Here is a 57,671-nt window from a genome sequence, read left to right on the forward strand (position 1 = left end):
AATTCCAGGATGACGTGGTGGTTTATGACTTCTGTTCCTCCTCTGCTTCCTCTGTGGTTAATGATGGTATAATGTCATTATCCTCAAAATCAACTGAAGTTGTTGGACGCCTCCCCGAGGCAAGCTCGGGACAGGCAGGATGACGGGGCTTTTGAGATAGCCACTTTGAATTAATGCCATAAATAATAACGAGTTATGAAATTAGTTTGCCGGCACAAAATAGGGTCTCATACTCGCTTTCGCATTTCCTCCGGCACCATAGTAGTCTGTATAAGTGCTTGTTTTCTCAATAGTATAATATGAGTCTACATAATCATCATCATTAGTCCAGAAGCTGTCGGGAAGCGCTTCAACAATGGCGGCTCCGATTTTGCCAAGCGCTGTGATCCAGGGCTTGCCGCTTAAACTTCCCACAAGTGCAGTAACCTCGTTTACCAATGTTGATACCAACTCCTGGTAATTGTGATTACCATCTTTTTCAAACAGTTGGATATTCGCTGCCTGGTAGGCATAATCATCCCAGAATAATAATATCTGGTTTGGATAGTAGGTTTTACCCTCTTTATCAAGGTAGTACATGGGTATCACGGCTATCTCTGCTTCATTATTGTCGTTACGGATACCGGAAGTAATGGCATATATTTCTGCTGATCCTAAAATCCATGGTTCCTGATCGTCATTAAGACGTATCTTGTCAAGTATAGTGGTTTCCAGTCCTGTACTGGTCATTCTTGCTTCAGCAAGATCCCGGAAACTTTCCTCTTTTTGAAGCCCCGCTTCCTTTAGCATTTTATTCATATAGATAGCTTCTTGCTTAAATGCCTGAAATCCATACTTTTCGATGACTACTACAGGTACATCTGGTGCTTTCGCTGGATCCAGATATACTACTTTTTTATCCATTGTATAAGCTTTTATATGGTTCCACTCAGTTTCATCCCCGGCAGGCGGATAAGCCACCAACAGATCACTTTTGCTGATAACAGAGAGCCCGTTGGGTTTGTGAAGCCATAATTCGGGAATTTCTACTTTATCGGGGGCTACCTCAACCTTTAGGTGGTCCTCAGCGGCTTTTGCTGCTGCTTGTAGCCGGGAGATTGATCCACTTTTACTATTAATATCAATACTGAACAGGAGGTCAGACAGCGATATGCCGACAGGTTCTTGTTCTAAGGTCGAAATTACCGGATGGTAGGCGTCACTTTCGTTCAACAGCTCTACTACGTCAAGAGCCAGAGCATCAAGTGATCCATCTGTTGCCGGGTTTTGTGTGGGGCCTAATTCATTTTCCTGACAACTGGTGAAGAAGAATAGATAGCAGCCAACAAAGACAGGGAGTAAGGTTTTTTTGATCATAATGGTTAGGTTTAGATATTGGATTTAATGGTTGAGTCATGAATTAAGGATAATTTGTTATGCATTCATAATAAATTAAGGTAAGAACCTTACTTATGAAATATTTCGTTGGGAGTTTTCTCCTTTGGCGCAGATTGATAGGGGACAAACACAAAAACTCTAAGTGGCTTTAAGAAAACGTTAAGGTCAAGGCTTGTGAAGTGCCAAAAAGCGGAGCGTACTGAGGTACGTGAGCATTTTTGGGACGAGCATAACGCAGACATTGAAGTAGAGACACAATTAGAGAATACCTGCATCCATTCATCCAATATTCAGGTGTGGAAGTAGCTGTTTTCCGGTATTGTCCTGCTTAACTCCTATAAAATCTTTGTTGGCTTGAATCAATTTAGTAAGTTCACGGCTCGTTTGAGATAGCATATGTTAAAAAGATTTCCCCATTACCGGCAACTTGATACAATGGATTGCGGCCCCACGTGCCTGCGGATCATTGCAAAACACTATGGGAAGAGCTATTCGTTACAAACGCTAAGAGACAAAAGTTATATCACCCGGGAGGGGGTTTCATTGCTGGGAATAAGTGATGCCGCTGAATCTATAGGTTTTAGGACCCTCGCAGCCAAAATACCATTCGAAAAGTTAAAAGAAGAGGCCCCCACACCATTTATTGCTCACTGGAGGCAGCAGCATTTCATAGTAGTTTATGATTTTACCAAAAAACATGTGCTGGTTTCCGATCCTGCACATGGACTGGTTAAGCTTACAAAGAAGGAGTTTCTGGACGGATGGTTGAGTGACAGGGATAAAGGTGAAGAAATAGGCGTGGTGTTATTGCTGGAGCCTTCTCCCGATTTTTATAAAACGGAGGATGAGCAGGTGAACAAATCGGGGTTTAAATTCCTGTTTAAGTACCTCAGACCATATAAAAAATTTATTGTTCAGCTCTTCCTGGGTATGCTGGTGGGCAGTATCCTACAGTTGATATTTCCTTTTTTGACACAATCAATTGTTGATATTGGTATCCAAAATCAGGATCTGAATTTCGTTACGCTCATCCTGATCGCCCAACTGATGTTGTTTTTTAGTCGAACGGCAGTTGAATTTATCCGGGGGTGGATCTTGCTGCATCTGGGCACACGGATGAATATCTCCATTTTGTCAGACTTTCTGATAAAGCTCATGAAGCTGCCAGTATCGTTTTTTGATACAAAAATGATAGGTGATCTGCTTCAACGGATAGGTGATCACAGCCGTATCGAGTCTTTCCTGACATCTTCCACCTTAAACATTCTGTTTTCGTTTATCAACCTGATCATTTTTGGCATTGTACTGGCCATATATGACCTTCAGATCTTTGCCATCTTCTTTATAGGGAGCGCTTTATATATGGCCTGGATCATGATCTTCATGAAGAAGCGCAGGGACCTGGATTACAAGCGCTTTGATCAGATGTCCAGCAACCAAAGTAACCTGATCCAGTTGATCACGGGTATGCAGGAGATCAAGTTGCATAACAGTGAGAAACAAAAGCGGTGGGAATGGGAGAGGATACAGGCCAAGTTATTCAAAGTAAGCATCAGCGGGTTAGCGCTGAATCAATACCAGCAGGCCGGCTCTTCGTTTATCAATGAATTGAAGAACATTGTGATCACCTTCCTGGCAGCCAAAGCGGTGATCGATGGTGATATCACACTCGGTATGATGTTGGCCATTCAATATATTATAGGACAGCTAAATGCGCCCATCAACCAGTTGGTGACCTTCATTCATACCGCCCAGGATGCAAAAATAAGCCTGGAAAGACTCGGAGAGATACATAATAAAGAAGATGAGGAGGATATCAGAGAAGACAAGATCACCATCTTCCCGGAAGACATGTCTCTAAGGCTGGAAAATGTCAGCTTCCAGTATGAAGGGCCCCATTCCGAATACGCTCTTAAGAATATTAATTTGCAGATACCAGAGGGGAAAGTAACGGCCATAGTAGGAGCCAGTGGCAGTGGAAAAACAACGCTTGTCAAGCTGCTATTGAAGTTTTATGAGCCTTCGGAGGGTGAGATTCGGCTTGGTGATATAAACCTGAATAATTACAGCAACCGCTTGTGGAGGGATAAATGCGGGGCTGTATTACAGGACGGTTTCATCTTTTCTGATACCATAGCAAAGAACATCTCCGTTAAAGACGAGTATATTGATAAGGAAAAGCTGTTGTATGCTGTAAAAACGGCTAATATTCAGGAATTTATAGAATCATTACCACTCGGATACAACACTAAGATTGGAAATGATGGCCATGGACTAAGCCAGGGACAGCGACAGCGTATCCTGATCGCGCGTGCCGTTTACAAAAACCCGCAGTATATCTACTTTGATGAAGCCACCAATGCACTGGACGCCAACAACGAAAAAGTGATCATGGAAAACCTTGACCGGTTTTTCCAGGGCCGCACCGTTATTGTAGTAGCACACCGGTTGAGTACTGTTAAGAATGCGGATCAGATAATAGTACTCGACAAAGGACACATCACAGAAACAGGTACTCATGCTGAGCTAACTGCTAAAAGAGGGGATTACTATCGTCTTGTTAAGAATCAGTTGGAGTTGGGGAACTAAAAAAGCAGACAAACTGCCTGCTTTTAAGTCTGGAAGCGGAATCATCTTAGTGCTTCTCAGTTTTCTGCGTTCTGAGAATCACTGTCAGAGGAAACTGATGTAGTAACTACATGTGTGCTGAGTCCTCCTTTGATGTGTTGCCCATCAATTGAAGTAACAAAACTTTTAATACGTAGTTTTTCAAGTGTTAGCTTTTTCATATCTATTAGGTTGTAATGGTTAATTAACTTAATTTCTTATAGAGAATATTTGGAAAAGAAAATGACAATAAAATTATCATATTTCTGGAGTAATTTCATCACCATAATGTAGCATTTTTAAATATCACTGTTTTCGGGGATATGAGCTTGTGGTTGTAGCTGTGACTTATCCTTTTTTAGTAATAAGTCAATTATAACGGTGGTGCCCTTTCCAGGAATAGAATCAATAACAATTTGACCACTTAGCGCCAGTACCCTTGACCGGATGTTCTTTAAACCTATACCATCGGCAGGTCGATTGTTTGCGAAACCCGTCCCATTATCTTCAACCATAAGGTTAATATAATCATCATGTTTAGTGAGGTAAATACTGATCTCTGAAGGATTGCCATGTTTGATAGCATTGGTAACCAATTCTTGTACTATTCTATAAATGTCGATTTGAATGTTTTTGTTAATGTTTTCAAGTTGTCTTTTTGGGTAAAATTCGTAAGTCACTGATATTGACCGAGCCTTGATCATTTTATTAACAAAATCTTCTATGATGTCGGTCAATGCTGAATTATAAAATACCGGAGGAACCAGGTTGTGAGATATAGTTCTGACTTCTTCGCAAGTATTGTCAATTCTTTTTATAATATCTAATATTTGGTCTTTGAAAGGTGTTTCGTTATTGCTTAGTTTAAGCAGGTTCATTTTAATGCTGGCCATTGTTCCACCTATGCCATCGTGCAGTTCCTGTGCAATTCGTTTTCTCTCATTTTCCTGCCCTTCAAGTTTATTTTTAATTGAACTGAGCTCCTGGTCTTTCAATAGATCTGTAATTTTCTGTCGGCTGATCTTTTCTTTTTGTCTGTGGATTAGCCTGATGGTTTTTTGTTTATTTTTATAATTAATAAATATTAAAATAAAGGATATAATAAGGAGAGCTGTTCCTGCAATCAGAGAGTATAGGATAATGTTCTTTTTTTCGGCTTCATGCTGGAGTAGAGCAATTTTTTGTTCACTTTGCTCTGCCTCGAACCGTTGTTCCATTAATAAGAGCTCTCTATTTTGCTCGATGGATGATAAGCTATCTTTTAGCAGGGAAAATTTTAAGTAATAATTATAAGCTTTATGGTAGTCGGCTTGTTCTGCATGGAGGCTGGATAGGTTTTGGTAGTATTCCAGTTCCAGGTCTTTTAATGAATGTGCTGATGCTAATTTCAAACCCTGCTCCAAATACTCATATGCTTCAGATCTACGAATCTGTTCTTTCCGAAGTATCCCCAGGTAAAGTAATGCAGAAGATAATAGCTTAGGGTGCGAGTTTTTTTCGGCATAGGTCACAACTTGAGTTAAGTATTTATCGGCCTGTCTGAAGTTTTTGAGTTTCGCATGAGTTTCGCCTATGTTCATTATTCTGATAGGTATTTGCTCTTCAGGACCGTGCACTTTTAACATATCAAGAGAGCTCATAAAATAATTTAAGGCCTCCTCGTACTCTTTTCTTTTAAAATAGCAAATGCCTATATTATTTAATGCGACCGTAATTTGATCAAACCGGTTGACTTTTTCGAATATTTCGAGCGCTTCTCTGTAGTATTTAAGAGCAGTTTCATGCTCTCCCCTTTTTGTGTAAAAAGCACCTATGCGATTCAAACTGGCACCTATTCCACTAGGGAACGGGACTTCTTTGAATATTTTCAAAGCCTGGGTGTAAGTCTGAAGCGCTAAGCCATAATTACCAAGATCCAGGTAGATAGAACCTAACAGGTTATAACACTTGCCCAGATCGATTTTCATGTTATTTGCTTTCGCAAACTCTATAGCTATATCACAGTAGTATTTAGAAGAGTCGAGTTCACTTAATTGATAATGTAATAGTGCTCTTGTTATAGTACTCAACTGCTGGTGAGCTTGGAGATCTGAGATTTTACTTAAGTGTATGGCTCTGTCACTTAAGTCAATGGCTCTTTCTGTGTCAGAATATACCAGAAGTTGAGACAATGCATTAAGCGCATTTACTTTTATTGAATCATGGGTATCCTGAGCCAGGATAGCATTTAAACTATCAATGGACCTATTTTGCCCAACTAAAGTACCCACATGCAGCAGTGCGCATACATATAGTGTTATTCTAAAAGGTGTCCACATAATGTGTGTTAATGATCAATTTGATTAAATACTAATTTAAAAGAAAGATTTAATGTTTCTATTTTAGGTATTATAACCCTTGAGGTGTAGTAGATATATGTGTGTTTTAATATTATAATTGGGAATGGAGAGAGTGACTCGCTTGCTTCGTTTTTTAGCAGTTTGAACATTGTTTTGAGATATATTAACAAGTAAGGCTACAAAAACCACGGTACTAAGGGAATTTTCAAAATACCGGAATACCACTACCTGTTGATGTATGGGTGAGTAATATGTTTATATGACGTATATCATCACCATGTGTGAGCAATTGTCATTCTGGTTACCCCTCAATCATTATAAATTCATAAAAATTACTTTACACGTGCGTTCGAAGTAAATATTTTCATGACCGAGTAAAATTTATGAAATGGGCTTAAAGTTGCCCTTGAATTGTTAATGCAAACCCAAATAACGATGAAACGCTTGCAAGAATTGATGAAAGAGATCCATGATCTTACTTTAAAAATAGAGGAACAATATCCCGAGCTTTATCGACATCTGGACGAAAATCCTGCTACTATTTCCAGGGGCGAGCATTCTCAGATTGACACCAAAAACTTTTCTGACTATCTTGAGAGCTTGAAAGCGCTTCTGGCGCATGTTGCTAACCATCAGAGAGAAATAGCTACTGAATGACCGCTGTAACCATAACAAAGATGTCCGGAGAGAAGGATGCATTTGATGTATTTAAGCTCAAACATTCTCTTGAAAAATCTGGTGCGGGTGATGAATTAGTGAGAAAGATCATAGAGGAGGTAAAATCTTCACTTTACGAGGGTATATCAACTAAGAAAATCTATAAACAGGCTTTTAGCCTGCTGCGCAAAAACTCACGGCCTGCGGCTGCACGGTATGCACTGAAAAAAGCCATCATGGAACTGGGACCCACGGGATACCCCTTTGAAAATTTCATAGGGGAGATCCTTAAATATCAGGGGTTTCTGGTTAAGGTGGGGGTAATAGTAAAAGGACACTGTGTCAATCATGAAGTTGATGTAATAGCTGAGAAAGGTACAAAACATTTTATGGTGGAATGTAAATTTCACAGGGATCAGGGAAGACATTGTGATGTAAAAGTTCCATTATACATTCATTCCCGGTTTAAGGATATCGAAAGGCAGTGGAAAAAGCATCCTGATCATGAATCTAAAATTCATCAAGGGTGGATATTTACTAATACGCGTTTTACAAGCGATGCTATTCAGTATAGCAGTTGTATGGGGCTAGCGCTCGTTGGCTGGGATTACCCTAGAAAAGGGAGCCTTAAAGAGCGAATTGATATTGCAGGGCTGCATCCCGTGACATGCCTGACTACGCTAACGCGACATGAAAAGCAGTTGCTTCTGGAGAAGAATATAGTTCTTTGCAGGCAATTGGATAGTCAGTCTCAGCTTTTAAGTGAGATAGGGGTAGTAAAAGCCCGCCACTCTGCCGTAATTAAAGAAGTGGAGGGGCTTGCTATAGTTTAATAGATGGTCTTAAGTGGATTCAAACCGGGGTAAGCCGGTTAATCCCTTCTTGTACACGCACGACTTGTTGCACGTAAGTTCAAAAAGACCCACATCCACGTTTCATTTTAAAATGCAGGATGTTTATGGGATCATCCCATCACAAGGTTGAATGGTATAACACAACTGCGGATTATCAGTAAATTGACAGCCGTCTGAATAACAGCACCCACTGTAATCTGTCGGCTTGCAGTGACTGTCACTTCGGTTATCACTGATCGAGCCTTTGTCACCACCATTGATGTTTCTCTGCGATTCTGAAGTAATAAAACTGCTTATTTTTAATTGTTTAAGGGTGAATTTTTTCTTTTTCATAGCTTTTGATTTTTACCTGAAATAATATCAATTTTTCATTTAGTGTTGTCTGTAAGAAAACTCTGAGGCCTTAATAAAGCATTCCTGCCAAAGAGCGGGATGAAGATCCAAAAGGCGGAGTTCCGTGGGGAAGGGCATTTTTGTGGCAAGCGTAACGCACAGATATTGGTGTTTTCTTAGGACACTACTTAGTAGGGCTGTCCATCACATGGCTGTATGCTGTAGCAATCACTGATGTTGTTAGTGCAAATAAACTCTGTGTGGCATGTACAACTTACACAACTATCGCAACTACAGAAGCTTTGGTCAGAATGATTTTTAGGACAGTCGCTATCACTTCTTCTATCTGCTATAGAATTTCCTGCGTGTAGCTGACGTAGCACATCCGTTGTAATAAAACTTTCTATCTTAAGTTTATTAAGACTTAATTTTTTCTTTTTCATGGCTAGGTTAGTGGTTTATGGATATGCAATTTATTAAAAAAGTAGCAGAGTAGGATATCCCGGAATTCAGGGATATTTTTAATTGGTGGTTTACTATGAGTATCAGGCATTTATACCATCTCTCAATTCTACTTGCCGAGTGGAGAAGTTCCAATGTTGATACGGAATATCGATACTTACGGCAGTCCCTCTACCGGGTTTTGAATCAAAATGAATAATACCATTTAGTGCGTTGACTCTTGAAGAAATATTCTGCAACCCTATTCCTTTTATATTTTGAGAAGGTATGTACCCTTTACCATCATCCTCCACAATAAGGTTAATGATGTGATCATGCGCAGTTATTGTTATTTCTACATGAGATGCTTCTGCATGTTTGGTGATATTAGTGACCAACTCCTGAACGATACGATAAAGATCTACCTGTAGGTCAGTGGAAATATTGTTTAAGGTTTTTTCAGGATAAAACTCAAGGTTTACGTTGATTTTATGACGATTTAGACTCTTCTCAACGAAGTCACGGATAATATCTGTCAGGGCCGAGTTAAAAAAAGCAGGTGGGGCTAAATTGTGAGATACAGTCCTCACTTCCTCACAGGCTTTATCAATGTCGTTTATCAAATCGGTTAATCTTTCGTCTTTGACCTTTTGCAGGTTGAGTTTAATGGACGCCAGGGTGCCACCAATACCATCATGTAGTTCCTTGGCAATTCTCTTTCTTTCGTTTTCCTGTCCCTCTAGTTTGCCATGAATGGATTTTAGCTGTTGCTCTTTTAGCAGCTCGGATATACGCTGCCTGTTGAGCTCTTCATTTTTTTCATTAATAAGACGAGAAGCTCTGGATCTTCTTTTATAATCATTAACTATCAGAATAATTAAGATGAGGAATAGTACCAGGCCTGTGATAGAAGAATAAAGGATAATATCCTTTTTTTCACTTTGACTCTTCAATAGAGAAATTTCTTTTTCTTTTTCCGATACTCGATATTTTGCCTCTATTTCTGCTATATCATGGCTTCTTTCAATATTAAAGAGGCTGTCTTTCAGATGATGATACGCTACATTAGCATCGTAGGCATCTTTAAACCGTCTTAGACCATAGTATGTATTTGACAGGTTTCTATAAATTTCAGGTGCAACTTCTTTCTCTCCGGTTTCCGCAGCCAACCGCAGTGCTCTTTGTAAATAGGTAAATGCTGAATCAAATTCACTCTTGCCTATTTTGGTTTCTCCAAGTTGGTTTAGAGTATACAACTGAAGGTTTTTGTTTCCGGATGCTTCACAGGCCTTTAGGGCACTGGTCAGGTACACTGAAGCGCTATCATAATCTTTCCATTCTTTATGAATTTTTCCTATGTTGATGTCTCTGATAGAAATGTTGATACTATCACCGGTTTTAATAAGCAAGGCTTTCGATCTTTGATAATGCTCCAAAGCCTTGTCCAGTTGCTGAGTTTTATGATAAACTACGCCAATATTATTTATTACAATAGCTTGTTGGCGAGGTCCGCCAATGCGCTGGTGATAATCCAGGGCCTTTTGATAGTATTTCAGCGCTTTGTCGTACTCCTGTTGTGTTTCATAAAAAATTCCAAGTTTGTTACAAACAGCGGCTACTCCTCCTTTGTCATTGTCGTCTTCAAAAATTCTCAATGCACTCAGATAATTTGACAACGCTCTTTTCCTGTTACCTAAAGTTTGATATGTAACCCCCAGGCGGTTCATGATTTTAGCTGAAAGTACTTTGTTACCGCTTTCCTGACTAATTATGAGGGCTTGCTCACAATATACATATGTGCTATCATAGCTGCCCAGTTGAAAAGCATGAAGTGACATATTGTAAAGTGCCGTGGCTTTTCCGATATCATAGCCGTTTTTCTCACTCAAGGATAACGCCTTTTGACTGTATTCTTGCGAAAGGTTGTAATCAATATCAAGAGCAGAGTAACTTAGTTCATTTAAAATGTCAATTTCGGATTCAATATCTTTTGCGTTCTGCAACTCTTTTTTTAGGCTATCTATTCTTTCTGAATTGGTGCTTTGAGCCTGCAGAGAACCGTTGATCAGAAAAAGCAAAACCGAAACATACCGGGTTGCCCGAATTAAATACAGGTGTGATTTGTTCATGGCCATGTTTCGACTACTCCACTATCCCCTCTTTTACCGCATACTTAATAAGGCCTGCCATATTTTTGGCCTTAGTTTTTCGCATGATGTTCTTTCTATGACTTTCTACAGTGTGAAGACTGATAAATAATTTATCAGCAATTTGATTGGTAGTATATTCAGAGGCAATGAGCTTAAGAATTTCAACTTCCCGCTTGGTAAGCCGAATTTTTTGATAGTCATCATCTTCTTCCGTGCCTGTCATCCCAGCCATAATATTGTTTTTAACCTTTTCGCTGAAATACGTTTGTCCCTGGGCTACTTGCTGAATGGCTTCAATTAATTCCTCCTGACCGGTATTTTTCAATATGTAGCCACTAGCTCCGTTTCTAAGTACTTTTTTAATGCTTTTGCTGTCGCTATGCATAGAAAGCGCCAGGATATTGATGTCAGGATATTTGCGTTTTACTTCTTTGCATAATGCTTCTCCATCAAGGTCTGGCATACTGATGTCAGTGATCAGTACATCTATACTGTTATTGACTGTCAGCTTTGTTAACGCTTCATTTCCATCCTTGGCGCTAGCCACTATGTTAAACCCAGAGTGTTCTTTAAGTAGCGATGTTATACCATCAAGGAACATTTTATGATCATCTACGATCATGATGTTTATTTCTTTTAAATCATTCATCTTACTTAAGGTTTAGGAAAAGCAATATAAGAACCTTTTGAATGTGGCGGAAAAAAAATGAACTCATTCTTACAAGTGAAAGAATGAGTTCAGCATTATCTGCGTTGTCCGCTTATTCATGGGCGAAATCTACTAGTATGTCATGACATCACCATCACAGAGCAATTGACAAGAGTTATGAGATGCGCAAAGAGGACTGGCAGGAATAGTAGGGAATCCTGTTCCTCCGCATTCAGGTACGCAACTGTCAATAACCCCACCTTTGATAGTTTCCTGATTTACAGCATCAGCATCTGTAACAAAGCTGTTTACTCTTAATTCGCTTAGGTTTAGTTTGTTCTTTTTCATTGTTTATTGATTTAAAAGTGTGTCAATAGATTCTATTCCGTCTAATATTTGCGTACTATAGCTATCGTAAATGAGAGACCCCGCATAAAACCCCACACCAAAAGCAGCGCCTAAAGCTATCCCCGTACCGAGTATTCTTATGGCTCCATGATGAGTTATCTCACCTAGTGTGCCAATCCAGGATATAGGATCAGTAGTTCCCCCGGTAAGATCCTTTACCTGCTGAGCCTTTAATTCAAATGATTTTAAGTTTTCTAAAGTTTTCATGTTATTTAGGCTTAGTGTTTATTATTTCTGCTGTTGCGTAGTTGTGCCGTCACATATGCCAGAAGCTCCACCTCCGGTATCCCCGCATAAGTCGGTCATGCAGGTATTCGAACAAAGACAAGTAACGATGCACAACTCCGAATAGGGTAGTGGCTCGCAATTGCCGTATGCAGAAATAGGTGCTCCACCTTTTATGGTTTGTGCCTTTAACCTTTCCTCAGTTGTTATAAAGCTTTTAAGCTTCAATGCCTCTAATTTTAATTTTTTCTGCTTCATTTAATTTTTAGGTTTAGTGATTTCCAAAATTGGTTGAATAAATCGAGTGTGTAAATCCCTGCTGAAAGCCAAAAAATAAAATAACCGGATACCGTGATGTGTGGGTGTGCGGAAGGGGTGTTAGTAAAAATGCTGTCCATTATCACGGAAAACAGCTAGTTTTCCGGTAATATCGTGTAATAGACTTTTACGCTATGATTGCAATGTGTATTTTGGCACTCCCAAAATTGACCTATGCCTGAACAACAAAATGATATTCAATTAAGGAGCGAGGAAGTACAGGAGATTCTTAGCCATGTACCACACTGGCTGATCAGATGGGGGATTACCGTCATACTTATGGTGATCCTGATCTTGATAGCTGCCAGTTGGTTCATTAAGTATCCTGATACTGTGGCCGCTCGCGTAGTTTTCACTACCGAAGTGCCGCCAGTACATCTGATGGCACGGACTAATGGAAGAATTACGCTGATGGTGAGTGATAAAGAGCAGGTTAACAAAGATGATTTGCTGGCAGTAATTGAAAACCCGGCTTCGACCAAAGACATACTTCAACTAAGCCGGTCTCTGGATAGTATACGAAGTATAATTTATAAAAGGCCTGTTGAATTGGGAAAAATTCAAATGGATAAATCACTCTCCCTGGGGGCACTTCAGAATATATATTTATCCTTCACATCTGTAATTGATGATGCCAAAAGATTTTCCTCCATTTCTTTTTATAAAAATCAGCGGGAAGCCCTGGCTAATCGAGTGCAGTATTATGTGGAGCTAAACCGGGGTTTAGAGGATCAGATGGATCTTCTGGCAGAAGAGATAGAGCTTTCACAAGAGCTTTATGAGGGAGATTCTACCCTATACTCTCAAAGGTCTGGCACCAAACCTGAGATGTATCGGGCAAAAGCCAATTATTTGCAAAGTAAGCGCAATAAGGAAAGTTTACAGTCATCCATTATTCAAAACAACATTCAGATAGCCCAACTGAAAGCCCAGATCGATGAACTTCGGCTGAAAGAAGAGCAGGAAGCTGACCAGTTGCAAGCCGGTATTGTTGCCGCCTATGAAAAGCTGGAAAGTGAATTGATTGGATGGAAGCAAAACTATCTGCTGATTAGTCCTATCGATGGTAAGGTGTCATTTTCCAAATTCTGGAGTGATAATCAATTCGCTCAGGCCGGAGAAGAGGTGATGATCGTAGTACCAAATTCTGAAGACATCATTGGTACGGTAGCTATGCCGGTGCAAGGATCCGGAAAAGTAGAAATAGGGCAAAAAGTGAATATTCAGATTGATAACTATCCTTCCAATGAATATGGCATGGTGATAGGACAAGTAGAATCTATCTCGCTGGTTCCAAGAGATAACATGTATAGCATTAGAATATCCATGCAAAATGGGTTGGTGAGTACATACAAAAAAGAGCTGGCATTCAAACAGGAGATGCAGGGTACTGCTGAGATCATTACAGAGGATAAGCGCCTCATTGAAAGAGTATTTAATCAACTTCGAAATATCATTGACAGGGTCAACTAGTGTTGAGTTAAGTGTACTGTGCCGTATAAGTTGCAGTTTTTTTTGTTCCAGGCAACGCAAAAAATATGAGCATCCCGAAAGCTTTAAAGCTTTCGGGACGTAAGTATTTTTTAAGGCAGCATGGAACAAAAATAACAAAGCTTGGTATGGCTTAAGTATGCTTAACTTAACACTGGTGTAGGGTAAATTGCAGCTATTTTCTGCCCGCATAAGGCAAAAATATTTGCATAGCAGTAGCTGTTCAAATATTTATTAACGAAGTATGAGCAGAAAAGAACAAGATTTGATCAGGGCTAAAGCAGCTTAATACAACACTGGATTTGTCCTGGATGCATTGAAGTGAAATACTTCTCCCTGTGTGTCTCTTCATATTTCGGGGGAAAAGCCTGTTTTTTCCTACATTATACCTTTGAAGGCTTTAAGTTCAACCTATAATTTTTAATTTTAGAGGTAGAGTCTGCCGGGAAATTACCTAAACCATAAGTTTCAGGATAGCAATATCCCTGAAAACCATTAAAACAATAAAGGAAAAATTTTATTAAAATTGAGCACCCATGGGTAACACATTAACAACCTATACCACTAACAGCAAAAAATCTATGGAATTGTTTCCGTATACTCTTATCAGATTAGGAGGAGATACGTATGAACAATGGTCCGCACTCCATTTCCCGAAGTCCAACTCTATAGTAGAAGAGATATTTGAATTACGATCTGAACAGCAGCAAAAAAAAGAGCTTCTGTGCGATGAATTGTTCAACTTCATTAGCGGTAGCGATGACCCCAATGTTCAAAACGTAGTTCAAAACCTGCGAAGGGATATATTTAATGAAAGAAAACTCAAAAACAGCAAAGTAGCCAAAACTCTGGAAGTAGTGCCTGAAAGTCTGAAGGCCTCACTGGAAGAATACCTGAGTTTAGTTAAGAAATTAAAGGAAAAGGAGCAATCAGGTGAAGATCTGTACATTGCGGAGCTCAACAATGGTCGAATCATTTTGAAAGACATTGTAGATACAGAGCACTTAAAGAAAGGATTGATCCTCTCCAGTCGTACACTGCTTAATAGGCTCGATTCCTTTAAAGAACGTCCCGTAGACCAATTCAGAAAGAAAGAATACCAGGTGGAGCAGAGTCTGCTACAGTACCTGACCAGGATGTACGCAAAGACTTCTCCGTTTAGCACATTCACCAATTTGTCGATAGGGAGGATAGAAGAAAATGTTGAAGGAGGTATCCACATCACATCCTTAAACGCCAGGGAGCAGGTAAAAGGGCATATGCGTCTTAATAACTACTTGTTGAAATACCTGGTAGACCTCCTTAGAAATTATAAGCCTGCCTACATGCTTTTTCCATTGAGGTGTAATCCTACGCTTCAAAACAGAGGTGATCACTTTTTATACCTGACCAATAACAACAATATTGAATCATTTCAGCGTATTCCCTACAATCCTGTGGTGGAACATATTGCCGGATTAGTGCAGGAACAGGCTGACGGGATCCGGTTTCAGCAGCTTGTTGAGGCATTGCAAAATGATATTGATGCTTCTGCGGAAGAGCTTGAAAATTATGTGCAACAGCTCATTGGCTATGGACTGCTGGAGTACCATCTGGGAGTTTCCGGTGTTGATCCTGATTGGGATATTAGGCTTATCGAAGCACTATCCACTTTGGTGGAAAACAATGTAGAACACATTGATGAGCTGATACAAAAGTTAAGGGATATCCGCGAATTAGGCGACAGGTATGCGGGTAGCGCTGTAGAGGAGAGGAAAACTATTCTTCAGCAGGCATATGATACTTTTCGGGAGATATGCATGAAAATACATGAGGAGGCGGGGCTACCGGCCGATGAAAGAAAAACTGAGCAGGAACGCCTGGAGGAGTGGAGAGCAAAAAGGGAAGAAGAAAAAAAGAAACAGAAAGAGGAAAATAAAGACGGGGATGAAAAAAAGGAAGAAGAGGCCAAAGAAGAGGAGAAGGAAGATGAGGAAGTAACCTTTAAACATGAAACATCCACCATGTTTACCTTCAAGCCGGAACAGATGTTCTATGAAGATACAACACGTGAGGTCAAGGCGAGGCTGGATAAGCAGGAAATGGAACATGTCATAGAAAGTTTGTATGAGCTACTACATGAAATGCGACTTTTCCAGGGAAATCAGGACGAAAAGGACAAGATGAAGGCCTATTTTCTGAAGAAATATGGAGGCAATGAGGCTATAGATCTGCTTACTTTTTATGAAGATTACTTCAGAGAGTATAAAAAGCCTGAAAAGGAGCAAGAGGAAAGGAGAAAAAAGCAGGCCAGGGAACAAAGGGAACTGAAGGAAAAGGAAGCCAAAGCTAAAGAAGGTGAAAGTGACAACAGTAAAGATAATGCTGAAGCTCAGAAGCAAACGGAGGATGAAATTTCAGTCTTACCTGAGATCAAACAAAGAAATGAGCTGGTAGAAAAGTGGAAAAAGGCGCTGGTAGATGAACTGAAAACCATCACTGAATGGAATGAAGATGAACTGAAGATTGAACTTGAGCCGGTAAAAAAGGCCAATAGTGAGGTAGGAGTTGGCAGCGGTGTAGATCACACCAATTCATACGGCTCTTTTCTGCAGTTTTTCCATGAAGAGGGCAAATTGAAAGCCGTAGTGAACAGTACCTTCCCCGGCTACGGTAAAATGATCAGCCGTTTTCTACATATTTTTGATAAGGAGGTGACTGAGCAAACCAGGAGCTGGAATATTGAGCAGAGTAATGGTGAAACTATCTTCGTTGAAGATTGTGACGCCTCCTATTTCAATGCCAACCTGCACCCCACACTCATGCCGTATGAGATATGGATGCCCGGGGGGCATAATTCGTTGCCAGCGGATAAACAGATCCCGATCACAGATTTCGAGATCATTTATGATCAGGAAGAAGGAGCGCTTAACCTTCATCAGAAGTCAACCGGTAAAAAGGCCCATGTCTTTGATCTCGGTTTTCAAGGGCACCAGGGAAGGTCTCAGTTGTTTCAATTGCTGGAAAAATTCACGAAAGCAGAATACCTGTTTACACAACCGTTAACCAACGCTATCAATCAATTGAATGCCCCGGAGCAGGATGAAAAGAAGAAGGTTAATGATGCTGATAAACAGAAAGAAGCGCAGAATAGCACACCGACTATTAATGTGCTGCCTAGAATAGTCTATAAAGATCTGCTTGTGCTTCAGAGGAAGTCATGGTTTGTTCCCAAGCCGCTCCTTCCTCAGCGTGACCCCAACGATTCGGACTGGCAGTACTTCAAGAAGGTAAATTTATGGAGGAAAGAGAATAAGATGCCTGATGAAGTATTTGTTTTTGTAAATCCCAGCCGCTGGGGCATGGAGAACCTGGATCAGGAAAAACTAAAAAAACTTACTAGAGACGATTATAAGCCTCAATATATCGATTTTACTAACCCATTGTTGGTTAACCTACTGGAGAAACTAATAGATAGGGTGCCATTGAGTATGAAGGTGGTAGAAATGTTGCCATCATCCAACCAGATGCTTAAGGTGGATGATTCGAGGTATGTTTCTGAGTTTGTAGTTCAGTGGTATAATAAAAATCAACAGTAATGACTTCAGATCAATCAAAAAAATGGCTGGCTGCTTATTTATATTACGGTGAGCCCTGGGAGGAATTTCTTGTAAAAGGTGTGCAGCCCATCGTTCGTCAGGTGATGGATGATCAACTCGCAGAGCAATATTTTTTCATCAGGTACTGGGAGAAGGGTCCTCATATCAGGCTCCGGTTTAAAGGTAAAGCCCATGTGCTGGACGAAAAGGTAAAGCCCATGCTGATAGAACATTTCAATGCATGGTTTGATAAGCATCCTTCTGAAAGAACCGATCCCGACTGGCTGAAAGATGCCCCGGAGGAACACCGATGGTTTCCCAATGATTCCATACAATTCATTGAATATGATCCTGAAACCGATCGATATGGCGGCAAGGAAGCTATACTGGTTGCAGAGCAGCAGTTTCAGGCCTCTGCAAATTCCACTTTTGCCGTTATAGAGGAGAGCCTGGATAGCTGGGACTACAACAGGGCTCTGGGAGCAGCCATACAATTACACCTCGGTTTTGCCTATGGGATGGGGATGGACCAGGAGGAAGCTACACACTTCTTTTCCAATGTATTTCAGAACTGGCTACCCCGAGCCTACTACTTTTTTGAGAAGGACGTTTCAAAGGAAGAGATGGAGAAAAGAAGAGCAGAAACATTGCAGGCATTTGAGAGCAATTTTGAAGCACATAAAGATACCTTGCTTCCCTTTTTTCAGACCGTTTGGGAGGCATTTGAAGAAGAGCAGTCCTTTGACCAGGAATGGCTGAACCAATGGATAGCAGATATGCGCGAGATCAGGGAACAGCTTGTGAAAATTCAACAAAATGGGCAGTTGGTGATCCCCGAATGGTACCAGGCCAGAGAGTCGGATTCCATTCCTGAGCAGAAAACAAAACGCTGGGCTATCTATGACAGTTATATCCATATGATCAACAACAGAATGGGTATTATGAACAGAGATGAGGGGTATCTGGCTTATCTGGTGAGAGAAAGTTTTAAATTATTACCTGAACCTAAGTAAAATGAACCAAAAATATTTACAAGGCGCTATTGCCATTGGCGATTCCCTGCTTGCGAAAGCACACAAAAATGAAGACGGATATTGGTGGGAGACGATGTCGTTAGGCGCTGACAGCCAGGCTGAATGGCATATTTCCGAAAGCCTTTATTCCGGGGTGGCCGGAATAGTCTACTTTTTTATGGAATTGCACAAAAGGACCAACGATCCGAAATACCGGGAAGCGATGGTGGAGGGAGCACGATGGCTTGATAAATATTGTACGGATAACAAAACTTCCTATTATGCTTTTTATACGGGTCGTATGGGAGTGGCATATCTGATGCTACAACTTGCTGAGTATTTTAAAGATGATACCTATAAAGAAAAAGCACTTCAGATAGTAGAAAATTGCGAATCGTTTCTAGAAGGCGACCGGTTAATTGATGATCTGATCAACGGAAGTTCAGGGGCTATATTGGGGCTCTTGCACTTGCATGCCGCAACAGGCAGTGAGAAGATCCTTAAAAAGATAGAGCATTTTACCGAACACCTCCTAAGCAGGGCGCATTTCGGGAAGCAGGGTCTGTACTGGGACCGTTCGTCTAATAACATCACCGGCCTGTGTGGTTTTTCCCATGGCGCAAGTGGCATTGGTTATGTATTTCTGGAATTAGGCCATTATTTCGGAAACCAGACCTTCTATTGGATTGCAGAACAGGCATTTGCTTATGAAAACCACGTTTATAATGCTGAATATGAAAATTGGCCGGACTTTAGAAAGGGAATCTATGATGAGAAATCTTTTAAAGAGCATCGGGAGCAGTATGTGAATGGCAATAAAGGATTTTTCTTTGCAGCAGGAGATATGTCGGCCTGGTGTCACGGAGCGCCTGGTATCGGTCTGTCAAGGGTGCGAGCATATGAATTGCTGAAAAAGGATCAATATCTTCAGGATTTGTATAAAGCACTAAGTAAAACTACCAAAGTAAGTGTAGACCTGGAAGAGCTAAATGTCCCGTATGTTCTATGTCACGGGGGAGGAGGGAATGCCATCCTGTTTCTTGAGGCAGCCAGAGTTTTAGGCAAACCTGATTATTATCAGTCTGCAATAAAAGTAGCTGACCATGCATTGAGGTATAAAGAGCAAAATAATATTTATATCTCAGGTTATTCCGGTCTTCGTGGTGATGTCAGCTTGTTTATGGGAGATGCAGGGATAGGATATTTTTATCTTTTATTGGCTGATGAAGCTCTTTCCGGCCCTTCGATTTTGAAACCAGACATTGCTGCTGTTTACCAGGGCCCAAAGGAGGGACTGTTGGATATGAATGACAGTAAACTGTATCAGATCTTTGCAGAAAAGTTATATCCAAAAACCTGTGAGTATTTGAGAAGTCACGAGCTTATGGAAGCTGATATGATTTTAAGCGATAATATTGTTGCTACGATCAAAGCCGATCTGAACAAGGCCGTGGAAACGGCTAACAACCCTCAGTTGACTCACATCTGGAGGTATGAAAACATGAAAATCGATATAGATAATGCCGTAGCAAGCCATTCATACAATCATATAAAGAGAGTGGTGGAGGTAGAAAGGAATAGAGCGCTTTTAGATGACGGGCAATCATTCTTAGGGGCCACGGTCATGCTGCCTGAAGGATGTGTTTTGACGGTGGCTCCTTTACAGGCTAAACAGGAAGAGGAGGATGAGGAAGAAAACTATACGATCTTACTGCCTGCATCAGAAGGACTGCTGGAGTTTCCATTGAATTATTTTTCGTATGCTGTAATACAAAAATTTGAGCAACCCAAACGAGTCGAAGAAGGTATGAATGAAATGATTGAAGAGTTTGAAGTAAGCAATGAAAGTGAAATACAGCAGGTGAAAATGGCTACGCTAAACCAAATTAAGGAGGCCATGAAGCAGGGGATACTTCAGTTGGACCACTCTGCGGTAGCTAATGTGGACATAAAGTAGCCAGTAAGATGAGGCTGTATCAAAGTCAACTCGCCCGATTACCATATTACCATCGGTCTCAAAGAGTGTGATTTATAAAGTGTGCGTGTGGCATTGAAATTCTTAACGCCATTTTCTCAAGGCCGTTCAGGTAACTCCTTTATTGCGTGTTATCCCGAAAGCTTTGGCTCTCTCGGGAACGAGGACCTTAAACAGAGAGTTTTGAGTTGATTTTCCTGATATGCAGCCACTGGTGCGGCAGTTACTTCCGTGACATAGCCACGCAGCAAGTCAGCAGGTATAGATAGATGTATCGAGAACAAAATTAAACCCGAGTTATGCAATAGACTTCGTGATGAGCGACAAAAGTGGCTGTGAGATAAGTGCTCACGCAGAATTTTGCAACGGAGGCATAGCACCGCTATGGTGAGTAGCAAAATTTGAGTAATGCCTGTCCCGGCGAATGACGGGATGCTTAGATTACTGTCAGTTTTGACGCGGAATAGATTTCTATTGCATAACTCGGGTTAAAGTAAGCCTGAGAATGGAAAGTGGCTGAAGCACGGAAGTAACTTCCGCGCTAGTTGGGTATCTGTCATTATCCACAAAATCAACTCAAAGTTGTTGGTTGCCTACCAATGACAAGTTTTTACTAGATTCTGATAATCAATGAATTATTAAATACCCCACTATCGTCATCCCGGACATACAGCAATGGCCCACTGGGAGGCAGATCCGGGATCTCCCAGCTCGCGGCAGTACCCGGGCTTCAGAATCTACCTCTGATCAAGGGGATCCTGAATATTTTCTTCGCTGTGCTGCGAAAATTCCAGGATGACGTGGTAGTTTGTGATCTCTGTTTCCTCAGTTTCTTCCGTAATGTCATTATCCACAAAAATTTTAATTGTAACATAATTTATCTTGAATACGTATTATGCAATACAAAGTACCCGGTCAAAAATTATAGTAGTGAAAAGCAACCTTTCACTCTACTTTGTAGTCTTTTGCAAATAAGGTCAAACTGCCTGATTATCAGGCAGACTCAAAATAAATGATACAACTATGCTTAAAAACTACTTCAAAATCACACTCAGAAGCCTCTGGAAGAGTAAAATCTTCGTGTTTATCAATGTTTTCGGAATGGGTATTGCCATGGCCTGCTGCATTGTGGCTTATCTCAATTATGATTACAATGCTAGTTATGATGAGCAGCACCTGAATGCGGAAGACATTTACAGGGTGAATTTCATTCGTGATTTTCAAGGACAAAAAATGAAAAATGGTATATCACCCATGCCAGTAGGCAACCTGATCAGGGATAATATTTCAGGAGTAGGCGCAGTGGTTCGATATATTCCTGATGGTGGGAATGTTCGCATAAAAGATGATCTTTTCAGGACGAGGATTAGCTATGCTGATGAGAAATTTCTGGATCTTTTCACCTTTCCCTTGAAACAGGGTGTGAAGGCGGATTTTGCCGACAAATCAAAAATATTCATCAGTAGTGAGCTGGCTACAAAATATTTTGGCGAAGAGGAAGCACTAGGGAAACAGATCACACATGTACTTGATAGTGGCACCCGTGAATATATTGTGGGGGGTGTATTTGAGAAGATAGCTCCTAATTCCAGTTTTGTATTTGATGCTGTTACTCATTTTGATAACTACTTTGAGGTCTATAATAAAATCAAAGAAGATAGCTGGGACAGGTGGAATACGCTTTTGATCGAGGTGACTGATAAATCTAAAATATCTTTTATCGAAAAGGAGTTGCAGAAATATGTACCCCATCAGAATCAGGCCCGGCAGGATTTTCAGGTTTCACAGTTCTACCTCGACCCCTTCAAAGGGTTGGCGATCAGGTCTGAAAGAGAGGACGTCAGAAATCACTGGTTGCGGAGCAGCCTTCCGACTGCTGCGGTGGTAGCTCCCGCTGTTATGGCTTTTCTTGTGCTGCTATTAGCCATTTTTAATTTCACCAACACCGCTATAGCCATGTCGAGCCGCAGGCTTAAGGAAATTGGTATTCGCAAAGTAATGGGCAGCAGAAGAAAGCAGTTGATCATACAATTTTTGACGGAAAACCTGACACTTTGCCTGCTGGCGGGGATAGTTGCCATAATCCTGGCTGAAATATTGGTTCCTGCATACAATCAGATGTGGGAATTTCTTGAATTGGATATGAACTACCTGAGCAATGCCGGCTTCTTTCTATTTATGTTCGGCTTGCTCATGTTTACTGGTCTTTTGGCCGGCAGCTACCCTGCATTCTATATCAGCAAGTTCGAGCCGACGAGTATCCTTAAAGGTACTTTTAAGTTTGGAGGCACTAACTTCTTTACCAGGGCGCTGCTTACACTACAGTACAGTATTTCATTGATAGCGCTGATCTCAGCAGTGGCTTTTATTCAAAATGCTAAATATCAGCAGGAGCTTGACTACGGTTTTAAAAAGGAAGGTATTGTTTATACCTATATCAATGGTGAAAATGAGTTTGAGGTGTACAAAAATGCTCTCATAGAAAGTAGCGACATTGAGAATATTGTAGGCACCAAACATCACATTATGTCCAGCTACTACAATGATCCTGTAAAGCATGAGGATATTGAAAGGGAGGTAGATATTATGGAGGTAAGTGAAGGCTACATGGATATTATGGGAATGACCCTGCTGGAAGGACGCAATTTCAAGAAAGATTCGGAGACAGACCGAAAGGAATCTGTGATCGTAAGCGAATCAGTACTTTCGGCTTTTGGCTGGGATGATGCCATAGGAAAGAAAATCGTTTGGAGAGATACTATCCAGCTCTATGTTGTGGGGGTATTCAAAGATTATTATGGCAGGGGTTTATGGCAACCCGTGGAGCCTACTATGCTGAAATTGAATAAGCCGGAAGAGTATAGCCGTATACTTGTAAAGACAGATGCAAAAAAGCTGATCGCTGTTAACGAGTTCATGGAAGAAAAGTGGCGAGAAGTATTTCCAAACCGACTTTACAACGGGCGTCTTATTGACCAGGAGTTTCAGGAGGCAGCTACGGTGAATAACAATATTTTAAAGCTATTTATTTTCCTTGGTATTATAGCTACACTACTATCAGCTTCGGGGCTGTACAGTATGGTGTCTCTGAATATTATTAAAAGGATGAAGGAAATAGGGGTGAGGAAAGTGCTTGGTGCTTCCATAGGAAATATTGCCCGTCATCTGAACAAACAGTTTGTCATCATCCTGATCCTGGCGGCAATTTTAGGGTCTGCGGCCGGTTATTATATGGTTGATTCTTTGATGGCAAGTATATGGACTTACTACACAGGAGCCAATATTTTAACCTTCTTTGCAGGTGTAATCCTCATTACAGTGGTTTCATCTATTACAGTTGGTTTCAAAATTTATAATGCTGCTTCCATGAGCCCGGTCAATACACTCCGGGATGAATAAATATTTTTTACTCGGCTGTAACTTCACATGATGCAGCCGCGTCTTAACTTAAAGCCACTACTTAGAACAGTATCAACTTTTATTTTTATGGTCAAAAACTATTTGAAAGTTGCCATGCGCAACATCACAAAACACAAGTTCTTCTCGATCATTAATATACTCGGCCTTACTATTGGTATTGCGGGATGCTTGTTTATTGCTATGTATATTTATGATGAACTGAATTACGATCACTTCCATGCTAAAGGTGAGCGTATTTACAGGATAAATCTGCATGGGAAGCTTGGGGGGCAGGAGATATACACCACCAACACCAGCTTCCCTATGTCAAAAGCGCTGGTTGCAGAAATTCCGGAAGTGGAGGAATCAACTCGGGTAAATAATATGGGTGAGTGGATATTCAGAAATGGAGACCTGGCATTTAATGAAGAAGGAATAATGGCAGCAGATTCCAATTTCTTTAGTGTATTCAGTTTTCAATTGCTTGCGGGTAATCCTGCCACCGTGTTGAAGGATCCAAACAGTATTGTTCTAAGTGAAGATCTGGCCAGAAAGTACTTTGGGGAGGAGACGGCCCTGGATAAGACGCTGTCCATTGGAAATGATAAATCAGAATATAAAGTCACCGGTATCATGGAGAATTCCAGGGGGGATTCTCACCTGAAGTTTAATGCCCTGTTATCCTCCAGTACATTTCCGTGGATGAACCAGACCAACTGGCTGAGCAACAGCCTGTGGACCTACTATGTACTTAATGAGCAAGGCACTGCCAAAAGTGTAGATGCTAAGCTGGAGCCTATTATGGAGCGTAATGTTACCCCCGTATTACAGGAGTTCATGGGTAAATCGCTGGAGCAATTCAGAGCCGAGGGGGGTATTTATGAATATTACAGCATGCCCATGTATGATATCCACTTACATTCAGAATTACAGGACGAACCGGAGCCTGCCGGCAACATGTCCTATGTGTTTATTTTGGGTGGTATTGGTTTGTTTATTGTAGTGCTCGCTTGTATCAACTTTATGAATCTGACCACAGCCAAGTCGGCAGGAAGAGCAAAAGAAGTTGGTTTAAGGAAAACCCTGGGATCGTTTAGAAGTACACTGATCGCTCAGTTCCTGACAGAGTCTATGGTGTATGCTGTGTCAGCCGCGGTGATGGCATTAATTGTAGTTTATACGTTACTTCCTTATTTTAACCTGCTATCGGGCAAAACTTTGACAATTGATATTCTTGGTGAACCAATGATCGTGATTACCCTGGTGTCTCTTGTATTATTTGTGGGTATTTTGGCCGGCAGCTACCCTGCTTTCTATTTAACCAGTTTCAAGATCACGGAGGTGCTGAAAGGGAAATTAAGAGCGGGAATGAAGAGTGGAGGTATCCGTAGTTTTTTGGTTACTTTCCAGTTCTGGATATCGATCGTACTCATTATTTGTACTGCTATTGTTTACCAGCAGTTGCAGTATGTCCAGAATAAGAACCTGGGCATCGACAAGGAACACATCCTGATCATTGAAGACACAGATAGACTGGAGAAGAACAAGATGGCCTTTAAAAACAATCTTGATGCCAGTACAGCAGTTTTGGGTACCAGTTTTTCAAATAATATGGTGCCAGGAGTGAACAATACTACCATCTTCAGGGCGGTTGGCGATGAGCACGATCACATTATGGCTACCTACTTTGGTGACTATGATCATATGAAGACATTAGGTTTTGAATTGGTAGAGGGCAGGTTCTTTTCCAGGGATTTCCCCTCGGATTCTATGGCTGTTGTGCTTAATGAGGCTGCCGTGAAAGAGCTGGGCTGGGATAATCCGCTGGAAGAAAAGATCATCAACTTTAATGGTGATGAACCAAAGCGGATGAATGTAATCGGGGTGGTGAAAAACTTTAATTTTGAAAGCCTGAAGTTGAATGTAAGGCCTTTGGTATTGCAACTGACCAAAGAGGGTAATATTCTTTACACCCGCTTCTCGGGAGAGAGACCTGAGCAGGTTATAAAAACTATAGCTGCCAGTTGGGAGGCCTATGCTCCCGGTGAACCACTACAGTATTCATTTTTAGATGAAGACTACGATGCTCTTTTTAGGGCAGAGCAACGACTGGGCAAGGTATTTACTGTATTCACTGTGATTGCCATATTTATTGCCTGTCTTGGCTTATTTGGTCTTGCTGCTTTTATGGCTGAGCAACGAACCAAGGAAATAGGCATCAGAAAGGTAATGGGCGCAAGTGTATGGAGCGTGACTTCCCTGATGTCGAAAGAGTTTGCCAAGCTGGTGGTAATAGCATTTATTTTGTCTATTTATCCTGCTTATTATGCAATGGATCAATGGCTGAACGGGTTTGCTAACAGGGTAGATATTAGCATCTGGATCTTTGCATTGAGTGGAATTGTAGCATTCGTTATTGCCTGGCTTACGGTGAGCTACCAGTCACTAAAGGCTGCGAAGGTCAATCCTGTGAGGTCTCTGAGGTATGAATAAAATGACAGAAGGCCGGACATTTTATGACAGCTAACGGGTAGTTCTAACCGCAGAGATTCGTAGAGAAAACGCTGAGGCAACTGAGAATTTCCTCCTGGTTCCTCTGTTCCTCTCTGCTTACCTCTGCGGTTAAGTATATTGGCCATGTTATCGGTGGATAGTCTTTAGTTTAAGGTCTGACTCCAATAAAAAAGTTGTCATGCCGACTTTGGAGGCATCTTACTAAGTCGTTTGATCTATGCTTCTTAGCAAGTTCCCTCGTTCCTACCGATGACGTATTATTCAGCATGATGATCTTAGCCGTCATTGCGACCTGCCCCGAGCTTTATGTTGGGAGGAGATGTCATCTGACAAAAGGAAGATGACATTGACGTGGCAATGCCCCAATCGACAACGCGAACTATACTACTTCACGACTTTAACCGTTCTTTCAATTTAGGGGACTGCCGCGCTCCCTTTCAGTCGCTCGCAGAGACGTTTGCTTCGCTCCATTTTTAAAGCCGTCATCGGTAACGAAGCCCCTCTCCTTTAGCGTGCATTAAAAGGGGATCGTTTCGATTCCTACCGATGGCGACAATAGTTTTCTAACAGATCTAAATAATGATGATCTGCTAGTGGTCATCTTCACTAAAGTCATCCTCCATTACTACTCTTTCCAAAGCTGGTGGCTCTTCTATCCTGAACATTACTGGAAGTACCACCCATTGTGATACGGCCACATCACCTATTCTACACGCTCTTGGCGATGTTATGTAACTTTTATCTTATTTTTACCGCCTGAAACACCTTCAGATGAAATCACCCAAAATTCAGGTTATAGCAGTTACACTGGCGCTAATGGGGATCATATTTTTTTCCGCCAAGGCAGTGATCGTCAAGTTGGCTTATCAGTATGAAATTTCTGCGGTACCGTTGCTGTTACTGCGCATGGCCTTTTCCCTTCCTGTGTATCTCATTATAGCGCTAATCAAGCGTCCGTTCAAACCGGAAGAGATAACAAAAAAGGATTATTTGTGGCTGTTGACCTTTGGCTTTATAGGGTATTACCTGGCAAGCCTGTTTGATTTTATGGGTTTGCAGTATATTAAGGCTAGTCTTGAGAGGATTATTCTTTTTATTTATCCCACGCTGGTGCTTTTTATTACCTGGATATTCTTTAAAAAGATACCCACCAGAGTGCAGGTGTTGGCAATAATTGTGACCTACATAGGTATTTTTATTACTTTTGGAGAAGAATTAGGTGTGGAAAACAGTGGAGAAGTCTTATTGGGAGGCTTTTTGGTGTTTTTAAGTGCACTTACCTACGCGTTTTACCTGGTAGGCAGCGGTTATCTCATCCCCAAATTCGGTGCCGTTACTTTTACCTCATATGCTATGATCGTTTCTTGTGTTTGTGTGGTACTACACTATAGCTTTACAAGCACTGACGATATACTCGCATATCCTAAAGAGGTGTATGCACTTGGTTTTTTAATGGCGATGATATCGACTGTTATACCATCATACCTTATATCCTTTGCCATCAAACATATGGGAGCTTCTAATTTCTCAATCCTGGGTAGTATGGGACCAATATCAACAATAATATTAGCTAACATTTTTCTGGATGAACGCCTGACCTACATGCAAATACTCGGTGCGGTGGTGGTAATAGGTGGTATACTATTGGTGACCACAGCTACTGGTGGAAAAAAAGCCCAAGCAGCCATGCCCGGAAAAACAGAAAAATCAGCTACAACCTAAATAAGAAACGAGCACCTGCATTGAGGGAACTGAAATCAATCGTCATGGACTGACTCAGTTTCTCGGCAGAAGCTTCCGCAACATCCAATTGCAGGAATGCCTCCATTTTGAACCGTTCACCGAAATTAAATGCCACCCCTGGCTCAGCTCTTGGCCCTACAGTAGTCCCCTTATACCCTTCAAAGCTCAGTGCATGAAAGAAAATGGCCCCTCCTATGTACGGGTTGATACGCTTTGCCCCGAAGTAGTAGTTAGCGCCCACTCCGGCCGATATTCTGGTGGCCGTATAGGTGACAAAGTCACTTTGGTTAATTAGTTCGGTGGAACTGATGCCAATAGCAAAATCAAAAATACCCTTTACCTGTAGTTTAGGCGTTACCACATAGTATAACTGGATTCCTGCCATCAGGGCGGAAGTCATATCAGAGCTACCACTGATAATTGATATCCCTCTGGAGCTGAGATCATTTCTGATGTAGTTATTTACATCATCGGGGCTGATGATCCCTAGTCCGACACTGATGGATCCTTTCAGGTCCCCGGGTTCATCATACTTCCGAATTTTGGTGCGTTGCTCTATAACCGGTACCTCTTGTTTCGGAATGGTGTCCTGCCAGTCCTTTTTGTAATACGGGTAATCTTCTTCCTGCCCGAAAGCAGTGACGCACGACAAAGCCAATAGAAGAAAGGCGAAGTAACTTTTTTTCATTATACAACTACATTCACGATCTTTTTGGGCACAACGATCACCTTTTTAGGCGACTTGCCTTCTAGCCATTTTTGTATGGCGTCCGAAGCCAATACCTGCTTTTCGATATCTTCTCTTGGCATATCGGTCGGGAAGCTCATTTTTGCCCTCATTTTACCGTTAACGGAAATCGGATATTCATGTTGGTTTTCTGTCAGATAAGTTTCATCAAAAAGCGGATAGGCAGCCTGTGTGATGGTGGTGTCATACCCGAGTTTATGCCATAGTTCTTCAGCTATGTGGGGTGCGTAGGGTGAAACGACTACAACGAGTTGTTCAAGTATACTACGTTTGTTGCATTTCAATGCTGAAAGCTCATTAACACAGATCATAAACTCACTCACCGAGGTGTTAAACGAATAGCGCTCAATATCCTCCTGTGCTTTTTTGATGGTTCTGTGAAGTACTTTTAATTCCTCCTGGGTCGGCTCCCCGTCAGAAACCGTAAAGTTGTCGTCACTATCATGGAAGAGGTTCCAGAATTTTCTCAAAAATTTAAAAACACCATCTATGCCATTGGTATTCCATGGTTTAAACTGCTCTAGTGGTCCGAGGAACATTTCGTAGAGCCTTAACGTGTCAGCGCCATAACGTTCAATGATATCGTCAGGGTTGACAACATTATATTTTGATTTGGACATTTTCTCTACTTCAGTGCCACAGATATACTGACGATCAGGCTCTGTGATAATTATTGCGTCCTCATAAGAAGCCCTCCAATTCCTGAACTGCTCTACATTCAATATGTCATTATCAACAATATTGACATCTACATGAATAGGGGAGATGCTATTGAAGTTGATCTCTTGCGGGACAAAATCAGTATTATGCTTCTTGTTGAAGCTATCCAGCCCTTCTGAGATCAGGCGATGAATTATATCAGTTTCAGCCTTGGTAATAATCGATTTTTTGATCCGGTCAACCACGCCTTTGGATAGAAATATCTCAGGATTATCAATTCCTTCCGATTTAGCAGGCATAGAATAAGTCAAGGTCAACCTATACACAAAATTTGAGCGTCCCTGGATCATACCCTGGTTGATCAGCTTTTTGAACGGCTCATCTACCGTGACATATCCCATATCATAAAGGAATTTGGTCCAGAAACGGGAATATAACAGGTGGCCTGTTGCGTGTTCGGAACCACCAATGTACAGGTCTACACTTTCCCAATACTGCTGTGCTTCTTGGCTCACAAATTCCTTGTCGTTATGAGCATCCATATATCGGAAGAAATACCAGCTTGAGCCTGCCCAGCCGGGCATTGTACTCAATTCGATGGGATAACCCTCCTTAGTTTGCCAGTTTTCGGCTCTCCCCAATGGAGGCGCACCATCTTCGGTAGGCAGGTATTTGTCGATTTCAGGTAATACTACCGGCAGTTCAGATTCATCCATCAGATAGGGCATACCTTCTCTGAAGTATACGGGCAATGGCTCACCCCAGTACCTTTGCCGGGTAAAAATGGCATCGCGCATGCGGTAATTTACCTTTCCTTTGCCAATACCTCTTTTTTCCAACTCTTCAACACCTCTTTTCATTGCCTCCAAAGGGCTAAGACCGTTCAAAAAGTCAGAATTAATGATCTTTCCTTCCTTAGTAGGGTCGGCCGATTTCTCGATATTGGCAGAGTCGTTGATGTTAACAATGGGCAATCCAAAATGCTTTGCAAAATCATAATCCCGCTGATCACCCGAAGGTACAGCCATAACGGCACCGGTACCATATCCCGCCAGTACATAATCTGCCACCCAAACGGGTATTTTTTCTCCACTGAAAGGATGCGTGGCATAAGAGCCTGTGAAAGCTCCAGTAACATGCTTGACGTCAGTCATCCTTTCACGCTCAGAACGGTTTTTAGCTACGTCTACATATTCTTCAACCTCTTTTCGCTGATCTTCGGTCACCAATTGTTGTACCAGGTCGCTTTCAGGAGCCAGGGCCAGGTAAGTAACGCCAAATACAGTGTCAATACGTGTGGTGAACACAGTAATGTCTACACCTCTGTCAACTACCTTGAAATCCAGTTCTGCGCCAATGGACTTACCGATCCAGTTCCGCTGCATTTCTTTTAGTGGCTCTGGCCAGTCTATGATCTCCAAACCCTGAAGCAAGCGTTCGGCATAGGCAGTGATGCGCATCATCCACTGCATCATTTTCTTTTTTACCACAGGATGTCCACCACGCTCCGAAAAACCATCTTTTACCTCGTCATTGGAAAGCACAGTGCCTAATGCGGGGCACCAGTTTACAGTGGTATCCGCCAGGTACGACAGGCGATACTTTAATAATATTTGCTGTTGTTCTTTTTCAGAATATCCTTTCCATTCGCCAGCGCTGAACAGAGGTGTATTTTCATCGCAAACAGCATGCACATGAGTATTACCCTCTTTTTCAAAGATGGCAATCAGTTTGTTTACAGGCTCGGCTTTATCCGATGCTTTATTATACCAGCTATCGAACAACTGCATGAAGATCCACTGCGTCCATTTATAAAATTTAGGATCGGAAGTTTGCACTTCTTTGTCCCAGTCAAAGCTAAAGCCTATGTTTTTAAGCTGCTCTTTATATCTTTTTATATTTTCTTCAGTGGTGATGGCAGGGTGCTGGCCTGTCTGAATAGCATACTGCTCAGCAGGCAGTCCGAAGGCATCAAACCCCATCGGGTGAAGTACGTTGTACCCCTTGAGTTTTTTAAATCGCGATACAATATCAGAAGCAATGTACCCCAGTGGGTGCCCTACATGCAAGCCTGCACCGGATGGGTAGGGAAACATATCCAGGGTGTAGAATTTTGGTTTGGAAGGATCTACCGCGGCTTTATAGATCTTATTGTCAGCCCAGTATTTTTGCCACTTTTTTTCAATCTCGTTGAAGGGGTATTCTGCCATCGTTCTGTTTCTTTTAGAAGCCGCAAAATTAAGAAATTTCTTGGCAATTCAGGGATGGGGTGAGTAAAAAGTTGAGGAGTTGGATGGCTGAGATTTAATCATTAGGATTGCCGCTCTTCCTGAAAAGGATATTCGCCATCATATGGATTGTCACAGATCACACCATAGCCATCAAAGGCAGCATCATGCAAATAGCTGATTTCACACATTTTTTCTACCCATTGATCAAAGGCCTCGGAATTTATATCCATTTCGGGGGTATATCCTGTGATTAGCCATTGATTGTGCGAGGGGTGTACCTCTGCAAAATAATGTAGCTTAACCAAACTTTCCTTTAATGACTGCGCACGTTCTTCGCACTCACTATAAAAGAAAAACTCTACTTCCTTGCAGGCATTATCTAAAAACTTGAAGCGCTTCATAACTGACAGAAAATGCTCTTTTGCTTCAGATTTCTGTCTTTTGTAGTCTAGAAACTGTTTAAATTTCTTTTGCAGGTGATCGATAAGGTCAGGCATTAACATCAGCTAACAAACTGCTTGATCTCCTCTGCCAAAATTTTCACATCCACCTGCTCCAACGGATGTTTAAAACCCTTGAAAACCCTGAGTTCACCACCGGGAAGTAGGTTGGCAACAGTTTCTGACTCTTCCATGGTCACCATATTGTCTTCATCGCCTATACCGATCACTACCGGCTGCCGGATGTCTTTAAACCGGTCGAAGGACAAAGCGGCTCCGTTTCCAAGGTTAATCATCATGGAGGTCGTTTTTTGTAGTACCTCTTTCCAACCGACAGGAGCATGACGTTGTTCGAGCATTTTCGCAAAAGCAGGCACTTTTTCTTCAATTTTTTCTGCATTCAGCATCTTCACCTCTTTTTGCGCGATCTCAGCAGACCACTCCAGCTTAGTTCCTAATGTAAAGATACGGCCAACCATAGTAGGGTGAAGCAATGCCAGGTTCAGTGCTACGTATCCGCCCATACTATAACCAAAGATATCCGTTTGGTCTATACCACGCTCATCAAGGAAGGCGATCACATCTTTGGTGAATGTGTCAATACTAAAGTCAATACTATTTAGCGATTGTCCGCCATGACCGGAAAAGGTTAGGCTTTGTATATTGTCAAAATGAGAGGAAAGCTCCTCTTTAAGCGGGGCCAGTTGTGCTGCGCTACCCAGCGCACCATGCAGTAAAAGCAGGTTTTTCTTAGACATAAAGTATTATTTTATGAGCTCGATCAGCTTGTTTACATCGTCAATAATAAAATCAAACTCCGCAGCCTGATCTTTCAGTGCTGAGATCATGTAGGAAGGCACTTTATCACCTTTTGAAAGTTTCTGCTCCACATCATTTAACAATGTCACGATGTCGCTGGCCTCTACACGGGCCTGTTTGATCTCTTCTTTAATACTTCGGATACTTCCTATAGCCGGATTATCCGAGGAAATTTTAGTGGCCGGCTCCGTGCTTTCAGGTGCAGACGAGTTAAAAGCTGCTTTAGTTTGACTGGTGATACACTGATTGTATTCGGATATTATTTGACTAAGATCCCCCTTTTTATAAGTTTTATCCTCAATTTTTCCCGCCACTTCAGGACAGTCGCTCAAAAAACCAGTCATCATTTTCTTAAACATCAAGGTAGATATTTCAATACCTTCACCTGTTTTTTTGAGCAGGTAGGGAGAGCCAAAGGAGTATTGGTTTTCCGACCTGAAATAAAAAAGGCTGAGATATCCGCTAGTCCTCACTTCCATAATCTTATAAATCTTCCCAAATTTGACAGACCGGTATTGTACCCCGTCTTTATTCAGCTCAAGGAGTTGGAAGGCTTTCAATTTTTCATTCTTCTCTCCTGTGTCTATTGCTATTTCTTCGTGTGTTTCTGTGGGTAATAGTATGTGTATTGTGCCTCTTAGGGTATCGCCTTGTACAGTAACTACATAGTCCTGACCAAAAGTAAGTGATGCGTAAATCAGAAAAAGCAGGATGATCGACAAACATTTCATAACTTTTCTCGTTTAGCTACAAAAATATAATTAATTGTCGCTTTTGCTATTTTTCTTTAATCTTCCCGCATCTTTCAGTGCCTGATGAATGATCCATTCCAGTTGACCATTGGTACTGCGGAATTCATCAGCAGCCCACTTTTCAACCTTTTGAAGTAGCTCAGGGTCTAATCGTAGTACAAAAGGCTTTTTCTTAGCCATAGTGAGGTTGCTTTACTAATCTGTCCATTGCTTGTTTGATCTCTCGTGGCTTTTGAGTTCCCAAAAGTAATATTTTTCCATTTTTTAAGGTCAGTTGCAAGCCTTTGTTTCCCTTTACACTAATTGCTTTACCACTTCCGGGTTTGCTCTTGTAGCCACGGCCTCCGAAATCCTTTAGTAAATTGAACTTACGTACTTCATAATTGGCAATATCCTTTCTTTTCAATATTTTCCAACCAGGTATGAATGGAAAGAACCTGTACCTAACGGCCGTGCTTGTTACTTCTACTTCTAATTTACCTGACAGGATAGTCCAATCAATAATAGTCATGATCACTAACACTGTTGTGCATAACAAGATCAACTGATTATCGGATAGCGACCTTCTTCCAATAGGCTCATCCTGGTATAGCTGCATATAGAGAAGATAGCTTAATAATGATACAACAGCCGTTGTAACGGCCATTAGAAGTACCCATAGCCATACCTGGTTGAGTTTTTGGGTTTCTTTAAAATAGGCCATAAAGTTAATGGTTTAAGGTGCCGGAGTTAACCACAGGCGTCACATCCTTATCTGCGCACAGTACCACCATCAGGTTGCTCACCATAGCTGCTTTTCGCTCTTCATCCAGGTCGATCACCTGTCTTTTCGAAAGATCGTCAATGGCCATTTCCACCATACTTACGGCTCCCTCTACAATCTTATGACGAGCTGCCACTATAGCCGTTGCCTGTTGCCTTCTAAGCATGGCGCCTGCTATTTCGGAAGCATAGGCCAGGTAGCCGATCCGTGCCTCTATTACCTTGATGCCGGCTATTTTCAGGCGATTGCTGAGGTTTTCCTCCAGTGCGTTATTCACTTCATCCAAACCAGAGCGTAGAGTGATCTCTGCTTCGTTATCTTCAAAATTATCGTAGGGATACATGCCGGCAAGTTTCCTGACGGCAGCATCGCTTTGTATCCTTACAAATTCCTCGTAGTTATCTACCTCAAAAGCAGCCTTGAAAGTATCGCGTACCTGCCATACCAGAATGACACCTATCAGTATCGGGTTTCCGACCTTGTCATTCACCTTTACACGTTCGCTGTCAAAGTTCCTCGCCCGGAGGGAAATGCTGTCTTTAATATAAAATGGATTTACCCAAAAGAAACCGTTCTTTTTTACAGTGCCCTTATAAGCACCAAATAAAACCAATACACGGGAGCTGTTGGGGTTTACAAAGAAGAATCCCGGGCACAGCACAAGACTGATAACTATACCGATGCCAAATAAAGGCTGCTTTGAGGCTATAAGCAATAAGAGGCTGATAATAAACAGCAGGGCCACTATTACCAACATAATGTAGCCTGAAATGGGGTTGTTTTCTTTTTCCTGATTCATAAGAGTGATATTAAATTGATATCATATTAATGTTATTATGAATAATATACGCATTTTATTTGCAAAAGGTTGTAAAGGGCTTTTGGAATTTCTTAAAACTCCGGTTAATTTGCTGCCCCTTACTTATATGATGACATGGTAAAATATAACCCTAAGACTTGGTTTGCATTAATATTTCATTCCTATAGTCGGCAAATACTGAAGCTGTTATTACCAGCACTCCTATTTATGGCGGTGTACACCACTCTAATTTCTTATCTCCTGCTGGATTATTTTAAGCTGCAGTTATATAGCACAACAGTGGTACATTCGTTATTGGGTATTGTATTGGGTCTTTTCTTGGTTTTTAGAGTAAACTCTGCTTATGACCGTTGGTGGGAGGGGCGTAAGTTATGGGGGCTACTGGTTAATAATACCCGCAACCTGTCATTTAAGATCGCTTCTTTCTTGCCCGAAAAAGATGAGGAGACAAGAAACTATTTCGCTCAGATGATCCCTAATTTTGTTAGTGCAATGAAGGAGCACTTAAGAAAAGGGGTCAACCTGGAGGAGCTGGATATTGTCGGAGATCGATTTTTACAGCGTTTAAAAGGTAAGGAACATATCCCTAATGCTATTTCTTTGATGCTCTATGAAAAGCTGACTGCCATGTATCGGAATAAAGTGATTACAGGAGAGCAACTTTTTCTGGTGGACAAGGAGATGAAGCAGTTTTCTGACATTTTAGGTGGATGTGAAAGGATCAGGAATACACCTATTCCATATTCCTATAGCATGTATATTAAGAAGTTTATCTTCACCTATACCACAACGCTTCCGCTGGCATTTATTGCAGAATTTGGCTACTGGACTATTCCCATCGTGATGTTGGTGTTTTTTATACTGGTAAGCGTTGAATTGATAGCTGAAGAGATCGAGGATCCTTTTGGTAATGATACCAATGACCTGCCCACGGATGAGCTTTCTGATAAGATCAAGAAGAATGTAAGAGAAATATTGTTGGCGTAGCGCGTAGAGCGGAGCGCAGAAAGTCACGCTCAGCGCTCTGCGCTTAGCGCCCCGCTATTCCCCGTCTTCTGCTTCTACCTCGGCCAACGGCTTTAAGTTAGCGGGAATTTCATCTTTGATGTATGGATATACTTCAATAAAATTGGTGAGGGTGATGGAAGGTATATCATATGGTACCAACATGCCTTCAAAATGCTTCTCTATTCTCTCGAATGCCTGTTTTACATGTAAGGCGCACACGAGGATGTAAGTATTGATCTTCATCTCTTTTTCACTATCACCATCTACGGTAGAATAAGTAACCTTGCATTTAAACCAGGTTTCCTCATCTTCATAATTGATCACCTCGGCAATATTGGTTTTGGTAATGTTCGTCACAGCAAACTCTCCGGATATGTCGCGAGCTGCAATTTCATTTATCCGGGTTTCGGCATCGGTGTAGGATACTGCGTCTACTAAAAATGCCTCTGTTACCTGCTTTAATAATCCATCTTCTCCTTCTTTATTGTGCTTGATTTTACACGAGTACCAGGTATTCATTCTTTGCTTTTGATTTTTTGTTAAAAGATACTTTTTCGAGGGATGCAAATATATGATCCTTACCCAACCGGTCCAGTATATTCGTAATTTTTATTTGTTGGCCCGCGTGCTATTTACTAGCCCTAAATAGTGTCTATAAGAAAAACTTATGGAGATCCTTCCTTACGTACCAATGACAAGTTTTCATTACATGCTGATAGTCAGATGACAGCGTCTTATTGCTCAGTTTGTAACTTTTGTGTCTATTGTGACTTTTCATAGCATATGTCTTACGTTTTTGTTCCCGTAAAGCTTTAAAGCTTTCGGGATAACAAAAAAAGTCAAGGCTGTGAGTAAATGGCTAAATTTCAATGCCTGCGATGACAAATCACAAACTCACCCCGTGAAAAAACGGGGCTCAAACAGTGTGATTTATAAAGTGTACGTGTGGCATTGAAATTCTTACGACCTCCGCTAAAGGCTTTGGCCGTCAGCGGAACGCCATTTTCTCAAGGCCGTTCAGGTTGTCATTATCCACAAAATCAATAGAAAGTTGTTGGAGGCCTCAGGATGACTACCCTTTTTTAAGGATTTTATATCGAACTCACGTTAAAATATTATTCAATTGTCTCGAAAATCAAGATTATAGGTGAGGCCCAGTTGAAAAGTATGGTTTCTTTCCATTCTCTCTCCGTCCGGTTTGATGGCAAAATGATTAAGATAGCCGGTTTGCACATTGAAATTTTTGTCGAAGCGCCAGCCTAAACCAGCATAAAGTCTATTTTGGTCAAGAATATTTTTCCCAATGCCCTTTCCAAAGCCCAGGAATACTTCATCATATAGGGCCAGAAACAGTGTATTGTCAGTTAGCTCCTTATTTGTCAGAGGGACTGATACAAGCAGCCGGTATCTTGCCCGGTTGCGGAAGTTAAACCCGGCATTTTCATAGCCATCATCCTGGCCAGGCACCTTTTTTCTCATCCATCTTTGCTCGAGCCGGTAACGATGATTAAAGTATAACTTTCCAAAGGTTTGATTCGTGATCAGTTGCTGCCATATCCGGTGCTCAGGGAAAGTATAGGCTATCGGCTGAGCTCCATAGGGATAAGACACGATCCATCCATACCCTGCAGAGATTTGAAGACTGTTTTTAGTGTAATAATCCACTCCCAGCCTAAGCAAAGATTGCTGAGCATCGTCTACTAACCCATGTCTGCGCCATTGGTACTCGGTGTGTATGCCCCAATGATCAGACAAACGGTGATTTCCAAAGTACATATACCAGGCATTAAACTGGCTATCAATTTCCTTTTGAGCGAGGACATGGCTTGTGGCTAGTATGATAAGAAGTAGGGTTAGATATGTTTTAGTCATGTTCTGCGATTTCCTTTTATAACGATGAAATATATGCACCTGTTTAACAAAGCGTGCTGCAAAATTAAAGGCTATGACTTTTTTAGTCTTACCGTTCAGACGAATATATAACAGCTAATAAATTTTAATGAGATTACAACTTCAGCGGATAGCTTCGATTCCTCCTCGTGGCAAGCCCCATATCCGTTAACTTAAGCACTCCGCTAGGAATTCAATGCCTGTAGACCTCGTAAAATGATGGAAAAACTCTAAATCCAATCAATTTCTTCCTCACATTGAGTTATCACCTCACCCTGGAACAGGCTGAATATAAGCACAGAAGAACCGGAAGGTGTCTCAAAAGTCAAAAATTTAATTTAACAGTCATTCTGACGAAGGAAGAACCTTCCTAAGATTGTGAATTCTGCCTTTGAAACTGAGTAAGGTCCCTCGTTGCCTACCGATGACGCATATCTCGGGCTTTAATTTCGTCATCCCATTTTGTGCATTTTGTTAAAAATGTTAAGTCTCAGGATGACTTTGACTTTTGAGACACCTTCATGTACAGACTGCAGTAAAAGCACAGGTTTTTGATGGGTGAGGTGTGAAACATGTATTTTCTAAAAGTCATAGTTTCTTTAAGTTGCCGCGTATGTCCTCTGGGACGATATTTATTGTTAAGTTAACAGCTATGGTGGCAAGCCCGGGACGGCGCAATGACGATAAATTGTGAGTTTTCTTAGAAACACTAAGTAGTGTCTCTGAAGCAAGCACCAATGTCTGCGCTATGCTTGCCCCATAAATGCTCATCCCCAGGAGACTCCGCTTTTCGGTACTTTACGAGCCTTGAACTTGACCGTTTCTTAAAGCCACTTGGAGTTCTAGCAAGCACTAAATAGCATTGAATTCGGATGAAGGCTGTGGTTATCAACCTCTAAACAGTCTCCCTTTTCTTACAGCATCAGATAAGGCTACAGGTATTTCTGCTTCAGCTTGTATCACCTTTGCATGGGCTTCCTGTACGCGGGCTAACATTTCCTGTTCAAGAGCCACAGCCATGGCGCGCCTCTTTTCGGCCTTTGCATTTGCAATATCGAGGTCTGCCCGCGCCTGATCTATTTGAAGCATAGCGCCAATATTTTGCCCGATGTTAATATCAGCGATATCAATAGACAGTATTTCAAATGCCGTGCCGGCATCCAGGCCATTCGCCAATACGGTTTTAGAGATTTCCTCCGGCTTTTCAAGTACATCAATATAGCTTTTTGCTGTTCCAATTTTGGAAATGATCCCCTGACCCACACGGGCCTGGATAGTTTCTTCACCTGCTCCGCCTACCAACCGCTGGATATTGGTACGCACTGTTACCCGTGCTTCTGCAATAAGCTGAATGCCATCTATCGAAACGGCCGTAATAGCCGGAACGACTATGATGTAAGGAGTTACGGAAACCTGAACGGCACGAAGCACATCTCTACCGGCCAGATCAATAGCTGTTGCCTGTTTGAAACTCAGCCCCAGGTTAGCCTTATCCGCTACGATCAGTGCTTTAATGACATTTACAAGGTTTCCGTGTGCCAGGTAGTGGGTTTCAAGGTGTTGAGTGGTTACATTTTGTATGCCTGCTTTTGTGGCAAGGATCAATGACCTGACGATAAGTCCGGGAGGTACCTTTCTAAATCTCATGAACACAAGATCAAAAAGATTGACGCTCACACCTGAAAATATGGCGGTAATCCATAGATTAATAGGAAAGATAAAGAAAAACAACCATAGTGCTACCAAAATGGCACCAATCAAAACAAATGAAGATATTGGCATGGGAATAATGTAAGTTGAATAATACGAATTTAGGTTTAGTTTTCGTATCTTTTATGTTTATGACGGATTATATTATTCGAGCCATCCTGATCGAAGTGCTACTCCCTGGAGGTAGGAAGTAATGATGCCGTTTTAAATTCATCATGCCGTAATCATCTCATAAACGAAATAAGCGATGATCATCAGGATCATTACGCCATACATGAGCAGGTCGACACGGACATAATCTTTATATTTCTTATACAGCGCTACCAACTTTCTCATTTACATTGCCAGATCAAATTCTACAAAAAAGGTAGCCCCTTCACCTTCAATACTTTTACACCATATTTTGCCAGACATAGCTTCTACATATTTCTTGACAATTGACAGCCCCAGGCCAGTGGAACTTTCATTGCCGGTTGGGCGGGCGCTCAGCTTCTGGAATTTACCAAATAGCTTTTTCATATCTTCTTCGCTAATACCGGGGCCCTGGTCTGTTATCTCGAACAAAGCTTTGTCGTCAACTACCTTCTGTCTTATAATGATCTTTTTATCACATGGAGAGAATTTCACGGCATTTGATATCAGATTTTCATAAACCTGGTAGGTGTAGTCACAATCAAGATAAGCGGTGATATTATCGTCAATATCTGTGGTTAATTTGATGTTCTTTTCCCTGGCCACTACCTCAAACCTTTCTGCTGTATCTCTGGCAATGGCTGACAGATCAATATTTTCCAACCTGAGGTTAAGCTGTTGAGATTCTATTGCTTCTATATCCAGGATCTTTCCGATCATCTCATTGAGTCTGTTCGCACTACCCTCTATGGTGTCCAGGTACTTCATCATTTCATCATTACCTTCGGTGGTTGTCAGTTTGATAATGCTGATCATGCCTTTGATCTGATTTAGAGGGCTTTTAAGGTCATGGGCAACAATTTCTATCAGGGTATTTTTCTCATTATTCAGATTGATCAGCTCCTCATTCTTTTTCAGGATCTCATCTTTCTGTTTTTGCACTTCGGCATGCATTTTTGAAATAGTCTCATTCGCCTCATGCAGGTAATCCGTCTGATCCAGCATAGCTTCCTTCTGTTGCTCCAGCTCCTCATTCTTTTTCAGGATCTCCTGGTGGGCAGCGCTTAATTTTTCAGCCTGTTCACTGATTTGCTTCTTTTGCTCACGCAGCTCCTCATTTTTCTGGTATATCTCCTCATAGGCATCTTCGAGGTTATCAGCCAGCAGCATCAGGTCTTTTTTCTTATATTCTAACAGGTAGTTGTCCGAGATCACCGTTTCATTGGTCTTCTTCAGGTGCTCAATTTCCCGGCGAAGGTTAAGCGTTTCCTGCTCAACAGCGCGACCAAATTGTGAATCGAGTAGTTCTGATTCTTTCTCCAGCCTCTCAATGTCTATGCTCAGCTTTTTTCTATAATGCTGAAGTATGGAGGCAATAGTTTCGGGATCATGGTTGTCAAATGTAGCTTCCAGCTCCTCAACGAGTTCCAAAATATGCCTTTTGGTACCTTTTATGCATTTTTGAATGCCACGGAACTTGGTCATAACTGAATTCATCATTTCCAGGCTTGGTTCTTGGTTGAATAAGATTGCCAGGAGTATATACTACTAAATGTAAAAATGTAAATCGGAGATACTATTATTTTATTCGCTTTTTTAGTTTTACCGGTTCCCGGCTCTTTCTCATCCTGATATTTATGAACTCTACTATCAGTGAAAAGAATACAGCAAAATAAATATACCCCTTAGGCACATGATAGTGGACAGCTTCAATGCCCAGCATAAAACCAATCAGTATCAGGAATGATAACGCCAGGATCTCCAGTGTAGGGTGCTGACCGATAAAATCCGCAATTTTCTTTGAAAAAATCATCATAACCAATATGGAAACCACAACGGCAATCACCATAAGAATAACGTGATCGGTGAGTCCTATGGCTGTTAATATAGAATCGAAAGAAAAAATAAGATCAAGTAGTATGATCTGTGTGATCACTGAAAATAAGGTGCCCCCTTTTTTTGCGGTTTCTTCAGCTTCGGCACCTTCCATTTTGTGGTGTATCTCCATAGTACTTTTGAAGATCAGGAAAATACCACCTACCAAAAGGATAATATCTCTACCGCTAAAATCTATTCCAAACAGGGTGAACAGGGGTTGAGTAAAAGTGATCACCCAGGTGATACCCAAAAGGAGACCTATACGGAAAACAAGCGCCAGTGTAAGGCCTATGAGCCTGGCTCTACCTTGCTGATGATGAGGGAGTTTGTTCGAAACAATAGAAATAAATATGATATTGTCTATCCCCAGTACAATCTCCAGGAACGTAAGAGTAAGCAAAGCAACCCAGGTTTCAGGTAGTAGAAATATTTCCATCCCGTAAATATATAAGAAAATATTTTTCCGAAGTTAGTGAACCTTCCCAAGTGTTAAAAAGATGGGAAATGTAACCGTCTTTTTGCCTGGCCACATGTCGGCCAATTTACTGACTAAAACCGGTAAGGGGCTCTCATTGTTTAGCTTGATATATTTTTGAACGGCAGACCAAGAGTTAAGGTAACCCTCCATCTCAGATAGTGTCCATTCAATTTTATAGTAAAACCGGGCTGCCTTTTTATCGACCAACGGGAAGTTTATCCTGTTGTACCCCTCCAGCAATATTTTTCTTTCATCATCCCAATACTCACCAAGCACAACATCATGGAAATTCCTGACACATAAGTCGATTTGTGTATTGATGGTTAATAATTGGTAGCCCCAATAGGCCAAAATACCTTTGGAATGAATGACGCGTTGTACTTCCCGGTAGAATTTCCCGGGATCAAACCAGTGCAGCGCCTGTGCAACTGTTATAAGGTCTGCTGAACCTGCTGATAGCTGCGTCTTTTCAGATGGAGCCATAAAGTAGTGTATATTATTTCTTTTGGGTGCCTTTTCTAATTGTTGCTGGCTAATATCCGAAGCATGGACCAACTTAAAGCGATTGGCCAGTTCAACAGCCACCTGACCATTACCCGTGGCACAATCCCATGCTGTGTTAAAACTGCTAACCTGGCTGTACAAGAATTCATATAGCTCCTGTGGATAGTGCGGGCGGTACCTGGCATAATAGTCTGCTTGTGACGAAAAATTATCCTTTACTGTCATTGCAAATGGGTTTCTGAATTGCCTCAATCCGGCTCTTCACTTAAAAATATCAACTCTTCCGGCTAATTCTACGGTTTGGTAACTCTTTTTTCGCTTCGGGTATTTCCTATATGATCTTTGAAGAAGATTTAAACGGAGCAAACTTCATGAATAGATATTTTACCATTATTGCTTTTTGCTTATCATTTTCTGCCATTAATGCTCAGTCTTTGATTTCCGGTGTGGTTACTGACCAGAAGGGTGGAGCGATCATAGGCGCCAATGTTTTTATTGCAGAAACCTATGATGGAGCATCAACTGATACCAATGGCAGATTTCGCTTTACCACTACTGAAACGGGCTCCCACCAGCTAAAAGTTACTGTTATAGGTTATGCGAACTACGAAGAGAAGTTGGTACTACCGATCGAGAAACTGGAAGTAAGTATAAAAATGGTTGAAAGTATCAACCAGCTTGAGGCAGTGGTTATCACTGCGGGCTCTTTTACGGCCGGGGAAGAAAAAAGCCGGGAAGTGCTAAAGCCCTTGGATATAGTGACAACAGCCGGGGCTACAGCGGATATTCCCGGTGCACTAAATACCCTTCCTGGCACTCAAAAGGTTGGTGAAACAGGAAGACTGTTTGTCAGAGGAGGAGAGGGATATGAAACAAAAACTTTTATAGACGGGCTTGAGGTAATGGGCGCCTACTCACCTTCTGCCCCGAATACACCAAGCCGAAGTCGGTTCTCTCCATTTATGTTCAGTGGTACCAGCTTTAGTACCGGTGGGTATTCGGCCGAATACGGACAAGCGCTTTCATCGGCTTTAATCCTGAAAAGCAAAGATGTGCCGGAGGAAACCCGCACAGATATCTCGCTTATGTCTGTGGGAGCAGATGTTTCACATAGTCATGCCCTAAGTAAGGGTGCCGTGGCCGGAAAACTTCAATATACCAATCTCACCCCATATTTTGAGGCCGTCAGTCAGAAGATGAAGTGGGATGAAGCCCCTCGGTCTGCAGACGGTAATGTTATGTTCAGGAAGGAATTAAAAAAGGGTGATATGCTGAAGCTGTACACAAACTTCAGTTGGTCAGACTTCACCGTTTACCAGTCCGGGATCTTACCTCAGGATATTGATGACAGGGTGGCGTTAACAAATTTTTATAACTACTTCAATACCAGTTACAGGAGTATTCTGAATGACCGCTGGACAATGCAATCGGGAGTTTCATATACCCGTAGCGAAGAGCAAACAAAGGTAAACCAGGACAATTATAAAGAAGCAGTGCAAGGACTTCATTTTAAATCGGTCTTTACTCATGATGCATCGGAAAAAGTGGCGCTCACTTTTGGTGCGGAGCATTTTACAGAGGACTATAATTTCGGATATCCGGGAGAGGCAGGCCTGGAACAAGATCTGAGCTTCGACAAAAACACCACAGCCGCATTTGGTGAAGCTGAGGTATATACTTCTAACAGATTTGTAGCAAGAGTTGGCATTAGGGGAGAGTACAACTCACTGCAGGAAGCAGGTTACTTTGCTCCGCGCACCTCGATGGCATTTAAAACCGGGGAGCATAGTCAACTATCCGTTGCATATGGGGTGTTTAACCAGACAGGCACCAATGAGCTGATCAGAATCAGATCAGATCTGGAAGATGAAAGAGCGCAGCACTATATCATCAATTATCAGCATGAGATCAAGGGGCGAACATTTCGGGTAGAAGGCTATTATAAAGATTATGACAACCTTATTAAGTTTGGTGACAACAATTTTGATCCTTCAGGTTATACTAATGATGGCAGTGGCTATGCCCGGGGACTTGACGTTTTCTGGAGGGATAATATAACTTTTAAAGGAGTGGATTACTGGCTCTCTTATTCTTTCCTGGATACTGAAAGAGACTATCGCAATTTTCCCTATCGGGTGAGGCCTCGCTTTGCATCAAAACACAATTTTTCGGCTGTTTTTAAATACTTTATCCGCTCGTTGAAAACTCAGGTCGGGGGCACTTACAGCTATACAAGTGGCCGGCCTTATCACAACCCAAACCTGGCAGGATTCAACACTGAGGAAACACCGGCTTACCATGACCTGAGTATGAACTTCAGCTATTTGATGAAGACGAATGTCATTATCCACGCATCAGTGACTAACGTGCTTGGTATTGACAATGTGTTTGGGTATGAAAGCAGCGCCCAGCGAGATGAAAACGGACAGTACGTGTTGCGTGCTATCAAGCAACCTGCACCCCGGTTTATATTCCTTGGTATATTTATCACCCTGTCAAAAAATAAATCTGTGAATCAATTGCCAGTGTTATAGGAAGTCTGAAACCGTAGCGCAGCGGAGGTTCACGAGGGAATGTGGGCATGGTTGCGTGTATGAGTAAATCTGAAATAGGAAATAGTAAATAGGAAAACCAGAAACAAGCAACCAGAAAAATTATGAAAACTGCACTATTATCATTGATGATGCTGCTGTGGATACAGCTAGCTCAGGCCAACAAATACGAAAAGGTCATGTTGGAGGCCATTGAATCACTCTACCAGGCAGACAGCATAAGCCAATACCAGGAAGTGATCAACAAATTTGACAGAATTGCTGCCAGAGAAGCGGATAAGTGGGAACCGCTTTACTATGCAGGCTTTGGGTATGTAATGATGGCGAATAAAAGTCAGCAGGCCTCTATTAAAGACCAATATTTGGATTTGGCCATGAGGAAGGTGAACAAAGCACTTGATTTGGCCCCCGGGGAGTCAGAGCTAATGGCTTTGGAAGGATTCATTCATATGATCCGTGTTACTGTTGATCCGGCAGTACGAGGACAGCAGTATGCACCACTAAGCATGCAGGCATTTGGAAAAGCCATAGCGCATAACCCTGACAACCCAAGGGCGCTATACCTGATGGGCCAAATGGAGTATGGCACGGCACAGTTTTTTGGGGCGGATACCAGTGAAGCCTGTGGTAAGCTGAAGTCCGCAGTTGAAAAATTTAGCACCTATATATCAGACAATCCACTCGCGCCCACCTGGGGGAAGAAAGGGGCAGAGTCATCGGCAGAAAGATGCGGAAAGTGATTAGTGATTAGTGATTTACGATTTACGAAGTACGAAGTACGAATTAACCATTAACCATTAACCATTAACCATTAACCATTAACCAATAACCAATAACCATTAACCATTAACCATTAACCAATAACCAATAACCATTAACCATTAACCATTAACACAATGAAAACACTATTATTTATTGCAGTGTTCTTAGCTGCCGGGGTGCTGAATGCACAGAGTAACGATACCCAAAGGCTAGTTAAGCTGACGGTAGAAGTAGAGGGTGAATTACCTTCCAGGGGAAAGCTATTATTAACGCTTTTTGATTCGGAAGCCGCGTGGCTTAAGAAAGAGGTGAAGGCCATGTCAATTGACGTGACATCAACAAAAGATTATGTATTCGAAATTGAAGGTTTGCCGGTCGGGACATATGCTGTTTCCATTATTCATGATGAAAATAATAATGGAAAGCTGGATATGGGTGTGATGGGGCCTGAGGAGGGGTATGGCTTCTCAAACAATGCCAGGAGTATGTTCGGACCTGCGCCTTTTCACAAAGCAGCTATGGAAGTGCCCGAAGACACCAAAACAACAATTCAAATTAAATAATGTGAAATGCTTGAAAAAGGCAGTAATCCGATCCCGAAAAAAGCCTTAAAAAAGCTTTCGGGAGAAGGATCTTCCTAAGTTGTTGGTAGTATCCTTGAACTTAGTAAGGTTCTTCGTGCCTTCCGAGGCAAGTTCGGGGATCTTAAAAACAGGTTTTTAGGTTATTTTTGAATACGAATACAATTTAATCGGTTCTACTATATCGAACTCACATTAAATAAATAACGAATCGAAGAATTAGCGTCATCGGTAACGAAGTACGGCAATCACCTCTTAAGTACGTTAAAGAAGAGGGGATTGCCGCACTTCGTTCGCAATGACGATGAGTCGTGAGTTTTCTTACAAACATTAGTTAAGTCTGACTTCAATAAGAGGGATTGTCAACATGGAGGCATCTTTCAAAGACATTTTATCTTTGATTCTTAGTGAGGCCCCTCTTTTTAGAGGTACTAAATACGGGTGCATATAATTTTTGTGCCCGGCAGGGTGGAGGGATGTCTTTGTTTTATAGTATATTGGATTTTTTGACAATAATTTAAGTCTTTAATGATCACTTTTCCAAAAGAAAAAGCGTTTTGGGTCCGGCAGGGTAAGGATCTGTTGGTTATTTTTTTTCTAAGTCTTCCATTCGCCTACATAGTATGTCAAAGCTGCATACACGACACCGATAGGTTTTTGAAGCTGATTGTCATTAACTTTTGTGTTTGGGCAATTTTGTGGAAAGGGAATGAAGCTACAAACAACTTAGTGGATAAGTATTATAGTTGGTTGCAGCACCCGGGAAAAAGGCTGATAGCAGGTGTCCTTGCGCATGCTGTTTTTACTGCAATAGCAATTACAGGTATTTTCTACTTTTTTAAGTTCGTTTGGGATATCCATTTAGGATCTTTTCAATGGACACTCCTAATTTCCATAATAGTTACAATGGCCATATCCCTGGTGCTTCACAGCATATCTTTTCTGAAATCGTGGCGAACACTGGCGGTGGAAAGTGAGCGAATGAAAAAGGAAGTGATCAGCTCAAAGTACGAGTCGCTGAAAAACCAGGTGAACCCACATTTTCTATTCAACAGCCTCAATGCCCTGAGCAACCTGGTATATGAAGATCAGGACCAGGCTGTGAAATTTATTAAAAAACTGTCTGATGTCTACAGGTATGTGCTGGAATCGCGCGATAAAGACCTGGTGGAGTTAAGTACAGAACTGAAATTCGCGGAGTCTTACCTTTTTCTGCAAAAGATCAGGTATGGAGAAAGTCTCATTACGTCTATTGATGTGCGAAATACGGATCATTATAACATTCCGCCACTTGCGCTTCAGATGTTGTTGGAAAACGCCATTAAACATAATGTGATATCAGCAGACGAACCACTACATATGAGCCTATACCTGGAAGATGGATATTTAATGGTGGTAAATAACCTCCAAAAAAAGAATATTATCAAAGGAGAGTCATCAGAAATAGGTTTGTCAAATATTAAGGAGCGGTATTCATTTTTGACTGACCGGCCGGTGACAATAAGCAATAAAAACCAGAACTTTGCTGTCGGACTACCCTTGCTAAAGTAGATAGATATGGATGTATTGATCATTGAAGATGAACGGCCGGCAGCTACAAGATTAGAGAGGTTGCTTAAAAACCATAACAATCAAATCAACATCCTCAATAAAATTGACTCGGTCAAAAAAGCTGTACAATGGTTGCGATTACCTGGAAATCAACCACAACTGATCTTTATGGATATCCAGTTGGCGGATGGTCTAAGCTTTGAAATTTTCGAGCATGTAGATATTGAAGCACCTGTGATATTTACCACTGCCTTTGATGAATATGCCCTAAAAGCGTTCAAGGTAAACAGCATTGATTACCTGTTAAAACCTGTCGATGAGGAAGAACTGGCCGGAGCTTTTGAAAAGCTGGAGCGGCTTGCTCTAAACCACCACCCAAGAATAAACGTGATGGAGCAAATTAACGAAGCCATGGCTATGCTCACTAATAAATACAAAAGCAGGTTTGTTATAAAAGTAGGGGAGCACATCAAGTCTATCGCGGTGGATGATATCCAATACTTCTTTAGTCGTGATAAGGCGTCCTTTTGCTGTACGTTCGATGCAAAAAATCATTTATTGGACTATTCGTTGGAGCAAATAGAGGCAATGGTAGACCCCGGTAGGTTTTTTAGGATCAACAGGCAATATCTTATTTCATTAAATGCTATTAATGACATCATTAGCTACTCCAACAGCAGGCTCAAAATAATATTAAACCATTGCTCTGATCAGGGTGTGATCGTAAGCCGCGACAGGGTAAATGATTTTAAGAACTGGCTGGACAGGTAAGTGAACCGGATTGTCTTTCAAAATTTTTTTTGTGGTTTTGTGCCAATAGAATGTTCAGAATATTAAATTGTCCTGATTTTATCTTTCAAGAGGTATGGTGAAAATTAGCGAAGTAACCTGCGTCAATTGCGGTATGCAGTCAGGCAGCAACTTTTGTGGTAATTGTGGTCAAAAAACGGCCGTTAAGCAATTGAAATGGGGGACACTGTTTGGTGAGCTCAATCAGCGCGTGCTGGGGATGGATAATAAGTTTGTAAAGACCATAAGAGACCTGACCATTAGGCCGGAGCAGGTAATTTCATCTTTTATAGGCGGAAACAGAGTAAAATATATTGGTCCTATTGGGTATTATTTCATTCTGATTACTGTCTACGTTCTCATCGTGTCGATATTTAAAATCGACATGATCAGGTTCACTCAAGGAACAAAAGAGTTAATGACACCTCTTGGAGCTGATATGGAAGAGGGTGTAGGTTTGCAAAGATTTATAATGGGGCATATGAAGGTTCTATCATTTATGATTATGCCATTTTTTGTTGCAGCCAATTACCTTCTTTTCCTAAAAAAAGGATATAATATAATTGAAACAGCCGTAGTGGCATTTTATGTACATGCCCACTCGCTTAATTATACCATTCTTGCTGTCTTATTTTTTCAACTCACCGACATTAATACCAACTATTCCATGTTGGTGGTTACACTACTATATATGGGATTTGCCTATTCCAGATTTTATACGGGCAACAGATTATGGTCTTTTGTAAAGGGTATTCTAACTTATTTTATTGGACTTCTACTTGTAATGATACTGGTCATGATTATCACAGTTATTGTGGCTTTTATAAATCCCGAATTAGTAAAAAGCATTATACAGCTTAAGGATTAGTATCAAATTCATTGGATAGCTCCTGTAGCTTTTTCAATTCTTGGCCATACATAATTTGCGTGACTTTCCAGGCTACCAGGTAGCACGTAATTGTGATCAGTAGCACAGGTGCGATGGAGGATGTGCCCAACTCACTTAAAGAATAGCTGCCATATTCATAATAATAAGCATTTGAGCAATATAAAAGGTACAAGACAGCCGATAACGCCGGGATCAGAATTTTGTAAAGAATAATATAACCTTTAAGCCTTTTTATTACTTTCCGTATGGCTACCCCTATACCGCTGTCTTCAAAATCAAACTTATTGATTGTCAGATATTTAATCCGGTAGTGGATACCCAGTATGGTTGCAATTAAAATAAGCTCTCCGCTGATCATGAACCGGCTTTTTAACCCCAGAGCAAAAGTAATAACAATAAAACCTGCTGTGGCTATGAGCATTAGTATTGCATCCCAAAGCATGTTTCTGTTGATCTTACCCACTGCACGCTTAGTTCTGATCTCAAATATGTCATTAAGGGTCGTTTTTGTATATTCTATTTTCGGGCTTTTAGTATTCCATGCCCTTTTAAGTTCGTCAAGTTCCATTATTGCGCAATTAGTATTTCTTTCAATTTCTTTTTGATCCTATTGAGTTTTACGCCAACATTACTTTCTGTCATTCCCATGATGTCGGCTGTCTCTTTATAAGATTTCTCTTCCAGGTAGAGCATTACCAGGGCTTTATCTGTTTCCGATAAGGTATCGATGGCTGCTCTAAGGTTTTCAAATTCATAAGGATCAGTTTTCTCTATCTGCTCTTGCTCTTGTATGTAAATGGCCTCTTCCTTTCTTTTATGCTTCTTTTTTATAGAAGAAATGGCAGTATATAAACTCACACGATACATCCAGGTAGTAACCTTGGCGTCACCCTTAAACCTTGGGTACCCCTGCCACAATTGAAGCAGAATTTCCTGAAAAAGGTCTTCATGATCATCTTGATTATCCGTATATAAATGACATACCTTATGGATAATTTTCTGATGTTTTGCTATCAGGTCCAGAAATTCTTTTTCTTTTGATTTCACCTATTGTATGGATCTCCCGCGTAGATCACTTGTGTAGATTGTGGTTAATTTCTTACAAAATTTATGAAAAAAATAAATTGCACTGTTTTGATACTGTTGGTATGGTTTTGGTTTTTACTGGATTTTATACGTAATTTAGCAAGTCAATATGCCAGTAACTGCCAAATTTAAACTTTTACTCCTTTTCTTGGTGGTTGTAATGGGCTTTTCCGTTACCCATGATGCTTACGCCCAATTTGAAGAGGAGGAAGCTAAAAATAGTCTTTTTTACTACAGTGGGTATGCCGGGGATGAAAAAATTGAGCTAAACCTTCAGATGGAAGACAAACTTGTTTTTGGTTCCTACATCATGGAGCGTACCGGAGACCTCTTTATATTCAAGGGTACCCTTTCTACTGATCGCACTACTTTGGAGGTTCTGATTTTTGATGATCAGGACAAGTATGTAGCTTCCTTACAGGCAGATCTGATCTCTGAAGAGAATAGCTTTGCAAAGGAAATCAAGGGGCGGCTAATTCCCGTTAATAAAGCAAAGCCTGTTGCGGTCAATCTCACAAAAATGGCGGAGCTGGCTAATGCCGCTTATCCGTTTGATACGCAAAGCTCCTATCTTGGAGAGTAAGCTACCCGTGCGAGTAAAGTTTCATGCGATTGTTGCTAATAAAATTTAATGGTTAATTTTTTTGTTAAAAAATATTGATATCCGTGTAACAAAATACTGACATAACCAGTCTAAGTTATAAACAACCAAACCTTCATGTTTAGTATAAAACATTTCAACCTGGAAAAAACATTGCTCCTGTCCCTGAGCTTTTCCATTCTTATGGTTTCTTGTGTTTGCTGGGGCAGGATTATTTCTGAGCATTTTTCTGCCCGGGAGACACTTGTGGAAAGGCCATTAGCGCCTCAGGTAGAAGCCGCCAGGCAAGTAAAGGATCATGCTGTACTATTTTCAGGGGTGATGATCGTTATTTTGAGACACCTGCCTCTGGGGAGCGATGATTAAAAGAGGCTTTCTTATGCGCCCTGCTCAACCTTCAGTTGCCTTGCAATAATTATTGCTACAATACTGAACATAATAGCGATGTATCCAACATATTCGTAGTGCAATAAGGCCTTAGCGTCTTCTGTTACGGTAGAAGGTGTTTCGGAGATGACCATACCAGCTACCAGCGCAGCTAATCCGGAGGACATCTGTTGAACAGACGACCTGATACTCATAAAACTTCCACGGTTTTCCGGCTTGATTACCGATGTCACCATAGTAGTTGATGGCACCATCCGTCCATTGGCCATGATAAAAAATATACCTGTAACAATCAGCGCGGTCCAAAGCGGGATAGGAGGTAAGTTGGTGATAATCAGTATAGGCAACATTACTAAAACACCAAAAATAGTGAATATCTTTAGCCTTCCGTACTTATCAGCAAAGCGTCCTACCATTGGGGAAGAAAATATAGTAAGCCCTCCTCCGACAAGGTAAATATAAGTGAGCTCCTGTTCCGTAAAGCCGACATTTCCTACCATATATGGAGCGATAAAAGGTATGATAGTAAAATGCCCGAACATAAGCATAGAGGTAAAGAGCAGTCCCATAAGAGGATTTCTGCGGGTGAATATGGCTTTCAACATTTTCAAAGGGGCCTGGCTCTTTGCCTCGGTGAGATGGCCTTTGATGGATGGTACGTATGCTATTATGAGAGCGTTAATAACCACCCCAAGACCTCCTAAAAACAAAAATGGCGCATGCCAACTGAATAACGTTGCAAGGTATAACCCAAAGGGTACTCCAAATACCGATGCAGCAGAAAAGGACGCCATTACAAAGCCAATACCAGCCGCTCTTCTTTCAAGGGGTATAGCATCACTTACTATGGATAAGATCAACGCTCCTAACACCCCACCGAAGGCGCCTGCCATAGAGCGGGTGATCAGGAGAATTTCATAGGTGGGAGCAAAAGCACAAGCCAGTGTACCTATTGTAAAGCCTATATAAACAAAGGTAAGGCTGGCTTTGCGATCAAACTTGTCTATGAAAAAGGCGGCCAGAAAGCCGGAACCACCTGCTGTAAAAGTATATGATGATACCAAAAGACTGAACTGTTGAGGGGTTATGTCAAATAACCGCATTAACTGTGGCCCTAACGGCATAATGATCATGAAATCCATGATGTGGGTAAACAAAGCCGCGGCAAGGATCAAAAGGAGTAGTCGTTCTTTCGTCATGGATCGGGCGAAGATACAGAATAATGTTTAAACATAGAGAAGTATTGTTGTTATCAGGTAAGTGTCGAGCCTCTTTTGTTACGGAAAAGTATCTGTGTCAAATAAAAGTGATTAAGTAGGTTACCCGGGTATGAGTGGCGGTATACAATGTAGAGATGAAATTTATTTAGTGTCTCTAAGAAAACGCTAATAGCCGCGTTACGCTCGTTCCAAAAAAAATGTTCTTCCCGACAACTGTACGGGATTACCGCTTTTTGGAACTTCGTTTCTTAAAGCCACTAAGAGTTTTTCTTACAAATACTAGGCAATAATTTTTATGAAGGATACTCCTTTGATTTTACTGGTAGAAGATGACGACATAGATGCTTTCATTGTTCATACTATGCTATTAAAGTTCTGTGGGAACTGTAATATCATCCGTTTGAAAAATGGAGCGGAAGCCACCGACTATTTTAAGAATAATACCAATCAGCGACCTTCTATCGTTCTGCTTGATCTGATCATGCCTCGCATGGATGGTAAAGAATTTCTTTCTGAGATGCAAAAGGATGGAGAGTTGAGCAAGTTGCCAATAGTTATACTTAGTTCATCAAGCAGCTTCTGCGATATGCAGGAATGTGAAGATAAGGGTGTACTAAAATATTTCGTTAAACCATTGACGCCAGATATCTCGAAAGAGATTATTCATCTTGCCTCGGTGGCATAACCAGCTTCTTAATAAGCGGTACTGTTATCTTAACCGTCCGGCTTCTTGTTGACGTGTAGAATTTATTTCACAACAAGAGCGGTCAACAGTTATAATATTCCTCACAAAGAGCCATTTCTGATAGAATTCCGGTTCTTATTCCTCTTGGTGCGATTTTTTCATTGGCATAGCTGAAAATAATTTTTATAAGCTATGAAAAGAATCCTTGTACCTTCTGACCTGTCGGATATTTCAGAAAATGCATTGCGTGTGGCAGTTGATATTGCTGACAGAGCTGATGCGGAAATATATCTCATTAATTTCACGGAGCATCCCGTGGAAACTTTTACAGCCACAGGAGAAATCGATAAGAAATATGCTGATGAGGAAAATATATATACTGTGCAACTAGTGCAGAAGTATCAGCAGCAGCTAAGTGCACTTTCAACTAAATATGGTGCAGGTGGACGGACAATTCACTTCCAGGTATATGATGACGAGCTAAAGGGAGGTATTGTCGATTTTATTAAAGACTATAATATTGACCTGGTAGTGATGGGCACAAGTGGAGAAGAGTCTGCAGATGAGTTTTTCTCAGGTAACCATACCGAACAGGTAATAGAAGTGGCTACATGCCCGGTATTGTCGGTGAAGAAGCACTACGTTAAGTCTGACTACAATACTATCATATTAGGCCTGGATACTGAGAGAGACAGCAAAGATAATTTTTCACAGGCAGCAGCTTATTTAAATGATCTGGCAGATAGTCTTGGCGCGCGGATTGACATAGTGAACATTGTAAAACCCGGCACAAATGATAAGGTCAAAATCGAGAGAAAATTAATCGACTTTGCTGCGCGGTATGGAATTAAAGATCATTCGGTGACTATTGTAGAGAGTGATGATAAAGAGAAAGGCCTGATCAACTTTGCGCGAACTCATTCTGCGGGTTTACTGGCAGTGTTCTCTCACGCTGAAGATGGTTTCTTCAGAATATTCAGAGATAATTTATCTGAAGAGTTGACCATGAGCTCCGATGTACCTGTGCTTACCATTAACCTTCACAATGTATAATAGCCTATAGTGAATGATATGACGGGTGAAGGGATGAGTTTTTCCATAAGGCAACTTTTCTATGCCTTAGCTTCCTTTTTTGTCATAATTTTTCTGCTTTATTTAGGAAGGCCAGTGGTTGTACCACTGGCTTTTGCTTTTCTTATTTTCCTTATTTTATGCCCTGTCTCCAGGTTTTTTGAGAAAGCTGCATTCCTGGCTATTGTGCCCTATGTAGGTGCTGCATTGTTAGGGGACGTTCCTGCACTTTATGCTTTCATGAACTGGTATCCGGAGGTTATACTCATGCTTTGGTTTATACGGATCATGGAAGATGAAATACCTGTAGAGAAGAAAGTAAAAATGAATATTTAAGAAATGAAGATAAAAATGCGCTTGTCAAAAGGATGGTTCATATTGAAGCGTACGGCAATTGAATTTTTCGAGGATGATCCTATGAGCTATTGTGCGTCTATAGCATTTTATACCATATTTTCATTGCCCGCCATATTGCTTATTACAGTTACAGTGGCAGGTTCTGCCTACGAACAGCAGGTGGTGCAGGGCGGATTGATGGAACAGATAGAGACCTTGATCGGTTCCGAGAGTGCCAGAGAGGTGCAAAGGATACTGCAAAACGCCAATGAAACATCATCATCCGTATTAGCCAGAATTATTGGAATCGCAACATTATTATTCAGCGCTACCACAGTGTTTGTTTCGTTGCAAAATGCTTTAAATAAGATATGGGGAATAAGACCAAAACCCGAAAGAGAGATATTAAAGTTTATAATGAACAGATTACTATCACTGGCTATGGTCATTAGTATTGGTTTTTTACTGTTGGTGTCTTTAGTGGTGGATACTTTGATAGTTGTGTTCAGGAACTTCCTTTCGGAGTACTTGTCGGGGATTACCTACGAGTTGGTAGCCGTTGTCAATATTGCCTTCTCATTAATAGTAATTAGCCTCATTTTTGCAATGATCTTTAAAATACTTCCTGATGCCCGAATAATGTGGCGTAGCGTCTGGGTGGGGGCTTTTGTAACTACATTGTTGTTTGCATTGGGAAAATACCTGATAGGTTTCTACCTGGGTACCAGCTCAATAGGAAGCGCGTATGGCGCGGCAGGCTCTCTGGTACTGCTGCTTATTTGGGTCTACTATTCATCGCTGATCGTATTGTTCGGTGCCGAATTTACCTATGTATATTCCCGTGAAATGGGGCATCATATACGCCCGGATAAGAATGCGGTGATCGTGAAAGTGAAGGAGGTGGAACAGGAGGATGGCGTTGTAAACACCTGATTAGGAAGCATAAACTTTAACTATCCTGGACAGGCCAGAGAGATGGACTCGGCAGTTGGAAAATGAAGCCTCAGGCTTGGGAAAATGATTCTCTTGTCTTAATACTCAATAATAATAATATCTCAATACAAAATAAATACACATGAAATGAGCATAAATTTTAGGCTTCCAAAATTATACCAACCGAGGATGAATAAAGTTTGTAGCGAATTCCATGTGGCCATTGAAAAATAATTATATTCAGATGAAACGAAGTGTCAAAAGAAGTGTCAAAATATTACTCATAGTTGTCGTTATTTTAGTGGCTATACGGATCTATTTGCCTTTTTGGGTAACTGATTATGTCAATAAGGTGTTGGATGGCGTGCCTGGATATAGCGGCTCCATTGAGGATGTTGATCTGCACCTGTACAGAGGTGCTTACAGGATCCATAAGCTGAAAATGGTGAAAACAGGTGAGGGACTGCCTGAGCCATTTCTTGATATTGATGTAATAGACCTTTCAGTGCAGTGGGATGCGCTATTTGACGGAAGGTTGGTAGGAGAGGTAAGCCTGGTGGACGCTAAAGCAAATTTCATAACCAGTGTGTCCAACGAAAGTGAGGCCGAGCAGACGGGAGGTGAAGCAGATTGGACGGAGCCGATAAAGGAATTAATGCCTCTGGAAATCAACCGCTTTAGTGTACACAATGGTAAGATCGCATTTAAGGATTATACTGCCGAGCCAAAGGTAGATATATCCTTAGACAGCCTGACGCTCAATGCCACCAATCTGAGTAATGTTGAGAACAAGGAGGTGGAGCTACCCTCGGATGTCCGGGCAACTGCCACTTCCATAGGGGGAGGAAGGCTTGATATGATGGGAAAAGCCAACTTGCTGAAAAAAATACCTGACCTGGATTTGGAGGTGCAATTTGAAGGGGTTTCACTTCCAGCGCTCAATGACTTTACACAGGCATATGCGAAGCTGGACTTCGAAAAGGGCGTTTTTAATTTATACAGCGAATTGGCTGTTTCAGATGGAATACTCACAGGATATGTAAAGCCTGTTTTAACGGATATTAAGCTGATAGACTTCTCCGAGGATAAAAAGAAGCCACTTGAGATGGCTTGGGAAGCAGTCTCTGGCCTTATCCTGGAATTATTTGAAAATCAGCCGAAAGATCAGTTTGCCACTAAAATACCTATGCAAGGCGACCTGAATAATGTCAAAAGTGCGGTATGGCCGACTATCGGCAATATTTTTAAAAATGCCTTCATTCAGGCTTTCAAAAAGAAAACTGATGACTCTGTCTCGTTTGATGATTTAAAGAAGTCACAAGAC

At 41.3% G+C, this 57,671-nt stretch carries 53 protein-coding genes (1 of these 53 running past the window's edge); 25 read left to right on the plus strand and 28 right to left on the minus strand.

The window, feature by feature from the left end:
• Positions 1-201 precede the first annotated feature (201 nt).
• On the minus strand, positions 202-1,356 hold the full coding sequence (locus tag C900_RS28785; RefSeq protein WP_009582363.1) for a DUF3103 family protein: 1,155 nt from the start codon (positions 1,354-1,356) through the stop codon (positions 202-204).
• A 195-nt stretch (positions 1,357-1,551) separates the two neighbouring features.
• Here C900_RS28785 and C900_RS30890 point away from each other — a divergent pair, with 195 nt between their 5' ends.
• Together C900_RS30890 and C900_RS21625 are read left to right on the plus strand one after the other, a co-directional pair.
• Positions 1,552-1,683: a hypothetical protein gene (locus tag C900_RS30890; protein WP_009582364.1), complete on the plus strand. Its 132-nt coding sequence runs from the start codon at positions 1,552-1,554 to the stop codon at positions 1,681-1,683.
• Positions 1,684-1,773: 90 nt separating this feature from the next.
• On the plus strand, positions 1,774-3,966 hold the full coding sequence (locus C900_RS21625) for a peptidase domain-containing ABC transporter (RefSeq protein WP_040497269.1): 2,193 nt from the start codon (positions 1,774-1,776) through the stop codon (positions 3,964-3,966).
• Between the two features lie 56 nt (positions 3,967-4,022).
• Here C900_RS21625 and C900_RS30035 read toward each other — a convergent pair whose 3' ends face one another.
• Together C900_RS30035 and C900_RS21630 are read right to left on the minus strand one after the other, a co-directional pair.
• A complete protein-coding gene (locus C900_RS30035; protein ID WP_009582366.1) occupies positions 4,023-4,166 on the minus strand; it encodes a pinensin family lanthipeptide in 144 nt (47 codons plus the stop codon).
• A 117-nt stretch (positions 4,167-4,283) separates the two neighbouring features.
• The gene (locus tag C900_RS21630; RefSeq protein WP_009582367.1) at positions 4,284-6,302 is read right to left on the minus strand and encodes an ATP-binding protein; all 2,019 of its coding nucleotides are present in this window, start codon (positions 6,300-6,302) and stop codon (positions 4,284-4,286) included.
• Between the two features lie 456 nt (positions 6,303-6,758).
• Between C900_RS21630 and C900_RS21635 the strand changes: the two genes are divergently transcribed.
• Both C900_RS21635 and C900_RS21640 read left to right on the plus strand, forming a co-directional pair.
• Positions 6,759-6,980: a hypothetical protein gene (locus C900_RS21635; RefSeq protein WP_040497270.1), complete on the plus strand. Its 222-nt coding sequence runs from the start codon at positions 6,759-6,761 to the stop codon at positions 6,978-6,980.
• The gene (locus tag C900_RS21640; protein WP_040497271.1) at positions 6,977-7,813 is read left to right on the plus strand and encodes an ATP cone domain-containing protein; all 837 of its coding nucleotides are present in this window, start codon (positions 6,977-6,979) and stop codon (positions 7,811-7,813) included. The genes C900_RS21635 and C900_RS21640 overlap by 4 nt, the downstream gene beginning before the upstream one ends.
• Before the next feature lie 123 nt (positions 7,814-7,936).
• Here C900_RS21640 and C900_RS21645 read toward each other — a convergent pair whose 3' ends face one another.
• From C900_RS21645 to C900_RS21670, 7 genes are all read right to left on the minus strand, one after another.
• Positions 7,937-8,167 (minus strand): pinensin family lanthipeptide, encoded by a 231-nt coding sequence (locus tag C900_RS21645; RefSeq protein ID WP_040497272.1) that lies wholly within the window; start codon positions 8,165-8,167, stop codon positions 7,937-7,939.
• Positions 8,168-8,355: 188 nt separating this feature from the next.
• Complete coding sequence (locus C900_RS31075; protein ID WP_221408161.1) at positions 8,356-8,610, minus strand: pinensin family lanthipeptide; 255 nt, start codon at positions 8,608-8,610, stop codon at positions 8,356-8,358.
• Positions 8,611-8,712: 102 nt separating this feature from the next.
• Positions 8,713-10,737, minus strand: a complete 2,025-nt coding sequence (locus C900_RS21650; RefSeq protein ID WP_185113989.1) for a tetratricopeptide repeat-containing sensor histidine kinase — start codon at positions 10,735-10,737, stop codon at positions 8,713-8,715.
• 13 nt (positions 10,738-10,750) lie between these two features.
• Positions 10,751-11,407, minus strand: coding sequence for a response regulator (locus C900_RS21655; RefSeq protein ID WP_009582371.1), 657 nt, complete (start codon positions 11,405-11,407; stop codon positions 10,751-10,753).
• A 132-nt stretch (positions 11,408-11,539) separates the two neighbouring features.
• Positions 11,540-11,755, minus strand: coding sequence for a pinensin family lanthipeptide (locus C900_RS21660; RefSeq protein ID WP_009582372.1), 216 nt, complete (start codon positions 11,753-11,755; stop codon positions 11,540-11,542).
• Positions 11,756-11,758: 3 nt separating this feature from the next.
• The gene (locus C900_RS21665) at positions 11,759-12,022 is read right to left on the minus strand and encodes a hypothetical protein (RefSeq protein ID WP_009582373.1); all 264 of its coding nucleotides are present in this window, start codon (positions 12,020-12,022) and stop codon (positions 11,759-11,761) included.
• Positions 12,023-12,043: 21 nt separating this feature from the next.
• Complete coding sequence (locus tag C900_RS21670) at positions 12,044-12,298, minus strand: pinensin family lanthipeptide (RefSeq protein ID WP_009582374.1); 255 nt, start codon at positions 12,296-12,298, stop codon at positions 12,044-12,046.
• A gap of 234 nt (positions 12,299-12,532) precedes the next feature.
• Between C900_RS21670 and C900_RS21675 the strand changes: the two genes are divergently transcribed.
• From C900_RS21675 to C900_RS21705, 7 genes are all read left to right on the plus strand, one after another.
• Positions 12,533-13,831: a putative HlyD family type I secretion protein gene (locus tag C900_RS21675; RefSeq protein ID WP_009582375.1), complete on the plus strand. Its 1,299-nt coding sequence runs from the start codon at positions 12,533-12,535 to the stop codon at positions 13,829-13,831.
• Positions 13,832-14,385: 554 nt separating this feature from the next.
• On the plus strand, positions 14,386-17,427 hold the full coding sequence (locus C900_RS21680; RefSeq protein WP_040497273.1) for a lantibiotic dehydratase: 3,042 nt from the start codon (positions 14,386-14,388) through the stop codon (positions 17,425-17,427).
• Positions 17,427-18,440: a lantibiotic dehydratase C-terminal domain-containing protein gene (locus C900_RS21685; RefSeq protein ID WP_009582377.1), complete on the plus strand. Its 1,014-nt coding sequence runs from the start codon at positions 17,427-17,429 to the stop codon at positions 18,438-18,440. The genes C900_RS21680 and C900_RS21685 overlap by 1 nt, the downstream gene beginning before the upstream one ends.
• Position 18,441: 1 nt before the next feature.
• The gene (locus C900_RS21690; RefSeq protein WP_009582378.1) at positions 18,442-20,397 is read left to right on the plus strand and encodes a lanthionine synthetase LanC family protein; all 1,956 of its coding nucleotides are present in this window, start codon (positions 18,442-18,444) and stop codon (positions 20,395-20,397) included.
• A gap of 1,041 nt (positions 20,398-21,438) precedes the next feature.
• On the plus strand, positions 21,439-23,814 hold the full coding sequence (locus C900_RS21695; RefSeq protein ID WP_040497274.1) for an ABC transporter permease: 2,376 nt from the start codon (positions 21,439-21,441) through the stop codon (positions 23,812-23,814).
• A gap of 87 nt (positions 23,815-23,901) precedes the next feature.
• Positions 23,902-26,307 (plus strand): ABC transporter permease, encoded by a 2,406-nt coding sequence (locus C900_RS21700; RefSeq protein ID WP_009582381.1) that lies wholly within the window; start codon positions 23,902-23,904, stop codon positions 26,305-26,307.
• Between the two features lie 792 nt (positions 26,308-27,099).
• A complete protein-coding gene (locus tag C900_RS21705; RefSeq protein WP_009582382.1) occupies positions 27,100-28,050 on the plus strand; it encodes a DMT family transporter in 951 nt (316 codons plus the stop codon).
• On the opposite strand, the gene C900_RS21710 is transcribed toward C900_RS21705, so the two are convergent.
• The 8 genes from C900_RS21710 to C900_RS21740 form a co-directional block, all read right to left on the minus strand.
• Complete coding sequence (locus tag C900_RS21710; RefSeq protein WP_009582383.1) at positions 28,040-28,759, minus strand: hypothetical protein; 720 nt, start codon at positions 28,757-28,759, stop codon at positions 28,040-28,042. The two genes, C900_RS21705 and C900_RS21710, sit on opposite strands and share 11 nt — an antisense overlap.
• Positions 28,759-31,689, minus strand: coding sequence for a leucine--tRNA ligase (locus C900_RS30710; RefSeq protein WP_009582384.1), 2,931 nt, complete (start codon positions 31,687-31,689; stop codon positions 28,759-28,761). Before C900_RS30710 ends, C900_RS21710 begins: the two co-directional genes overlap by 1 nt.
• 101 nt (positions 31,690-31,790) lie before the next feature.
• Positions 31,791-32,207, minus strand: a complete 417-nt coding sequence (locus C900_RS21720; protein ID WP_009582385.1) for a ribonuclease E inhibitor RraB — start codon at positions 32,205-32,207, stop codon at positions 31,791-31,793.
• Between the two features lie 5 nt (positions 32,208-32,212).
• The gene (locus C900_RS21725; protein ID WP_009582386.1) at positions 32,213-32,908 is read right to left on the minus strand and encodes an alpha/beta fold hydrolase; all 696 of its coding nucleotides are present in this window, start codon (positions 32,906-32,908) and stop codon (positions 32,213-32,215) included.
• Between the two features lie 6 nt (positions 32,909-32,914).
• Positions 32,915-33,700, minus strand: coding sequence for a hypothetical protein (locus C900_RS21730; RefSeq protein ID WP_009582387.1), 786 nt, complete (start codon positions 33,698-33,700; stop codon positions 32,915-32,917).
• Between the two features lie 30 nt (positions 33,701-33,730).
• Complete coding sequence (locus tag C900_RS29475) at positions 33,731-33,901, minus strand: type II toxin-antitoxin system antitoxin (RefSeq protein WP_009582388.1); 171 nt, start codon at positions 33,899-33,901, stop codon at positions 33,731-33,733.
• The gene (locus C900_RS28790) at positions 33,894-34,424 is read right to left on the minus strand and encodes a hypothetical protein (protein ID WP_009582389.1); all 531 of its coding nucleotides are present in this window, start codon (positions 34,422-34,424) and stop codon (positions 33,894-33,896) included. The genes C900_RS29475 and C900_RS28790 overlap by 8 nt, the downstream gene beginning before the upstream one ends.
• A gap of 4 nt (positions 34,425-34,428) precedes the next feature.
• Positions 34,429-35,283, minus strand: coding sequence for an SPFH domain-containing protein (locus C900_RS21740; RefSeq protein WP_009582390.1), 855 nt, complete (start codon positions 35,281-35,283; stop codon positions 34,429-34,431).
• Positions 35,284-35,418: 135 nt separating this feature from the next.
• Here C900_RS21740 and C900_RS21745 point away from each other — a divergent pair, with 135 nt between their 5' ends.
• Positions 35,419-36,291 (plus strand): bestrophin family protein, encoded by an 873-nt coding sequence (locus C900_RS21745; RefSeq protein WP_040497276.1) that lies wholly within the window; start codon positions 35,419-35,421, stop codon positions 36,289-36,291.
• Between the two features lie 54 nt (positions 36,292-36,345).
• Here the strand turns inward: C900_RS21745 and C900_RS21750 are convergent, their stop codons facing one another.
• The 7 genes from C900_RS21750 to C900_RS21775 form a co-directional block, all read right to left on the minus strand.
• Positions 36,346-36,831, minus strand: a complete 486-nt coding sequence (locus C900_RS21750) for a DUF4494 domain-containing protein (RefSeq protein ID WP_009582393.1) — start codon at positions 36,829-36,831, stop codon at positions 36,346-36,348.
• Between the two features lie 600 nt (positions 36,832-37,431).
• Positions 37,432-38,184: a DUF2490 domain-containing protein gene (locus C900_RS21755; RefSeq protein ID WP_051052955.1), complete on the minus strand. Its 753-nt coding sequence runs from the start codon at positions 38,182-38,184 to the stop codon at positions 37,432-37,434.
• 906 nt (positions 38,185-39,090) lie between these two features.
• The gene (gene floA, locus C900_RS21760; protein WP_040497277.1) at positions 39,091-39,984 is read right to left on the minus strand and encodes a flotillin-like protein FloA; all 894 of its coding nucleotides are present in this window, start codon (positions 39,982-39,984) and stop codon (positions 39,091-39,093) included.
• A gap of 141 nt (positions 39,985-40,125) precedes the next feature.
• On the minus strand, positions 40,126-40,248 hold the full coding sequence (locus tag C900_RS30895) for a hypothetical protein (protein WP_009582400.1): 123 nt from the start codon (positions 40,246-40,248) through the stop codon (positions 40,126-40,128).
• Complete coding sequence (locus C900_RS21765) at positions 40,249-41,544, minus strand: sensor histidine kinase (protein WP_040497278.1); 1,296 nt, start codon at positions 41,542-41,544, stop codon at positions 40,249-40,251.
• A gap of 79 nt (positions 41,545-41,623) precedes the next feature.
• A complete protein-coding gene (locus C900_RS21770; RefSeq protein ID WP_009582402.1) occupies positions 41,624-42,358 on the minus strand; it encodes a TerC family protein in 735 nt (244 codons plus the stop codon).
• Between the two features lie 33 nt (positions 42,359-42,391).
• The gene (locus C900_RS21775; protein WP_009582403.1) at positions 42,392-43,129 is read right to left on the minus strand and encodes a class I SAM-dependent methyltransferase; all 738 of its coding nucleotides are present in this window, start codon (positions 43,127-43,129) and stop codon (positions 42,392-42,394) included.
• A gap of 146 nt (positions 43,130-43,275) precedes the next feature.
• On the opposite strand from C900_RS21775, the gene C900_RS21780 reads away from it, so the two are divergent.
• From C900_RS21780 to C900_RS21805, 6 genes are all read left to right on the plus strand, one after another.
• A complete protein-coding gene (locus C900_RS21780; protein ID WP_009582404.1) occupies positions 43,276-45,438 on the plus strand; it encodes a TonB-dependent receptor in 2,163 nt (720 codons plus the stop codon).
• A 122-nt stretch (positions 45,439-45,560) separates the two neighbouring features.
• The gene (locus C900_RS21785) at positions 45,561-46,196 is read left to right on the plus strand and encodes a tetratricopeptide repeat protein (RefSeq protein ID WP_009582405.1); all 636 of its coding nucleotides are present in this window, start codon (positions 45,561-45,563) and stop codon (positions 46,194-46,196) included.
• 156 nt (positions 46,197-46,352) lie between these two features.
• Positions 46,353-46,781: a DUF2141 domain-containing protein gene (locus tag C900_RS21790; protein ID WP_009582406.1), complete on the plus strand. Its 429-nt coding sequence runs from the start codon at positions 46,353-46,355 to the stop codon at positions 46,779-46,781.
• Between the two features lie 546 nt (positions 46,782-47,327).
• Positions 47,328-48,350 carry a sensor histidine kinase gene (locus C900_RS21795; RefSeq protein WP_051052961.1) on the plus strand — a complete coding sequence of 341 codons (1,023 nt, stop codon included), beginning with the start codon at positions 47,328-47,330 and terminating at the stop codon, positions 48,348-48,350.
• Between the two features lie 6 nt (positions 48,351-48,356).
• Positions 48,357-49,121, plus strand: a complete 765-nt coding sequence (locus C900_RS21800; RefSeq protein WP_009582408.1) for a LytR/AlgR family response regulator transcription factor — start codon at positions 48,357-48,359, stop codon at positions 49,119-49,121.
• 94 nt (positions 49,122-49,215) lie between these two features.
• Positions 49,216-50,007 carry a DUF3667 domain-containing protein gene (locus C900_RS21805; RefSeq protein WP_009582409.1) on the plus strand — a complete coding sequence of 264 codons (792 nt, stop codon included), beginning with the start codon at positions 49,216-49,218 and terminating at the stop codon, positions 50,005-50,007.
• Here C900_RS21805 and C900_RS21810 read toward each other — a convergent pair.
• Both C900_RS21810 and C900_RS21815 read right to left on the minus strand, forming a co-directional pair.
• Entirely contained in the window at positions 49,997-50,596 is a 600-nt protein-coding gene (locus C900_RS21810; RefSeq protein ID WP_009582410.1) for a hypothetical protein, read from the minus strand. The two genes, C900_RS21805 and C900_RS21810, sit on opposite strands and share 11 nt — an antisense overlap.
• Entirely contained in the window at positions 50,596-51,075 is a 480-nt protein-coding gene (locus C900_RS21815) for an RNA polymerase sigma factor (protein WP_009582411.1), read from the minus strand. The genes C900_RS21810 and C900_RS21815 overlap by 1 nt, the downstream gene beginning before the upstream one ends.
• 187 nt (positions 51,076-51,262) lie before the next feature.
• Between C900_RS21815 and C900_RS21820 the strand changes: the two genes are divergently transcribed.
• Both C900_RS21820 and C900_RS21825 read left to right on the plus strand, forming a co-directional pair.
• Positions 51,263-51,697 (plus strand): hypothetical protein, encoded by a 435-nt coding sequence (locus C900_RS21820; protein WP_157494119.1) that lies wholly within the window; start codon positions 51,263-51,265, stop codon positions 51,695-51,697.
• A 135-nt stretch (positions 51,698-51,832) separates the two neighbouring features.
• Positions 51,833-52,081 (plus strand): hypothetical protein, encoded by a 249-nt coding sequence (locus C900_RS21825; RefSeq protein ID WP_009582413.1) that lies wholly within the window; start codon positions 51,833-51,835, stop codon positions 52,079-52,081.
• Between the two features lie 11 nt (positions 52,082-52,092).
• Here the strand turns inward: C900_RS21825 and C900_RS21830 are convergent, their stop codons facing one another.
• Positions 52,093-53,301, minus strand: coding sequence for an MFS transporter (locus C900_RS21830; RefSeq protein ID WP_040497282.1), 1,209 nt, complete (start codon positions 53,299-53,301; stop codon positions 52,093-52,095).
• A gap of 316 nt (positions 53,302-53,617) precedes the next feature.
• Between C900_RS21830 and C900_RS21835 the strand changes: the two genes are divergently transcribed.
• The 5 genes from C900_RS21835 to C900_RS21855 all read left to right on the plus strand — a co-directional run.
• The gene (locus tag C900_RS21835) at positions 53,618-54,007 is read left to right on the plus strand and encodes a response regulator (protein WP_009582415.1); all 390 of its coding nucleotides are present in this window, start codon (positions 53,618-53,620) and stop codon (positions 54,005-54,007) included.
• A gap of 192 nt (positions 54,008-54,199) precedes the next feature.
• Positions 54,200-55,060, plus strand: a complete 861-nt coding sequence (locus C900_RS21840) for a universal stress protein (RefSeq protein ID WP_009582416.1) — start codon at positions 54,200-54,202, stop codon at positions 55,058-55,060.
• A gap of 9 nt (positions 55,061-55,069) precedes the next feature.
• A complete protein-coding gene (locus C900_RS21845; RefSeq protein ID WP_009582417.1) occupies positions 55,070-55,414 on the plus strand; it encodes a hypothetical protein in 345 nt (114 codons plus the stop codon).
• Between the two features lie 3 nt (positions 55,415-55,417).
• Complete coding sequence (locus C900_RS21850; protein WP_009582418.1) at positions 55,418-56,347, plus strand: YihY/virulence factor BrkB family protein; 930 nt, start codon at positions 55,418-55,420, stop codon at positions 56,345-56,347.
• A gap of 244 nt (positions 56,348-56,591) precedes the next feature.
• Positions 56,592-57,671 carry the 5' portion of a DUF748 domain-containing protein gene (locus C900_RS21855; protein WP_040497284.1) on the plus strand. It continues 6 nt past the right edge of the window, so the window shows 1,080 of its 1,086 coding nt (coding positions 1-1,080); it begins with the start codon at positions 56,592-56,594; its stop codon lies off the right edge, out of view.

Source organism: Fulvivirga imtechensis AK7 (assembly GCF_000331535.1).
Taxonomy (GTDB): Bacteria; Bacteroidota; Bacteroidia; order Cytophagales; family Cyclobacteriaceae; genus Fulvivirga; species Fulvivirga imtechensis.

Coding starts and splice junctions, on each gene's coding strand:
- C900_RS28785 (WP_009582363.1), bottom strand. CDS start 1,356: ATGATCAAAAAAACCTTACTCCCTGTCTTTGTTGGCTGCTATCTATTC.
- C900_RS21625 (WP_040497269.1), top strand. CDS start 1,774: ATGTTAAAAAGATTTCCCCATTACCGGCAACTTGATACAATGGATTGC.
- C900_RS30035 (WP_009582366.1), bottom strand. CDS start 4,166: ATGAAAAAGCTAACACTTGAAAAACTACGTATTAAAAGTTTTGTTACT.
- C900_RS21630 (WP_009582367.1), bottom strand. CDS start 6,302: ATGTGGACACCTTTTAGAATAACACTATATGTATGCGCACTGCTGCAT.
- C900_RS21635 (WP_040497270.1), top strand. CDS start 6,759: ATGAAACGCTTGCAAGAATTGATGAAAGAGATCCATGATCTTACTTTA.
- C900_RS21640 (WP_040497271.1), top strand. CDS start 6,977: ATGACCGCTGTAACCATAACAAAGATGTCCGGAGAGAAGGATGCATTT.
- C900_RS21645 (WP_040497272.1), bottom strand. CDS start 8,167: ATGAAAAAGAAAAAATTCACCCTTAAACAATTAAAAATAAGCAGTTTT.
- C900_RS31075 (WP_221408161.1), bottom strand. CDS start 8,610: ATGAAAAAGAAAAAATTAAGTCTTAATAAACTTAAGATAGAAAGTTTT.
- C900_RS21650 (WP_185113989.1), bottom strand. CDS start 10,737: ATGAACAAATCACACCTGTATTTAATTCGGGCAACCCGGTATGTTTCG.
- C900_RS21655 (WP_009582371.1), bottom strand. CDS start 11,407: ATGAATGATTTAAAAGAAATAAACATCATGATCGTAGATGATCATAAA.
- C900_RS21660 (WP_009582372.1), bottom strand. CDS start 11,755: ATGAAAAAGAACAAACTAAACCTAAGCGAATTAAGAGTAAACAGCTTT.
- C900_RS21665 (WP_009582373.1), bottom strand. CDS start 12,022: ATGAAAACTTTAGAAAACTTAAAATCATTTGAATTAAAGGCTCAGCAG.
- C900_RS21670 (WP_009582374.1), bottom strand. CDS start 12,298: ATGAAGCAGAAAAAATTAAAATTAGAGGCATTGAAGCTTAAAAGCTTT.
- C900_RS21675 (WP_009582375.1), top strand. CDS start 12,533: ATGCCTGAACAACAAAATGATATTCAATTAAGGAGCGAGGAAGTACAG.
- C900_RS21680 (WP_040497273.1), top strand. CDS start 14,386: ATGGGTAACACATTAACAACCTATACCACTAACAGCAAAAAATCTATG.
- C900_RS21685 (WP_009582377.1), top strand. CDS start 17,427: ATGACTTCAGATCAATCAAAAAAATGGCTGGCTGCTTATTTATATTAC.
- C900_RS21690 (WP_009582378.1), top strand. CDS start 18,442: ATGAACCAAAAATATTTACAAGGCGCTATTGCCATTGGCGATTCCCTG.
- C900_RS21695 (WP_040497274.1), top strand. CDS start 21,439: ATGCTTAAAAACTACTTCAAAATCACACTCAGAAGCCTCTGGAAGAGT.
- C900_RS21700 (WP_009582381.1), top strand. CDS start 23,902: ATGGTCAAAAACTATTTGAAAGTTGCCATGCGCAACATCACAAAACAC.
- C900_RS21705 (WP_009582382.1), top strand. CDS start 27,100: ATGAAATCACCCAAAATTCAGGTTATAGCAGTTACACTGGCGCTAATG.
- C900_RS21710 (WP_009582383.1), bottom strand. CDS start 28,759: ATGAAAAAAAGTTACTTCGCCTTTCTTCTATTGGCTTTGTCGTGCGTC.
- C900_RS30710 (WP_009582384.1), bottom strand. CDS start 31,689: ATGGCAGAATACCCCTTCAACGAGATTGAAAAAAAGTGGCAAAAATAC.
- C900_RS21720 (WP_009582385.1), bottom strand. CDS start 32,207: ATGCCTGACCTTATCGATCACCTGCAAAAGAAATTTAAACAGTTTCTA.
- C900_RS21725 (WP_009582386.1), bottom strand. CDS start 32,908: ATGTCTAAGAAAAACCTGCTTTTACTGCATGGTGCGCTGGGTAGCGCA.
- C900_RS21730 (WP_009582387.1), bottom strand. CDS start 33,700: ATGAAATGTTTGTCGATCATCCTGCTTTTTCTGATTTACGCATCACTT.
- C900_RS29475 (WP_009582388.1), bottom strand. CDS start 33,901: ATGGCTAAGAAAAAGCCTTTTGTACTACGATTAGACCCTGAGCTACTT.
- C900_RS28790 (WP_009582389.1), bottom strand. CDS start 34,424: ATGGCCTATTTTAAAGAAACCCAAAAACTCAACCAGGTATGGCTATGG.
- C900_RS21740 (WP_009582390.1), bottom strand. CDS start 35,283: ATGAATCAGGAAAAAGAAAACAACCCCATTTCAGGCTACATTATGTTG.
- C900_RS21745 (WP_040497276.1), top strand. CDS start 35,419: ATGGTAAAATATAACCCTAAGACTTGGTTTGCATTAATATTTCATTCC.
- C900_RS21750 (WP_009582393.1), bottom strand. CDS start 36,831: ATGAATACCTGGTACTCGTGTAAAATCAAGCACAATAAAGAAGGAGAA.
- C900_RS21755 (WP_051052955.1), bottom strand. CDS start 38,184: ATGACTAAAACATATCTAACCCTACTTCTTATCATACTAGCCACAAGC.
- floA (WP_040497277.1), bottom strand. CDS start 39,984: ATGCCAATATCTTCATTTGTTTTGATTGGTGCCATTTTGGTAGCACTA.
- C900_RS30895 (WP_009582400.1), bottom strand. CDS start 40,248: ATGAGAAAGTTGGTAGCGCTGTATAAGAAATATAAAGATTATGTCCGT.
- C900_RS21765 (WP_040497278.1), bottom strand. CDS start 41,544: ATGATGAATTCAGTTATGACCAAGTTCCGTGGCATTCAAAAATGCATA.
- C900_RS21770 (WP_009582402.1), bottom strand. CDS start 42,358: ATGGAAATATTTCTACTACCTGAAACCTGGGTTGCTTTGCTTACTCTT.
- C900_RS21775 (WP_009582403.1), bottom strand. CDS start 43,129: ATGACAGTAAAGGATAATTTTTCGTCACAAGCAGACTATTATGCCAGG.
- C900_RS21780 (WP_009582404.1), top strand. CDS start 43,276: ATGAATAGATATTTTACCATTATTGCTTTTTGCTTATCATTTTCTGCC.
- C900_RS21785 (WP_009582405.1), top strand. CDS start 45,561: ATGAAAACTGCACTATTATCATTGATGATGCTGCTGTGGATACAGCTA.
- C900_RS21790 (WP_009582406.1), top strand. CDS start 46,353: ATGAAAACACTATTATTTATTGCAGTGTTCTTAGCTGCCGGGGTGCTG.
- C900_RS21795 (WP_051052961.1), top strand. CDS start 47,328: ATGATCACTTTTCCAAAAGAAAAAGCGTTTTGGGTCCGGCAGGGTAAG.
- C900_RS21800 (WP_009582408.1), top strand. CDS start 48,357: ATGGATGTATTGATCATTGAAGATGAACGGCCGGCAGCTACAAGATTA.
- C900_RS21805 (WP_009582409.1), top strand. CDS start 49,216: ATGGTGAAAATTAGCGAAGTAACCTGCGTCAATTGCGGTATGCAGTCA.
- C900_RS21810 (WP_009582410.1), bottom strand. CDS start 50,596: ATGGAACTTGACGAACTTAAAAGGGCATGGAATACTAAAAGCCCGAAA.
- C900_RS21825 (WP_009582413.1), top strand. CDS start 51,833: ATGTTTAGTATAAAACATTTCAACCTGGAAAAAACATTGCTCCTGTCC.
- C900_RS21830 (WP_040497282.1), bottom strand. CDS start 53,301: ATGACGAAAGAACGACTACTCCTTTTGATCCTTGCCGCGGCTTTGTTT.
- C900_RS21835 (WP_009582415.1), top strand. CDS start 53,618: ATGAAGGATACTCCTTTGATTTTACTGGTAGAAGATGACGACATAGAT.
- C900_RS21840 (WP_009582416.1), top strand. CDS start 54,200: ATGAAAAGAATCCTTGTACCTTCTGACCTGTCGGATATTTCAGAAAAT.
- C900_RS21850 (WP_009582418.1), top strand. CDS start 55,418: ATGAAGATAAAAATGCGCTTGTCAAAAGGATGGTTCATATTGAAGCGT.